The sequence below is a fragment of the Wolbachia endosymbiont of Onchocerca volvulus str. Cameroon genome (assembly GCF_000530755.1).
Taxonomy (GTDB): Bacteria; Pseudomonadota; Alphaproteobacteria; order Rickettsiales; family Anaplasmataceae; genus Wolbachia.
In genome coordinates this window covers 115344-173014 of sequence record NZ_HG810405.1, presented here as the reverse complement: position 1 = coordinate 173014, position 57671 = coordinate 115344, and the positions used below count along the sequence as shown (strand labels likewise).

Below are 57671 nucleotides of genomic sequence, written 5' to 3'. Positions count from 1 at the left end.
CGGACATTTCAATAAAATTGCATACATATACTGGAATTTGCTGTAGTGTAATATTATAGGCTCAAACATTTTAAAATTCAACAAAAACTATGAATCAAAGATAAATAAAAGTGCTCCTATCGCAGATGGTCTACATGTTATAAAGACAAAGTTGAAATAGAAAGAGATACAAACAAACGGTCTAGTTTAGTTGAGCAATCAGAAGAGGTGTTAGGCTAACAAAATAAGTGATGAAATAAATATTTAAGACAGCACCGTAATTCATGTAAATAGAAACTCATGTGACAATATAACTTTGGCATACAGTGATATAAGATAATAAATAGTATAATACTTTTGCGTACTACACACATGCATAGTATATAATAGAGCATTTATTGGCATAGTTTTACTGCAATAAGTCATGTAATTGCGGAATCTGAAGCTATGTTAGCTACTACTAGCAACATATAGAAAAATGATAAGAAATGAAGAAATTCCGGTTAGAAGACAGCAAAACTTTTCAAAAAAAACACTACATAAAAAATTAAATACATTATATAACTAATAATATAGATCATGTTAAACAAATGAAGGAATATAAAAATTAAAAGCAAACACATTATGCCATTCAATTCAACCCTTTAACTTTTTGATTCCACTGATGGAAAGATCAGTAAAACTTAACAACAGTGTTGATATCAATGCTATTAGTTCAGCATTGTTTCTGTAGCCAATCTTTTCTTCTTCTCTACTTTTTTCCTATCTTCTTCTTTACTAAGTTTAATTTTCATTAAATTCTTGATCAATTCTTAGTTTGACTATAAGCAAAATGTTTTCTCTACTCCAATAGCATTAATTTAACACATAAATTTTACCAATCATTACACCACCTCTTATTATTTTTTAGAAATCTCCTTCTCGCTAATTTCATTGATGTGCTTAAAAAACAAAGTTATTTTAACTATACTTAAAAAGTAACCATTTAATCATAGTAAGTAAACCTCACCAAAGGCAATGTGTGTATTAGTTTTACAAGCCAGCTCTTATTAGAAAATAAGACAAGTCGAACAATAGCATAAATAACCATCCCATCTTAAGATCTTGATATTGCTCACTATTATGAGCTTAACTTAGATAAGCTTTCGCAACACAACACTAAGCATATTTTTCAAAGCCTTGTAGTTTTAGTAACTTACACCTTAATTATTATAGCTAGATTACACTAGAATCAGTACAGAAAAGATTAAACTATTCTCTACTTTTAAGAAGCAATAATAGAATCTTGGGTGGAACTGAGAAAAAAAGTAACATCTTTTATCTAATCAACACTAGCAAGGCTCAATATACCATTGAGAAAACAAACAAGAATATCTTTATTGTTGTTTACAGAGCCAAAAATACAGTAAAAACCATTTTTAGAAGTAAGAAACTATATAATCTTGAGCTTAACTTAACAAAACTATATTAAGATAACACTTTATAATAGCCCTCTTTATTTATCTTTTGTGATTGTGTTTCACTCGCTTGAGTACTAGGTTCAAGTACAAAATATGTCACACCACTAACCGCTAATGTAGATGCTACTACTATACTAACCACTACCCACATATCTAATCTAACTGTACGTCCAAGAGCAGTAAACACTGCTAATCCAGCAACGAGACCAGAGCAAACAGAAGCAGTATACATCGAAGCTTTTGATTGCTTAATGAATTTACTTTTAGCTTCTAATTCTGTATTCTTCTTTGACTGTTGAACTGTATCCTTTTGAACTTCTAAGCTTGCTTCTAGCTGCTTAAGATCATTTACCTTTTGTTTTGTTCTACCTAATAGTTCATTTCTAGCTTCACCTTTTAGGTTTTGATCTTGTTTTAGTTCACTTCTAACAGCTGTTTTTATCGCCTTATCTGCTAGAACTATTTGTGCTACTTGAGTAGTTTGCCTCTCTTTAATATCTTTCCCCTCTAATACTCTCTGTATTTCCTGTTCTAATGGCATAATAAACCTCAATTAAATAATACTTAAAACAGTATAATAACTTCAAAATTTAATGTCAAGTAATACTTATCACAAGATACTTGCAAAATTTTAGCGTAAAACTGCCATAACTATGTTAACTTATAGCTTAAGACTAAGAAATATTTATGCTAGAAGAAAAATACAGTTTTAAAGAAATTGAAGCCAAATACAATACATTATGGGAAGTAAGTCAAATTTATCAATGGAACGGTGAAAAGAATAACACTTTTACTATAGATACACCCCCGCCAACGATATCAGGGAAATTGCATATCGGACATATATTCAGTTATTGTCATACAGACTTTATTTCAAGGTTTCAGCGTATGCTTGGAAAAGATGTATTTTATCCAATTGGGTTTGACGATAATGGACTTCCTACTGAAAGATTGGTAGAACAAACCTATAAGACTAGTGCAAAAGAAGTTGGTAGAGAGAAATTTATAGAGATGTGCTGCGAAGTTATTGAAAAGTCAAAGCAAGAATTCAAAGAATTATTTAAATCAGTGGGCATTAGTTATGACTGGAGTTTAGAATATCACACAATCAGCAAAGAAACTGTAGCACTTTCCCAAATGTCGTTTATTGATCTATACAATAAAGGGTATGTATATAGAAAAATGCAACCCATTATTTGGGATCCGGTTGATAAAACGGCAATTGCACAAGCAGAAATAGAAAATAAAGTCTTCAAGTCATCCCTAAATACAATAGTTTTTTTCACTGAGAAAAATGAGCAAATTAAGATTACAACAACACGGCCTGAGCTACTTCTAGCATGCGTTGCAGTTTTCTGCCACCCAGAGGATATACGCTACACTCATTTAATTGGGAAAATAGCTGTAACACCAATAACAGGAGTAAAAATTCCAATAATAGCTGATGATAAGGTAAAAATAGACAAAGGTACCGGACTTGTTATGTGCTGTACATTTGGTGATGAACTTGATATATACTGGCAGCAGAAGTACAACTTACCGATGAAAATCATCATTGATCAGGATGGAAGAGTAAATTTAGGTTCAGTGTATCATAATAATATATCCCAATATCAAGGTACTAGAATAATAGAGGAAAGGACTACTTGGATGACAAAGGAGGATATCACGTACGATACTGAAATCTATAATGAAGTAAATGGACTAAAGGTCAAAGGAGCAAGAAGGAGAATAATTGAGATTCTAACTAAAAAGGGGCTTTTGACAGAAAGCACTAATATATTTCATTCTGTAAAGTGTGCAGAAAGATCTGGTGCACCGCTTGAGATATTGCCCACCTATCAATGGTTCATCAAGATTTTAGATCAAAAAGCTCAAATATTGGATAAAGTAAAAGAATGCAATTGGTATCCAAACACTATGCGTAAACGCATGGAAGTGTGGATAGAAGGATTGAATTGGGATTGGTGTATTTCAAGACAGCGTTATTTTGGCGTGCCATTCCCAGTGTGGTATTCAAAACGTAAAGGCGAAGAAGGTAAAATTATTTTAGCTGAAGTAAAGGACTTACCAATGGATCCACTCAAAGATTTGCCAAAAGGGTATAGTAAAGAAGAGGTTTTTTCAGATCAAGATGTCATGGATACCTGGTCCACAAGTGCAATTACTCCCCAGTTAAATGCACTAGCAGTAAACAATGAGTTTCACTTGCCAGGTCATCGATACGACAAGATATTTCCTGCAGATCTGCACAGTCAAAGTCATGAAATAATAAGAACTTGGGCATTTTATACGATTTTGAAAGCACACTATCATGCAAATTCACTGCCGTGGAAAAATATTATGATCAGCGGCTGGTGTTTAGCTGATAACAAAAAAAAGATGAGTAAATCAAAAGGTAATGTTATCACTCCTCATATAATACTTGATACCTATGGAGCTGATGTAGTACGTTACTGGGCAGCAAATTCAAGACTTGGAACTGATACAGTCTACTCTGAGAATATATTTAGAATCGGTAAGCGCCTCGTTACAAAACTTTGGAATGCAAGTAAATTTGTTTCCATATTCATGGAGAAGCACCAAGCTATGAATATAAACTCCGTCAGTGAGGTAATGGACAAGTGGATATTGTCTAAGCTATATAAAATTATAGAAAAAGCAACAAGTAACCTATTACAGTTCAAGTACTGCGAAGCTTTAAATGCAGTAGAGGAATTTTTCTGGGAGGATTTTTGTGATAATTACTTAGAGCTGGTGAAAAAACGTGCATATGGCGATATGGTTAGCAATAAGGCAAGCTTAAGTGCGAAACAAAGTTTAGCATATGCATTAAATATTATTTTGCGGTTATTTGCACCTTTTTTGCCATACATCACAGAAGAAATATACTACCAGTTGTATAGCTACAATTCCGTACATACCCAAAGCAATTGGCCAAACAAAAAAGAACTTATTTATGATAAACATTCTGAAAAAATGGGAAATAATTTCGTACAGATATTAAACCTTGTGAGAGAAATAAAAGCAGATAACAATGTATCAGTGAAGCATCCGATAAAGAAATTGATGATAAAAACTAACTTACAGGAGGATAAGTTGAACCGATCTGCACAGAACGATTTGCAAACAGTATGTAATGCTGAAGTGATACAATGGAGTAAGGATATACAACTAGGATTTGAAACTGAAAATAGAAGATTTATCGTAAAAGCAAATTTATATTGATTCTTATATAAAGTAATCTCGACTTCTTTCATGCTCATTCTACTACAACTAGTCTTGTATGTGTAAGGAAATGACAATGAAAAATTTATATAACAGGTTAACTCGCCATATCCTACACCAGGTTTTTTACTACTTTAACATCGATTAACATCCTTTAACATAATTTTTCTGTTGCCTTGGGTTTACCTATGCTTTCTATTTTGGTGCTTTCACTTCCATATAAGTTAATTGGTAACAATAAGAAAATGAAGATTAAGAGAGCAGTAGAGGTTGGTGCAAGATAACTTTAGGAAAAGAAGCTAAGGAAGTTATAAACAAACAGATAGAGAAAATTAATCAATTAAATAGATTGCAACAAAAGAAGCAGAATTTAGAAAGTGAAATTAAAAGATTAAATTATAAACTAAATTAATTGAAGAAGCAGAAAGTCAATACATAACAAGAATTAGATAATATTCTAAAAAAGTTAAGTAATAAAAATAGTGAAATTAGGAAATTAAAAAGCCAAATAGATGCTCCGATGAAAGAGAGTTATATAGTAAAAATACAGAGTTAGAAAAGAAAGAAAAAGATCAGTTAAAGTACAAGAAAAATACATTTTTTTCTCTTGAGCACCAAGAGTTACTTGATAAAAATGGAAGATTAAAAGAGGAAAAAATAATTTACGAAAACAAATGTATGGAATTACATAAGATGAGAGATAAATTAAGCAGATCAGAATATGAGCACGATAGTTTCTACTCTAAGTTGATAATACATCAGAAAAGAAAGTTTAATTAAAAGAAAAAAAGCGTAAAAATTAGAAAGTTAAAGTGCTGCTGAGAAAAAGAGAATAAAATTTCCTCTTTAGAAGAGGACTTAAAAAGCACAAGAAGTTTTAAGTGATAAAACATGAAAGGCAGAGAGATTATCTGAAAAGAAAGAAAAACTATTACAAGAGAAAAAAGCTTAGTAATGAAATCAACAATTTAAAACATAATTTACATCAAAAAGAAAAAAGAGATAAGAAAGTGATAAAACAATACCAACAAGTTGGTAAACAGCAGAAAAAATTTTGAGTAACGAATATTAGAAATGATAGAAAAACAACTCTGCTTTGGAAAATAACAAAGTTAAACATCTACAGATTAAGAGTTGATTAATCTAGAATGTAAAAAGAGTTAAACCAACCTTATCTTCTTGGAGGTAAATAGTAAATACTTTACTAAAGTTTAAAGGGATAGATAAAAACAAGCTTGCTGATAAACAATTACTAAAACTAGATCACTTACATATCATCCACATCACAAAAACTAGGAAGACTCTCTGGAAAATCTCCCGAAATGTATCTAAATTATAAAATGAAGTAAAAGCCTCCAAAAAGAGACAAAAAAGGAGAATAAAGAAAAATTTAGGGTAACAAGATCAAAAAAAGTCCTAATTAGAAATATTAACAAATTCTATCTCATTGCCTTCAGGAAAGGTGACAACAAATATTGTAACTTGAATACCGTAATACTCTATACGTGCAGTAAAAGAAGCTTACAACTGAAAACAGCATAGTGCAGTATTATACATACAATAAATATTTTTCTCTTCAAGCAAAGAGTAATGAGTAACTTGTTTCAAAAAGCCAATACATCTTCTTACCTTATAGTTATTTTTAGCTCCTCTTACATTAATTTCATCCTTAACGCTTGCTTCTAATGTGCCTCTCCTTCTGATTCTTGCTGATACTTGCACTTCATATAAAATAATTAATAACAGTAAGAAAATATAAGTTGAGAGAAGTAAATTTACTCAATAAAAGCAAGGAATTGGAAAATAAAATGATTCTTTAAAGAAAGAAGATAAAAAATCTATAAATGAACAAGTGAAGAAATTAAATACTCAATTACATTGATCAGCACAAGAGAAGTAAGATTTAACCAAGAGAGCAAAAAGATTAGATGAAAAAGCAATTCCAACTGAAGCTGAAAAGAATAATCTTTCTCAAGAAAAAGAATCTTTAAAATAAAAATTAGAAGGTAAAAACGAATTGTATAGCTGAATTATATAGAGTGTGGTAGACGAATAGAAAAGATAATGAATGGCTTCCTATAAACAAGAAATAAAAGGGTTACATTGCAACAGTTACAAGAAGCAGAAAGTAGCAATAGCCAAAAAATGAATACATAGCAGAACTGAAAAGTAAAATAAGCAATATTAAGAGTATAAAAAACTAAAAAAATAAAGAATTAGCAAGGAAGAAGAATTAGATAACTACAACGTAAAGTTGTAAAACTCAACTAAGAAAATTTTAATCTATCTAAAGAGACAGAAAAGAAATTTAAAGAATCAAATGATGCAAATAATTTCCTCAAAAGTCAGTCTATTAAGACCTATGGAAGAAAGAAATGTTACAGTAGTAAGGAAAAAGATTCAGAAGATTCATTTTTAGATAAATTTTCTGAAAGAAGCCAACGTGAGAAAATTTATTAAAAAAAGAGATGCGTTTTGCGCAACAGATAATAGAATATATGCTAAGCAGGTAGAGGAATCAGTAAAAAAAAAGTTGAAAGGCTGATGTAATGCTAAAAAGATAATATTATACAAGTAATTCAAGAAATAAGGTCTTGTTAAAAGAAGTTGTTCAATATTTGCTAAATAAAGCTTAATCTGTAAAAGATCTCAAAATATATAGTAGAAAGTGTTTACCCGGTTGGATCTACTAAAATGATTTACATAGTATCGTAGATTAAACTATATATAGAACTTTAATTAGATCTAGCTAGTACCTTGTAGGTTTTATGATTTTCCTAAGGTAAAAGAGTTGCAAAATACAATAATTATTTTATAAATTACAAAAGAATTATCTAAAAAGACATGTAATGAATCCAATAGTGTGTGCGCTAGACACGCAAGATTTAAATGAGGCTATATATTTGATTAATGTTCTACGCGATAAAGTTGGTATGATAAAACTTGGATTAGAGTTTTTCGCTGCCCATGGTCCTTCTGGAGTGAAAAAAGTTGCAAAATGTAACGTACCAATTTTTTTAGATCTGAAATTATACGACATTCCAAACACTGTAACTAAAACGGTTGAAGCAATAAAAGCTTTGGGTGTTGAAATATTGACATTACATGTCAGCGGTGGAACAAAAATGCTAAAGGAAGCTTTAAACGTAGTGAAAGACACAAAAATAGAACTGATTGGGGTAACCGTATTAACTAGCATGAGTAACAAAGATCTAAGTAAGCTTGGAATAGCAAGAAGGACAAAATCACAGGTAATTTTATTGGCAAAGCTTGCAAAAAAAATTGGTCTACATGGAATAGTCTGCTCTGCAATAGAAGCTCAGGAAGTGCGTAAAGAGTGCGGCAAAGGCTTTAAAATTATTACTCCAGGAATTCGCATAGATCCCAACCATGATGACCAAAAAAGAACAGCAACACCAAAAGAAGCGATAGATTCAGGAGCCGATTATATTATAATTGGTAGACCCATCACAAAGAGTGGCAGTCCTACAAATAGTGTAGAATTAATACTAAAATCATTGACTTGATTGAGCCTGAAAAATTTTTAAAAAAGTGCTTAATACGAACAAACAGATATTGTACAATGTTATTGTTTTTATGTTTTTTCTCGTTGAACTTAGTTAAGTATTATACATAATGTGTAATGCTGCTTGAAGAGTAGCCACTCACTGATGTTACTCACTCCGTTAATGAATCAGTTTGTATCATAAGAGTAACTTAAAATGATAAATGATCTCGCAGACTTAAAGAAATTAAGAGCAAAGGGTACGTTGATTCTACAATAATTGAACAATTATATAAAACAAATAGTAATATCAACAATTGCAAAGAACGCTTGAATTCGATAGAAACTGTAGCTCAATATCCAGAAGGAAGTATAGATTTTAGCATAAGTAATAAATATCTTCCTGATTATATCTACAAGAAAGTGGAAAGTGGTTTTCAAACAAAATTCTCAATATTGTCAAATATATAAACGTATAAGCAATTCGCCTCCGATACGACAGTATTTTCTAATCAAAGAACCTTTATGAAACATTGGATTACATTATAGAAAACTGTAAGACTATGCTGCTAATGTAGGTTGAAGTAGTGAAACAGTAGATGACAAAGATTACAGTACTAAATTTAAATATGATTTTATAAAAAACATAAATACACCTAAGATTCAAAAAGTTTCTACTATAACTTATAAGTTACACGCTTATCCTTAAATACTAAAAAGCTACTTAGCAAAATGCATTTGTTAATGTTGAGAGCTGGTAGTGGAAAAGATTCTGAGACTTTTAGTAAGAAAGAAAATAAAGCCTTCATTGAAAGTGAATAAATAATGTTTGTATTATTCCTTGGATGAATATCATTCCAAAAAATAAATCACTTTCGATAAACAGAAGTAAATTAAAAAACATTAAACTACTAAAATCTCATAAGCCAACATTTTTGACCTAAGCTTATTGCTTGAAGCTAAAGATACCTTAATAAAAGTACCAACATATCAATCTACCAACATGCTACCTACACTGAACAAAGGAGGATAAAGTACTGAAAGACCCTTACATGAATAATAAACCTTATATAAAGTTTTTTACCATTAAACGCATCAATGGAGAAGTTGTGAACACTACAGCTATCAAACAGTTGAAGGTTACAATCTTAAACAAAGAATTAAAAACTTCTGTAGCACATCTTCAGAAATGCCTTACTTCTATACCTTTTAACCCTCGTATTTTCTCCTGTACGTTCCAATGTCATACACACTGAAATAATATCGTTTATCGTCAGAAACTGCCAGTAATATCACGTTATTTAGTCTGTAACCCCTATAACCACTTAACTAGAGGTGGCATTGACATCATAATTGCATCTGGATCACCATCAGTCATTAAACCAAACCTTGTACCACGATCATAAAGCAAATTGAACTCTACATACCTACCACGTTTTATCAATTGATCCTCCCGCTGCTCCTTCGTCCAAGGTTTTTGCATATGCTGATGTATGATATGCAAATAAATTTTTAAAAAGGTTTCGCCTATTGCTTTTATAAATTTGAAATCACTCTCCCAGCTACCAGAATCAAGATTATCATAAAAAATTCCACCAATACCACGTGGTTCTTTTCTATGTTGTAAGAAAAAGTAGTTGTCACATTGTTCTTTGAACTTTGGATAATATGCAGTATCAAACTCATCACATGTTTTCTTAATTGACTCATGAACATACCGATAATCTTCGCTATCTTTATACGTCGGAGTAAAATCCATTCCTCCACCGAACCACCGCTTTGATGTATATATTAGTCTTGTATTCATATGTGCCGCAGGAACAAGAGGGGACTGCATGTGAGACACTAAAGATATGCCACTCGCCCAAAACTTTCCATTACTTTCATTTGCACCAGGAATTTCATTTATAATCGAATCTGTAAACTTTCCATATACCTTTGAAACATTTACTCCTACTTTCTCAAAAACACTACCGTAAACAATTATAGATTCACCACCTCCACCACCTGGACGATTCCATTTTCTTTTTTTAACCTTCGGATTTGTAAATAACCGTTCTTCAACCAACAAGAAAGATTTTACAATTTTATCTCTTAGCACACAGAACCACTTAAAAGCTTGCATTTTTTGTTCTTTCATAACGTTTTACCAATAGTGCCAAAAATTCTAATAGCAATTATATACCAAAGATGTTAATAAGTCTATAGTAATTAAACAGATATAATAAAGAATTGTTGTACGTAAAATGAGCAAAAGGTACATAGATAGCAAGAAGGAAAACAGGGTTGACTTCATATTAAGAAATCATGGAGTATCAATCATCTTTATTACAGCCATTATGACCTTACCTCCAATAATAATATCAGCACTTTACTTTCTTGATAAATACGATTGGCATATTAATATAAAGGTCAATATGCTAGTTAGCACCCTCATGACTCTCTTTATAATATATAACGCAAAGCGTCATAGATACCTGCTTAGTATCACAGAATTCCAAAATGCAATATTTGCAAGTGCACTCAATCATAATACAGAGTTTTGTCTCATTTTGCACAAAGATGAGGGTGTCATTTATGCTGACGCAAGATTCTACGAAAGGTTCAAGGAATACATAGATAATAATGTTACACTAGATAAGCTTCTCGAAGCAGGAAATATTTCAGAGAAAGACAAAAAAGCATTATATAATGCGCTAAAAAATAACTCTTCTACACAAGTACGCATTGCTTTAAGCAAGAAAAATAAGATATCTAATTTTCTCTTACTTTTTGACCCGATATCAGATAATCCCCAAGTTGCTCTAAATAACAATAAGGTATTAAACTTGTCATTAGCACCAATAGCAAGACCGCGTGGGTATTTTGTGCTAAAAGCAACACAGATGAACAAAGAACAGGTGTATGAAGAATTAATAGAAAAGCACAATATAGGAACTTACATTGCAAATACTAAAGGAGTGATTCTATATGTAAATAAAAGGTTCTTAGACATATTTGAATTAAGAAAATTTGAAAAAGGCAGTTTAATCAATGATTTTATATTTCAATCTAATTATAATAATACAGCAACTAGCAATGAGATTTCGTTTTGTACCGCAAACGGTGTTCCATTTAAAGCTTATATGAGCACTGCTATGTTTTGTGATAAACACAGTCATAATTATATATATGGCTTAATTACACCAGTTGAATCAAACATAGCTGACTATCAACTACACCCATGTTTTACAAATTCATCAATTGCTATTGCACAGTGTGATTCAAGTGGCAACTTCATAAAGAAAAACACAGCGTTAATAAAACTTGCAGGTCCAGATACTAACTCAATCTTTACATTAATATCAGATGACTATCATATAAAAATACATGAATATTTTTCGAGTAACAGAATAAATAATGCATCCTTTGACGTACAGCTCAGCAACAACGATAATATGAAAATATACTTCAATAAGTTTCTTCATAATAGGGCAATGTTTATACTTTGCTATTTTGTTGACAACACCGAGCATAAAAATCTAGAAGTAAAGCTCGAACATTATCAAAAAATGCAGGCTATAGGACAGCTAGCAGGTGGTATTGCACATGATTTTAACAATATTCTGACTGGAATAATAGGATTTTGTGATTTGCTTTTACTTCAGCACTCAGTTAGTGATCCATCTTTTAGAGATATAATACAGATACAGCAAAATGCAAAACGTGGGTCAAATTTAGTTAAGCAATTACTTGCCTTCTCAAGAAGACAGACTATGCAACCAAAGATTATTGATGTAAATAGTACGATAGCCAACCTTTACGAAATGATAAAAAGATTAATAGGCGAAAATATAAAATTCACTGCTTATTATGGTGAAGACTTAGGTATGGTTAGGGCTGACCAAGGACAATTAGAGCAAGTTATTATTAACTTAGTAGTCAATGCTAATGCTGCAATGGAAAAAGGGGGAGAACTCACCATACAAACTTTCAATAAAAAGATTAATTCACTCAATTCTACACCTAAAAATATGTTTTCTCCAGATAAAGAAAGAATTGAACATGGAAATTATGTTGTAATCGAAGTAATTGATACAGGATGTGGAATGACAAGTGACACAATTCAAAAAGCATTTGATCCATTCTTTTCTACTAAAGATATTGCTTCTGGTACTGGCCTTGGCCTCTCTACTGTATATGGTATTATCAAGCAAACTGAAGGATACATCTATGTTGCTAGTAAAGTAAACTGTGGAACTAAATTTAGCATATTTTTGCCTATGGTTTATATATCAGATGAAAATGATATAGAGAAAGATATCAAAGAAATAGAAAAACCTGTAGTAAATGAAGTTAAAAGTAATGGTACGATTTTATTAATTGAAGATGAAGACTCAGTAAGGGAATTTACTACTAAGACATTACAAAGAAAAGGATTTGATGTGATAGAAGCTAGCATAGGCAGTCAGGCACTAGAAATAATAAGTAAAAAAAGCCAACACATAGATCTAATAATCACTGATGTAATAATGCCAGAAGTTAGTGGTCCAGAGATAGTCAAAGAAGCCTTAATTCATAGACCAGATATAAATGTCATTTTTATTTCTGGATATGCAGAAGATGCATTTTTGAAAAACGACAACATTAATATAGAAGATTTCCACTTTTTACCGAAACCATTCACTTTAAGTGAATTGGGAAATAAAGTTCAAAGTGTACTACACAAAGTAGAAAAAACAGTTTAATTTTAAGTATTAAAAAAATCTTCTAATATAAAAATTACTAACATATGCATAATAGAGTATTTTATGCGTAAGATAAAAAACGTAAAATAGTGCTTTCAAAACACTATTTTTTACCCTTACTGTTTCAAAAATCCCTAAACACATTCTACCTTTTATCTACAGTACATTTTGTAACTCATGCATCATTAACTATTTCCTAATTACTAGAATCACTTATACAAGCTTCTGCCATATCTGGTACTACCACACTCACTATTTTTGGTGCACCAAAAAACACAACAGTAAATGCACCGAGCGCAAAAAGTATTAGCCAAAGGCACTTAATTATCTATTCTTTTTGAGATATATTTTACTATATTACATATCACTTTTAATGTTTCATCGCTTGTTCTATTCTGCTTAATAACACTTGCATCAAATATAAAAGAGAGAATTAAAGTTATAAATATAAGAATTTTTCTTACTTACACTTATTAAATTTAAGTTAAAAGCATTAGTAAATTTATTACACCATCAATTTAGCTTTGTACTCTATTTTAGCCAAATTAATTGAATTAAGCTGTAAAACCTGCTAAAGTTCACTTCATAGAAGGCACCCTTAGCTCAGTTGGATTAGAGCATTTGACTACGGATCAAAAGGTCGAGCGTTCGAGTCGTTCAGGGTGCATTCTGTTTTTAGTACACGCAGAAAACACAAGCCACACTTGAAATTGATGTATGAAATACTTACCTTTAGAGGTTAAATACTGAACTATCATATATGAGTACAAAAGATTACTATGAGCTGCTGGGAGTAAGCAGAAACGCTAGCATTGATGAGATAAAAAAAGCATATAAAAAATTAGCATTGAAGTATCATCCAGATAGAAATCCTGGTAACAAAGAAGCAGAGGAAAAATTTAAAGAAATAACAGCTGCATATGAGGTTTTATCTAACCCCGAAAAAAAAGCAAATTATGATAGTTATGGTCATGAAGGTGCTTCTGGTGGGTTTGACTTCAGTCAAGCTGCGGGAGACTTTAGCGACATATTCAATGACTTTTTTAGCGGAGGATTTGGGGAATCAGGAAGGTCAAAAGCAAAAAGAAGTACACCAGGAGTGCCTGGATCAGACTTACGTTATGATCTTGAAATTACTCTAGAGGATGCGTTTAAGGGAATACAAGCACCTATACATTACGTTACAAATGTAAAATGTGACACGTGTCGAGGTACAGGCAGTGAAGGCGCAATTAAGCCAATTCAGTGTCACACATGCCGAGGAAGTGGTAGGATCAGGGCTCAGCAAGGTTTTTTTACAATCGAAAGAACTTGTACTACATGTTACGGGGAAGGCGAAGTAGTACAGAACAAATGCAAAAAATGCGGTGGAAATGGGCGTAAAAGAGATGAAGTAAATATATCAGTTTCAATTCCAAAAGGCATAGAGGAAGGCGCTAAAGTAAGAGTAAGTGGCAAAGGAGAGGCTGGAGCAAAAGGTGGAAAAAACGGAGATTTATATGTATACGTTAAAATCGTTCCACATAAAATCTTTACTCGGAATAAAGCAGATTTACATTGCAAAGTACCTGTAAGGATGACACTAGCAGTACTCGGTGGTGAAATCGACGTACAGTCAATTGATGGAGTTAAAATAAAAGTAAAGGTTCCTGAAGGCACTCAAACCGGTACTAAACTACGTTGTAGAGAAAAGGGTATGCCATATATGAACTCAAACGTACGTGGCGATCTATATGTACAAGTAATAGTTGAAACTTTAAACCCAAAGCTTTTAACTAAAAAGCAAGTTGAGTTATTAAAAGCACTTGAAGAAGAGGAAAACATGCAACAGCAACCTGAAGGTTTTTTTAATAAAGTAAAAAAAAAGTAAAAAATTTACTAAACGATGTTAAAAGTAGTTTTAGGTTTTTTTAATTGTTCCCCATTAGCATAGCGCTTAGAACATAACTGTACAAACATTTCTATGCAAGCTTACTCAATTATTATTTTAGCTTTATCAAAAGAATTAGCATTTTCTTATAAAATCACTCATTTTCTTTTCTTATACAAGCAGTGCTAAAACATTGATCTTTTGAATACAACTATTAAAGCAGCATGTAATATCATTTAACCCATTTAGAGAGTAGTCTGACTCTCTTATATACCTATAAATAATAATAGGTACAGCTTTGCTCCGCAATATTTGATAAAATGCCACAGCCAAAACTTTTTGGCACTCAGTATATTTTGTACTGTGTTCTTTGATGTAAAAAGCTATGTGACAAGATTAATTAGTATTATAGGCAGTGCTAAAAAGATGCTTCCATTATGAATAAGTGTGAAGAAACAAAAAAAATAAATCCACATCATTTTTGTAAAACTGCACAGCAACAGTCCATAAACTGAAAGGAAAAGGTTGAAATATAAAGAGTTTGTAAAGGTGCTACAAGAAGCAAGTAAAAGCTTAAACAAGCAACAACATATCAAAAGAAAGAAGCAATAAAAAAGAACAGAATTCTTCACATATATAATGGTATGCAATACATTTAAATCTAACATCTTCTATAAAAAAAATAAGTTTAAGCTGTAAATGCTAGATGACGCTATAACAATAGACACGTTGCTGCTTTACAGTAGAGATAATACAATCATTAAGTAATGATTGAGTAAATCCTTCATTGTAAAGTAATAAAACTCCAAGAGATATGTTGGTGATTTGCTAAGCAGGAACACCATAATATAAATATTAAGAAAAGCAGAAAAAACTATTCACTAAAGAAAGTAAAAGATCTTAACATAAAGCTTCAAAATAAAGGTACTTATCATCACCCTCGGAGTAATCATAGAATTCCCAATTCAGAACTATACGATTCTGTATATAGTGATAAGAGTATTAGTGACGAAAGTGGTTCATGGTTCGAGGCAACTTGAAATTATATCCAACACTCTTCCCATTTTGAAATCAATCTTAGTAGAATAAATAATATTGAAGAAAATATTAATTCATGCTCTAAAAAATGTACTGCAACTTCAAAAAGAGAAGATTGGAAAACTTAAAGCTTAACCAGAAAAATTATATGTTCAGCTCAAGAATAAAGAGAAAAAAGAATCAATCACCAAAACAAAAAAACAAGATCTAGAAAATAAAAACACACTCACTTAATAGTGAACAAGGCAAAATAAAATTTCACTATTCTAAGATAAAAATAGCATCTAAAAAAGAAATGAGAAAAATTAAAAAGTAGAGCAAAATATTAATGCAACATCCCCAGAGAATGGACTCCTTCATATATTATACTACTATAATTCAAAGCTTACATTAGGAAATGGGTAACACAAATCTTAACGTTAACAGATAAAAATGGATGGACTATTTCATATCATGCTACGTACAGTGATTATTTGAATAAAGTAAAATACCCGCAAAGGAAAAAGCAAGTTTTGAAATAAAAGATAAAAAAACAGGAAAAGTCCTTTAGATCTTGCTACCACAACAAATTAATAAAATTATAGAATTCTTTGCAGGAAAAAATCAAGAGTAGAACAGATTTAAATAAAGGCGAATTAAGAAAACAGAGAAAAGGCAATTCTCCTCAAAAGTTGTTTATGTTGGTCTTGTAGTTATGTTAAAATAGGCGATGGGTACTATTCTTAGTATATTGCTTCTGGCTCACTTATTCTGTTAACAATTATAACTCTTATAACATCTACGTTAATAGCTAGCGGCTCACATATACAATGTTAGAACTATATTTACTATAGAAACTCAAAACTCAGACTCAAGTAATGTTATTTATATAAAAACTTATAAGCAAGTTTTTTTCAGTGCAAGTTAAGCATAAAATATAAATAAATTTTAGCCTTTTCATACACCACTGCTGATTGACACAACAAGATCAAAACAAATATTTATCACCAATAAAAACCTTATGTTCACTACATAACACTCTATACAATGTAGTGTTTATATCCTGTAATGGTAATAACGATAAAGTGAAATATATATTGAGGCAAACAGATCTAGAAGACAAAGATTGGAAATGTTGTTTTAACCTATATTACTTGTACATTATAGTATAAACGGCAAAACATTTATAGATTTTTGAGAAAAAGACCAAGAAAAAAACAGCAAAATTAATAGATTATCTAACTGAAGATTTAATACCATCCAAGGCAAAAAGCAAAACAGGTCTTAACGTAACAAGCGGAAACATGAATGAACTCTTTTACATCATGCTACACACAATAATCTAATCATTCAGATGAAATAGAGTGTCTACTAAAAAAAAGAAGCAGACTTTAATAAGAAAAATTAGAAAAAATAAAAACTAAAATAAAAGATTAAGAAAAACAGATCTTTTGACCTTAACGAAGGTACGGATCAGAGCTACTGGCAAATGCATATCTAAATCGAGTTAAGTTCATATTGAAAAAATTACTAAGAGAAGAAAAAGCTATAGCATAAAGAGTAAACTTGTTGTAAACACATGACCCATAGAGCAAAAATAGCACAAAACTCTTTCTCTATAGAAATATACTACTTTACTAGGCCCTGGTAATTTTGATATAGTCACCTTAGTAAAAGTCTACAAAAGTTTATAAATGGCAACTTTAAGCGTTAGAGAAGCTTTATGCACAGCAATCAGAGAAGAAATGCAAAACGATCATGATGTTTTTATCATAGGTGAAGAGATTGCAGAGTACGATGGTGCCTATAAAGTGACAAAAGGGTTGCTAAAAGAATTTGGAGAAAGTAGGGTAATTGATACACCTATTACTGAACATGGATTTGCTGGTCTTGCTGTTGGAGCAGCACTTGCTGGACTCAAGCCAATAGTTGAGTTTATGACTTTTAATTTTTCCATGCAGGCTATCGATCAAATCGTGAACTCTGCAGCAAAAACAAATTACATGTCAGGTGGGCAACTTGGATGCTCTATAGTATTTCGTGGACCAAATGGCGCTGCAGCGAGAGTTGCTGCACAACATTCTCAATGCTTTGCATCTTGGTACTCGCACGTACCAGGATTAAAAGTGATAGCACCCTACTTTGCCTCCGATTGTAGAGGTTTGCTCAAAGCAGCAATTCGTGATCCAGATCCAGTAATATTTTTAGAAAACGAGATCGCTTATGGACATAAGCACAAAGTTTCTGATTACGAGCTATCAAATAAAGATTATCTACTTGAAATAGGTAAAGCTGCTGTTATCCGAAAAGGAAAAGACGTAACTATCACTGCTTTTTCGTTAAAGTTAGTGGATGCTTTAAATGCAGCAGATTTGCTTCTAAATGAAGGCATAGAAGCTGAAGTTATTGATCTTAGAACTTTAAGACCATTTGACACTGAAACTGTTATTAATTCTATTAAAAAGACTAATAAATTAGTGAGTATAGAAGAGGGTTGGCCGTTTGCAGGAGTAGGAGCAGAGTTATCAGCCATTATTATGGAACATGGGTTTGATTATCTTGATGCCCCAGTTGTAAGAGTAACTGGCAAAGATGTTCCTTTACCCTATGCTGCAAACCTAGAAAAAAAAGCGTTACCGCGAATAGAAGATATAGTTGAAGCTGTACATCAGGTTTGCTTTAGAAAAACTTAGTTATTCAGCAGAAAAAACGCAGCTAAACTGAGAAATATAAAAGCTGAAAGAATATCAGTTGTGGCTGATGTTAGGATTGAAGAAGAAACGGCAGGGTCGGATTTTAAACGATGGAGCATTATAGGAATGAAAGTTCCAATAAACGTTGCAATAGTCGACATCATAACCATGGAAGCCACAAAAATAATCTCCACTTTAAAAGTGTGAAATCTTATTGTTAATACCACAAGCGAAATAATAGATAGAATTATTCCATTTATCAAACCTATCAAAAACTCTTTTATCAGTATTCTGTTCGCATTTTGCTCAGTTAAATGTTTTGTTGCGATTGCCCTGATGGTTAACGTTACTGTTTGAGATCCTGCGTTTCCGCTCATCGATGTAATTATTGGCATAATTATTGGGAGTACTACAAAGCTTTCTATTACACTATCGAAAAAACCAACTACTATAGAACATAGTGTTGCTGCTAAGAGATTAAATAATAACCAAGGTAACCTTTGAATTATAGTTTTATGTATAGGAGCATTTATATCGGCTTTAGAAGATACACCGCTTATTTTAAGTACGTCCTCCTCTGTTTCTTGTTGAACAACTTTTATGACGTCTTCGATTAAAATCACACCTATAATCTTACCTCGCTTATTTACTACTGGAGCTGATAGTAAAGAGTAATCTTTAAATATTCTTGCTACTTCCTCTTGATCCACTCCAGTTTTAATGATCTTTATATCTTGGCTCATTATCTCTTTTATTGTTGTTTGCCCTGAATTGAATATTACCTTACTTAAGTTAACACTACCTATAGGTTCAAGTTTTGAATTAATTATAAAGATTTGATGAAATTTTTCTGGTATTTTTTTATAGTTACGCAAAAATTCTATTAGTTCATTTATCGTCCAATAATATGGAGCTATAACCATATTTTTATGTATCAACCTTCCTGCACTTTCTTCTGGATACGATAATAACTCCTCTACTGGCTTTCGAGTTGTACTAGGCAAGTAGTTAAGTATGTTTCTTATAGACTTTCTATCTAAATCTTTGACTATGGTTACTATATCTTCTACGTTAAGAAGCATTAATAACTCCGCGGTATCTTTCACTCCTAGTGTTTCTATGATTTCTACTTGTAAATCTGGTACTACATGCACTAAAGCATCACTTAACAAGTGTTGGTCTAAAATACTAACTAGTTTTTCTCTGTGATCACTGATTGAAGTGGATAAAAAATATGCTAACTGAATGCTATCTATTGTTTTTACAATCTTACGAGCATTTTCTAACTTTTCGTTATCAAGTGATTCAATTAGGTCATCAATAGCTTTTTTATCTAAGCCATAATGAGAATTTATTTCAACATTCATATTTTTACCTTACTTCTCAATAAATACACATACTTGATTCATTTAAACATTAGAGTATAATAAGATTGTTTTAAATTAACTATTATATGGTTAAATTTCTATTTTGTGTACTGTTATTGCTATTGATAGTGAATATACTAAAACCTAAAGCGTAATGAAAACTCATTTAGAAATCTTTAAACATTTCCAGAGCTTAGCTAAAAGCATTTCAGTTATCAGGAGGTGTCTTTGACATAGAGAAATTAAAGTCACGCCTTGTAGATTTAGAATCTCAAGCTGCAGGTGATAATCTATGGCAAGATAACCAAAAGGCTCAAAAAATTTTAAAAGAGCGCTCTAAAATCAAGAATGATGTAGAGTCATTTTTAAAGCTAGAAAGTGACTACAAGGATGTTGTTACCTTAATGAAATCTGCTATTAATGAGAATGATAAAGAATTTTTCTCTGAAGTTGAAAATGAACTAATAGAACTAGAGAAACTAATCAAGCGTAAAGAAGCAGAATCTTTATTTACTGGTAAAGCAGATATCAATGACTGCTTTTTAGAAATCCACTCAGGAGCTGGAGGAACAGAGAGCAACGATTGGGCTGAAATGCTTATGAATATGTATATAAGGTGGGCTGAAATTTATCATGACTTTAAAGTCGAAATTGTGGAAAAATTAGAAGGGGAATCAGTCGGAATAAAATCTACAACGATAAAGATCATTGGAGAAAAAGCTTATGGATGGGCAAAAAGTGAAAGTGGTATTCACAGACTGGTCAGAATATCGCCATTTGATGCAAACAGTAAACGCCATACCAGTTTTGCAAGTGTAGGAGTTACCCCGGTAATAGAAGATTCAATTGATATTGCTGTAGATGAAAAGGATTTAAGGATTGATACTTACCGTGCTTCAGGAGCAGGAGGTCAGCATGTAAACAAAACTGAAAGTGCAGTGCGTATAACGCATATTCCAACAGGTGTTATAATTCAGTGCCAAAACAGCCGGTCTCAACATCAAAATAAAAATGAGGCATTAAAACTACTTAAAGGACGTTTATATAAAATTGAACTGAAAAAAAAAGAACAAAAAATAGCTCAAGATTATGATAAAAAATGCAACATAGGTTGGGGCAATCAAATCAGGTCATACATTATGCATCCGTATCAAATGGTGAAAGATTTAAGGACTGGATATGAAGTTGGTAATATAAACTCCGTTTTTGATGGTAATATAGATTGTTTTATAGTTAACATGCTCACTAATAAAAATTAAGTGGAGTTTGATTTTTTATCGTAGTACGTTTATAAAAATCTCTCACTATTTTTTTAAATAAATTAGCTTTTACTTATATTTTTACTGTTTTCCATAATCACTATAGATACGTGATTTACTCATAAATTTTTTAATTATTAACTTAAATTAATCCTTATAAATTATTGAATTTCCTTGTGTGTTATCTGTCAGATACTTGAATGGCATCTCCTTCTACATAGCTTTGGTTATTTACTCCAGATATATTACATATATACTTATTACTAAATTAAACTTAAAATGATAAGAAATGAATGCATTCAAATCGATTCGTAATATCGCAATAATTGCGCATGTCGACCACGGCAAGACTACTTTACTTGATAACATGTTAAAACAAAGTGGCATGTTTCGTGAGAACCAAGAAGTACAAGAGCGAATTATGGATAGTGGCGATCAAGAGCGTGAACGCGGAATTACAATACTTGCAAAATGCACATCAATAATGTGGGGCAATGAGAAGATCAACATTATTGATACACCAGGGCATGCAGACTTTGGTGGAGAAGTAGAAAGAGTACTGTGCATGGCAGATGGAGTGCTACTACTGGTTGATGCTGTAGAAGGTCCAATGCCGCAAACTAAGTTTGTGTTGTCAAAAGCGCTAAAAGCGAATTTAAAGCCAATTGTGATAATTAATAAGGTTGATCGACCAAGTAGCAAAATCAATAAAGTATTAAACGAAATATATGAACTGTTTTTTAATCTTGACGCAACCAATGAGCAACTAGATTTTCCAGTATTGTATGCTTCTGGTAGGAATGGCTGGTGTATTAAGAAACTTTCTGACGAGAGAAAAGATTTAAGCCCATTATTTTCAACAGCTATAGATCATATAAAACCTCTTGTTTATAACCAAAATGCACCTTTCGCTATGCTAGTCACTTTACTTGAATCTGATAAATTTCTTGGCAGAATATTGACAGGGAAAATTTACCAAGGGATCGTGAAAGTCAACTCTGACCTTAAGGTATTTAATCTCGATGGTAAAGTAGTTGAACGAGGAAGATTAATTAAGTTACTATCATTTTCTGGCTTAAAACGCATTCCAGTAGAGCAAGCTGTAGCAGGTGACATAATTGCAATTGCAGGGCTTGAAAAAGCTTCAGTCTCAGACACCATAGCAGCACCGGAAGCTACAACTGCAATAAGCTCAACTCCGGTTGACCCACCAACAATGGCAATTACTATAAGCGTTAATGACTCTCCTTTCGCCGGACAAGAGGGAACAAAACTTACTTCAACTGTTATAAAAGACCGTTTATATGCAGAAGCAGAAACAAATGTTGCAATTACTGTAACTACAACATCAAGTGGTGAGGCATTTGAAGTCGGTGGACGTGGTGAGCTACAACTTGGAGTGTTAATTGAAAATATGAGGAGAGAAGGCTTCGAACTTTCTATTTCACGTCCTCGGGTCTTCTTTAAAGAAGAAGATGGTAAAAAACTTGAACCTATAGAGGAGGTGGTAATTGATGTAAATGATGAGTATAGTGGAATTATCATGGAAAAACTCAGTTTCCGCAAAGGTGAAGTAACTGATATTAGACCTTCTGGCAATAGTAGAACAAGATTAACATTTCTAGTACCATCAAGAGGATTAATTGGCTATCAAGGAGAACTTTTGACTGATTCTCGAGGTACTGGTATAATAAACCGTTCATTCCATGGTTATGCTCCATATAAAGGTTCAATTTCTGGAAGGCGTAATGGGGTATTAATTTCCATTGATAAAGGTGAAGCTGTGGCGTATGCAATTTTTAATTTACAAGATAGGGGAGTTATATTCATTAAGCCACAAGACAAAATATATTGTGGTATGATTATTGGTCAGCATAATCGTGATAACGACTTAGAGATAAATGTACTCAAAGGCAAACAGTTAACAAATATAAGAGCTACAGGCAGTGATGAAGCTATAAAACTTACTCCACCAAAAATAATGACTTTAGAGGAAATGATAGCATATATAAATGACGATGAATTAGTGGAAGTAACTCCAAAGTCTATACGTTTACGTAAGAAATTCCTTGATCCTAATGAACGTAAACGTGCAAAAAGGGAAAAATAAAGAACAGATAGATAGAGGTTCCCTATTTTAAATAGATATTTAACTATATCACTTCTATTATTAGATCCATCATATAACCTACTTTTTCCCGGCAGGTAACTTTTTATCAAAACTTGCTATACTCGCTCAAACATTGCAAGTATTCTGCGATGCTCATCTATGTTCCTCTTTAAAATTTCTTACCATATGTTAGCTATGCAAGAGATATATTTTAGCCTGGAAGTCGCATCTTTCTCTTTTCTCGAGTTTCAGCATCATATACTTTTTAGTGTGCAAGCACTACAATTTGCAGGCTAACTTGTATAGCAGAATGAAATATCAAACAATATTCTCTATAATTAAATTATTTAGATAAAAAATGACAATTTATATAGGAATTAATGGCCTTGGTAGAATAGGAAAAAGTGTATTACGTGCTATTTTTGAAATAGAAAAGTACAGTAAACAAATAGAAGTTGTAGCTGTAAATGGGTCACTCAGTGCTAAGCAACATGCACATTCGATTAAATATGACTCTATTCATGGTAAATTCAACGGTAACATTGGTTTTAGTGACTCTGAAAACTGGATTTCTATAAACGGTAGAAAGTTTTCTTTATATAGAGAACGAAGTCCTGAAAATATTCCTTGGAATGTTGACGTAGTACTTGAATGCACGGGTGCATTTAATAAGCGCGTAGAAGCAATAAGGCATAACGCAGAAAGAATAGTTGTCTCTGCTCCAGTTTCAGATGCTGATGTAACTATAGTTCATGGTGTGAACAACAATATGCTAAAAAAAGAGCATAAGGTAATATCAGCAGGTTCTTGCACTACAAATTGTTTAGCTCCGATTGTGCAGGTTTTACACTCTAACCTAGGTATAAGAAGTGGCTTTATGACTACTGTACATGCCTATACAAACGATCAGAACATTCTTGATGGCAATCATAAAGATCCACGGAGAGCAAGAGCTTGTGGATTATCTATAGTGCCAACTACAACTGGAGCAGCAAAAACAATTAGTTATATCATTCCTGAATTAAAGGGAAAACTAGACGGTACTGCCATCAGAGTTCCGGTCAGCAATGTTTCTATGGTTGATTTTAAATTTACAACTGACAAGAAAGTAACAGCTAAGGAAATAAATAGAATGTTTAGGAATTCAGAAAATTATGTACTTTCCATATGCGAGGAACCTCTAGTTTCAATAGACTTTGTACACAACCCTTACAGTGCAATTGTAGACTTAGCCGGTACATATGTCACAGGTGACATATGCAGAGTTGCAGCGTGGTACGATAACGAATGGGCCTTCTCACTTAGGATGTTAGACATAGTGTTATTGTGCTACAATGGAGTATGAATAATAAAAACCAAAATAAATATACTTCATTTTATGAGCATTTTGCAGAGCTTAGAAGAAAGGTCATTTTTTGTTTTCTGTTTTTTCTTATTGTTTTTGGTTTTTGTTACTATTTTAAAGAAAATATATACTATTTTTTGCTCACGCCTCTAATAGAAGCTACAAAAGGAAGCAATGGCTTTTCTCTAATCTATACAGACTTAACAGAGGCATTTTTTGTATACCTTAAAGTTGCTATAATGAGTGCCCTTTTACTTTCCTTCCCTATATTTGCATGGAAATTTTATATGTTTTTAGCACCTGGCTTATACAAAAGCGAAAGGGCAGTGTTGTTACCATATTTAATTGCAACACCGGTCTTATTTATAATGGGAGCCGCTGTAGTTTATTACTATATATTTCCTTTAGCTTGGAGGTTTTTTATTACTTTTGAACATAGTGGCAAACCTTTCGGTATACCAATAGAGTTTATGCCATCAGTTAGTGAATATTTAGACCTTGTTCTCCAATTCATGTTCGCATTTGGCACTGCATTTCAAATCCCAGTCATACTCACATTAATGGTTAGGGTTGGATTACTTACCACGCAAAGTTTATCAAATAAGCGCAGAATTGCAATAGTGGTAATTTTTATTATTGCTGCAGTTCTAACTCCACCTGATGTATTAAGCCAAGTAGGGCTCGCAGTACCAATGTTGATTCTGTACGAGCTATCCATTATAGTGTGTAGGTATATTGAAAAGAAGACAAAGAGTAATACTTAATGGAAAATAAAAAATAGAGCTTAAATACTTCTTTTTATAGCGTATGTGAGCACTCAAGTAGAGCATAAGCATATATCTATTATCTATATTTCAATAACAGAATAACATTTTTTTAGTCTCATAACCCTAGAAGGTGAATTTCCTTTTTAGATTGCCTTTTATGCCTCTGGTGATAGCCTCGTTAGTTTTTGTCATAGCACGATCAAACACTTCCAACAATCTCTTAAATAGGCTTGGAGTTAACGAAAAGATAGGGTTAACAGATACATTACTATTTTTATCATCACCACTTGCTTTATAGTCTATTGAAATAATTCCTCTACTTTTTCCACCAGTAAGAAGTTTTCCAATTATAGGAATTTTTAATAGAGATTTATTAATTGAGTACGCTGGTATTACTTGTCCTTCAACCTGAAACTTATGATCTTTAATATCGAACTTACCACTGGTGCTAATGCCTAATTCTGCTCCTTCAAGCCAGGACTCTTCAATCTCAATAGTACCATCTTTGTATGAAAAAGGTACGTTACACTTATCAAAATATACACCTTCATTCTTTATGACGTTCACAATACCAGGTAATGAAGACATCGACAACAAAGTAGTAAGTAGTGGAGCATCTTTGACGTAGAAATTACTAATGGATAACATACCATAATGGTCTCCACTCTTTCTCTGAGGAGATAGATAAAAAGATAATTTGCCATTTTTAATTGATTTACTAATGCCTAAAGAACGCAAAAGTATGCCTGAATTATCCGTATATATTTCAAGACCTATTCCACTATACTCTGCTAGTATATCACTATTATCTTTCAAAAACTGTCCTGTAAATCGACTTCCACTGCAATCACCTTTAGTACAAGTTAAATTCAGCTTAACATTTTTAATAATGATATCTTCTTTCATAACTACGTTATCAATATCCATACCAACTTCTATGTCACTGCTTAATCCATTACTATCTTTGCCAAGCAAATCCAAGATATCACCCAAGTTCATTTTCTCACCATAGATAGTTATGATATTTTTCCCTTTACCTAATTCAATCTCTACACTAAAGTTATTATCTGGTAGTTTGAAGTTGCTAGAGTTTAGATATAAATTCCCATTTTCTAATTTTCCGCTAAATTTTATATCCAAGCCACTTCCTATGACATCTAATTTATCTATTAGTAACTCACCTGCTCCTTTTAACCTTGTAGAAAATAAAATCTTATTGTGATCCTCAAAATGATTTTTTCGCCCTAAGTAGCTTGAATGCGATTCAAGCTCTGATAAATCCACGTTACCATTAATATACCCAGTCTTATCTTGATTTATCACTGACTCTATGTTTGTATTGACATAGCCACCACCAAAATTAAGTATTTTAGCAGGTAAATCTCCGGTCAAATTCCAAGTAAAACTTCTATTTTTGTTGCTACTTTTTAGATCAAATACTAGCTGTGTATTATTTACCATACCATTTCCACGTAAATTAATGAAATCTTTACCAAAATCAAGCTTAACATCATACTTACCAAGACTTACATCACAGATAACTAAATTGTCAATTTTAGAATAGAAGTTAGCTGAAAAGTCTGCTTTTTTGTCATCAGCGTTCAGATTAAAAACACGGAAATTGAATACAGATTTTACCTTTCCATTTATCTTATCCTTTGTAACTTCAATAATATCATCTAGCTTGAATTTAACATGCTCATACAACCCATAGGCATCACTCACAGCTTTGCCATTAATAACAAGAACTGAATCTTCTTTATTGAGAGAATCCATTTCAACGTAACCATCATCAATAGTAAAATTCTGAAATTTAGCACTATTTACAGTAATTTTAAGATTGTTATTTCTGAGAGCTAAGTCACCGTTTAATTCCTTTACTTGTTTAGAGCCTTCATCAAATTTTATACTACCGTTCTCTATATCAGCAACAACCACAACATCTGATAGATTATTATTAATTAAGTTATTGACTTTGCCGTTAAAACTTATAACTGTATTCACAATATACCCATCAATATTACGACAATACCATTTTTTAAATTTACTATTTACTATACCATCTGGTACATAGGTACATAAATCCCTTGCAGCAAATTTACTAATATTAACCCTAAGCAGAGCATTACTTGTACTAAAGTTCATTTTACCCATTAAAGATATATATATATCATATAAATTAAAATGGAAATTCTTCACATCAATGATTCCATTAGCATATATTAAATTTATATTTACGTTAGCTATGGATAAGTCTTCATTTAAATGATTTCCTATATCCAATATATATACATTTCCGTCTACAACTTCATCCTTTCCATTGATCTTCATTGAAAAGCTTCCTTTGAAGCCTATGTTTTTACCCAAACTGTAATTTTTAACTAACGTAAGAAACTTATTTAATAATTCCAATTTCAAGTTATAGAATATCCCACTCACATTTAATAAACCATTGCGATTTTTTATCACAATAGATAAATCATCCAAAACCCCTCTTTTATCTTTTGTGTGGACATAAATATCCAAAACATCAAAATCCTCTCCCTTCCCTACATATATTTTATTAATAAAAAATTCATTTTTTATATCTTTACTGATAGCAATATTAGTAATTTCAATCTTTGAATCTGCACTTAAGTTAAAAAATAACTCCCTCATCACTTTCAAAGAATTTTGAAAATTAAAATCAACCTCTTTGAAGCCAGCTTTTTTCTTATTATTAGTAGTCCAGTCTGTTGTCATCCAAGCGACTGGTACTGAGATCCATTCTTTTTTTTCTTGGATTCTAGAGTCACGCGCTGGAATGACAGCGATAGGCCAAATATCTACATATACTTTATCAGCCAAAACCTGAGAAAATTGTATATTAGTCTTAAGTAAGGAGCTTAACTTAAAATATATAGAAAAGTTGGAAATTTTTATAGCAAAATTAGGATTTGCTACTTTAAAATCTGTAATAACTAGGCATGGATCTTTGCCGCCTTTCTGCCATACAACTGAAATATTCCCCATATTGATATTTGCATTAGCAAACGTGCTTAATATCTTCTTTTTTATATAGAAATTAATATAATTAGCATTGATTTCTAAAGGATCTCTACCTTTAAACAAAATAAAAAAGCAAAATATAAATAACAAAACTATAGAAAATAATATAGTGATTTTCTTAAGCATCGATTATTGCTTTTCTTGCTAAATTATCGGCCTCCTCGTTGTGCTTGTTACAACTATGCGCTTTAACCCATTTCCAATTAATCTCGTGTTGTGAGGCAGCATTATCTAACTCTTTCCATAATTCTACGTTCTTTACTGACTTTTTATTACTTGTCTTCCAACCGTTTGTTTTCCACTTATTTATCCATTCTGTTATACCACGTTTAACATAAAGGCTATCTGTATACAAATTAATATTACAAGGAAATTTCAATGCCCTCAGTCCATTGATCACCGCTGTTAATTCCATTTTATTATTTGTAGTATTTTTCTCTCTACCATAAATATTCTTTCTATGTCCTTTAAATAATACTATTACTGCCCATCCTCCTGTTCCTGGATTACCAGAACATGCTCCATCTGTATATATTGTTACTTCTTTCTTATTCATTTTTAACTATATAAACTAATAAAGTATATAGCTGCTTCTATGAAAGCACAATTTTAATGAAACTTACAGGACAAGGTAATTTAAGCTGTACCTTTAAATTTTATTATAGAAACAAAAAAAAGCACAACAATGAGCACTACCAGGAGAGAAAGTAAAAAGTAGTTTTTGTGTTTCTGCTGTTCCTTCATAGCTAAAACCAATCAACGGAACAAAAAATAATACTAGCAAACAGAGAAAATAGGTAAGAAATCGAATAAGAAAACATTTTTCTCTGTGAGCTATGACTTTTAAATCTAATAATAGATATAGCATACCAAATAAAAACACAACCCTCAAGAATTGCTATAGTTAGGTAAAGTAAAACCTTTTTCAAAAATAATGATGGAAGTAAGCTGGTTAATACTAACAATATACTATAGATCAATATACGTTTTCTTGTTTTCTCTGAGCCGTAAACAATATTAAACATTGGGATTGACACTTTCACATATTCCTCAGATTTATTCAGAGATAGAGCCCAAAAATGTGGTGGAGTCCACATGAAGATTATCAAAAATAATATAAAACTTTCCCAACTTACAGAGTTAGTTACAGCTGCCCAACCAATCATTGGGGGGAAAGCACCTGATACACCACCGACAACGATATTTTGTGGAGTGCGTCTTTTAAGCCAAATCGTATATATAAAAACGTAAAACAATATGCCAATTGCAAGTAAAGCAGCAGAAATATAATTCACTGCTATTGCCATAATAAATACTGACAATACTCCAAGAATTATACCAAATTCAAGAGCACTTTCCGCAGAGACTCTACCTGAAGGTATAGGACGATCTTGTGTCCTTTTCATAAGCAGATCTATGTCCCTATCATACCACATATTTATGGCACCTGCAGATCCTGAGCCAAGGGCAATACATATAATAGATATTAGCGCAAGAAAAGGATGTATATTACCTGGTGCAGCAACCATTCCAGCAACTGCAGTAAATACTACAAGGTATATTATCCTTGGCTTCAGCAAGCGCCAAAAATCCAGTATTGTTGATTCAACATTTAACAAAGTACTTGTATGCATCCTATTTTATTACTGGTGGTTTTTCAAAAGTGTGAAAAGGTGGCGGTGAAGATACTGTCCACTCTAAGGTGTCACCTCCCCAAGGGTTATCTCCAACTTTTTTACCCCATTTGAATAGATGCATAACTATAAACACAAAAAGTATAACTGAAATAAAGGACATATATGAACCAACTGAGGATACATAATTCCAAAAAATAAATGCATCAGGATAATCAGGTATACGCCTTGGCATACCAGCTAACCCTAAGAAATGCTGAGGCAAAAACGTGATATTAGTACTAATAAAAGTAAACCAAAAGTGTATTTTTCCTAGGCATTCATTATACTGCTTACCAGACATTTTACCTATCCAATAATAAAAGCCAGCAAAGGCTCCAAACAATACAGCTATCGACATAACATAATGGAAGTGAGCAACAATATAATATGTGTCGTGTAATAATCTATCCACTCCACCTTGAGATGAAATTACCCCAGTTACACCACCGATAATAAACATGAAAATAAAACCTAGTGCAAACAGCATAGGAGTTTTAAACTCAACTGCTCCACCCCACATAGTTGCAATCCAACTAAAGACTTTGACACCAGTGATAACACCAATGAAAATTGTGCCAGTACTAAAAAATATAATAGCATCTTCACTAAGTCCAACAGTGAACATATGGTGAGCCCAGACTATAAAGCCAAACGTTGCTATACCTATCATAGCATAAACCATCCCCATATAACCAAACACTGGTCTACGAGAAAAAGTTGACACAACTTGGCTTATGATGCCAAATGCAGGAAAAATAATGATATAAACTTCTGGATGACCAAAAAACCAAAATAGATGTTGAAATAATACAGGATCACCACCACCAGCAGGATCAAAAAAGGAAGTGCCAATATTACGATCAGCAAGTAGCATAGTTATAGCACCAGCAAGTACAGGTAAAGCAATAATTAACATAAACGACGTCAATAAAATAGACCAAACAAATAGTGGCATCTTGGTTAATGACATGCCTTTTGCACGCATATTGAATATAGTAACTATAAAGTTGATTGCTCCAACAATTGAGGAGATACCAGCGACATGAAGTGCAAATATAGCAAGGTCAACCCCTGCACCTGGGTGGAACATGATTTGCGACAAAGGTGGGTATAAAGTCCATCCTGTTCCAGGGCCTTCACCAGCAAACACCGAAAGAATAAGTAGAATAAAAGACGACACTAATAACCAAAAGCTTAAATTATTCATACGAGGAAATGCCATATCTGGTGAACCAATCATAAGAGGTACAAACCAATTACCAAATCCTCCCATCAGAGCTGGCATTATCATAAAAAATACCATTATTACTGCATGTCCTGTAACTATTACGTTATATAATTGGTAGTTACTATTTAATATATTAATATGCATTAGCTGAGTACGAATAGCTATTGACAACAATCCACCAATGATTCCAGCTAATATAGAAAAAACAATGTATAATGTACCTATATCTTTGTGATTAGTAGAAAGTAACCAACGTCTTACACCCTTTGATATATCACTCATACCTATACTCCAAACCTAACTTACTAATTTTTTACTTTCAATCCACTCATTAAAATCTTCCTTACTCACTGCCTTAACAACAATTGGCATAAAACCATGACCTTGACCGCACAACTCATAACATTGACCATAGTAAACACCAGGTTTTTTGATATTGAACCACGCCTCATTTAGTCTACCTGGTATTGCATCAATTTTTACACCGAAAGCTGGTACTCCCCAACTATGTATTACATCTCCTGCAGTAACCTGTAAACGAATATTAGTACTAATAGGTAAAACAACATTATTATCAACAGAAAATAACCTCAAATCTTCTTCGGTAAAATCATCTGTTCCCTTAATGTAGCTATCAAATGATATACCTTGATGTTCTGGATACTGATAGTTCCAATACCACTGGTGGCCAATAACTTTTAGTGTCATATCAGACTTTGGTACCTTTTCTTGCAGTTTAACTAATTGGGCATTTTTAAAAGCCAATACACCAACAATAATCGTTGGTATAACAAACCAGATAATTTCTAAAATGATGTTATGATTCGTTCGACTTATATTTGTTATTTTGCTTTTGCGAAAGCGAAATATTACATAAACAAGCAGCGCCCATACAAAAAGCATTATTCCCACCATTATACTCATTACAAACGAATGCGACTTAACTACAATCTCCATTATCTCAGTCGCAGGTGCAGGAAACCCAAATTGCCAAGAAGTAGGAACAGAAGCAATTGATATATTCGAGTAAAATATTACCAATAATGCAAATAACTTTGCCATACTTGTTTACCATAAAACTAGCTATAATAATAGTGCACACAAACCTACTATGCAAACATAGATTTATTTTAAGTAAAATATCATAATGATATTTAAAGCTGAGTATTTACCTTTTAAAGTAATAGATTAATAATTTTAGGAATGAAAAAGCAGAAATCCTTGAAAAATTAAATTATGAATTTTTAAACATAATTTAAAAGAAAACAGGAAAAAATGAATATTCAACCCTCGTATAAGTAAAAGTCAATCTGTTAAAACAGCAGAAAAGCTAAAGGCTACGATGAGAGTAGAAAAGTAAAAGGCAAGAAAAAAGCATAGTAGACTTTAGATACACAGAGATACACTACCTAAGTTGCTATCAACAATAAAGCAAAGATTTAAAAAAACAGCTAAGAAGGCAAATTGCAGAAAAGCCTTCTGCTTGGATCAACAGAAACAGAAAGCTTCTATCAATAGAAATAAGATTTTGTCACAACATCCACTGAAAATTTTACATATCTTGCTGTAACTAAGGTTATGGTAAAAGAAATTTTACTCAATTTTACTAGTCTGTGAACACCTCTAGTACCATAAAATCTTTTAGATAAGGGAGCATATCCATCCACCACCGATAACTTGTTCATTTTTATATACTACACAAGCTTGACCTGGACTAATACCAAAGTAATCATTGTTTAAAATGACACAAGCTTTATTCTGTTCTTCAATTGGATATATCGCTGCTAAACTTCCCGCATGTGACGATCTAAGTTTCACAGTTACTTTCATACCCTTCCTTGGCTGTTCTAACCAATTTAACTCCTTAATCAATACTTTTCTTTGTATTAGTGCGTCAACCGGGCCCACTACAACTTCATTACCTTCCGTATTAATTTTTATCACATAAAGAGGTTCATTGTATGAAACACCCAAGCCTTTTCTTTGACCAACTGTGAAATTCACTATACCATTATGTTCCCCTAGTACTTTCCCATTTACATCCATAATCTTGCCTTTTTGCATAGACTGTGGAGCTAACTTAGCTATAGTTTTGCTATAGCTTTTGGAAACGAAGCATATATCTTGACTATCTGGCTTTTCAGAAATTCGTAAACCAAAATACTTCGCTAATTTTCTTACATCACATTTATAGAATCCACCAAGAGGAAATCTCAAAAGCTTCAGTTGCTCTTCTGTCGTAGCAAATAGAAAATAACTTTGGTCTTTACTTTTATCAATGCTTTTATATAACATTATTTTGCCATCTTTTTCTATTCTTCTCACATAATGTCCTGTAACTAACACATCCGCACCAAGATTTTTTGCAACCCGTAATAGATCACGAAATTTCACTGTTTGATTACACTTTACACATGGTATAGGAGTTTCTCCATGCATATAGGTATTTACAAAATCTTCTATTACTTCTTCCCTAAATGTTTCTTCGTAGTTTAAAATATAATGAGGAAAGCCAGTGCTTTCAGCTACACTTTTTGCATCATAAATATCTTGTCCAGCACAGCACGCACCTTTTCTTACATTACCATCACCACCATATAGACGAAGAGTTATGCCTATCACTTGGTATCCAAGATGATGTAGCAACACTGCAACAACAGAGCTATCAACTCCACCAGACATTGCAATCACAGCTTTAATTTGCTGTGGAACTTTACCTCTTAACAAAGGCTCAATCTTAAATTCCTTTAGCACAGCTACCTAAATTCACTAAATATAGCTAACATAGATCAAATTTTCCTATATCACCTAGTTCCCAGCATGGACTTTACTAACAAGCAATAAGCAAAACTACAAGTTTTATGCTTATTGAATTGTAAGTAAATCTAGACATTTTAGCTATAGATATAATATAGAACAACATGAAAATTGAAAAAATTAGTGCAATTTATATATAGCTTTACAACGAGAAATATTTCTTAAGAACCTTAAAATTAAAAAATGCCGACAACCAATATCAAATATCAATCTTGTTTAAACAAAACATGACTGAAATAATCCATGTTTTCGAGTACTTTACCGCTACCTAGGGCAACACAGCAAAGCGGATCATCTGCAACACGTACTGGCAGTTTCGTTATTTGACTAATAACTTTACCTAAATTGCGTAATAACCCGCCACCACCAGATAAAACTATCCCCTTATCAACTATATCAGAAGAAAGCTCAGGAGGAGTACTCTCTAATGCTGTTCTAATGGCAGAGATTATTTGATGTACAGATTCTGTTAAACTTTCTGCAACCTGATATTCTGATAAAAGCACCTCTTTTGGCATACCGCTCACTAAATCTCTGCCTTTTACCATCATTCCCTCTTTATTATTTTCACTCGGTAAACTAGCTGAACCTACGCTTTTCTTAATTTTTTCAGCTGTTGTTTCACCAATCAACAACTTATGATTTTCACGAATGTATGACTTTATTGCTTCATCCATAATATCACCACCCACTCTGGCAGAACGCGAATAAACAATCCCACCTAAAGAAATAATTGCAACTTCAGTTGTACCACCCCCTATGTCAACAACCATAGAACCTTCAGGCTCAGTAACTGGAAGACCAGCTCCAATTGCTGCAGCCATTGGCTCTTCAATTAAAAACACTTCATTTGCACCTGCACTCTCTGCTGTATCCTGTATAGCACGCCTTTCAACTGGAGTTGATCCAGATGGAACACATATTATAATGTCAGGCTTATTAACAGTAAGTTTTGTATTTGCACTACGTATGAAATACTTTAGCATTTCTTCTGCACTTCTAAAGTCAGCAATGACGCCATCTTTTAATGGCCTGATTGCCTCTATTTCCCCCGGAGTTTTTCCTAACATCATCTTAGCCTTCTTACCAAAGGCATAAGGAACATAACTTCCCTTTTCCTTTATTCTTGCCACAACTGAAGGCTCATCAATTACTATCCCTTGATTTTTTTGATAAACTACAGTATTTGCAGTACCAAGATCTATAGCAATATCGCTAGCAAATAACCCTTTGAAAGTGAAAAGATTACAAAACTCTCTGGTCAATTTCTGAAAAAGTTTCATATAAAATTCAAAAAACCATTATTATTGAGGTAAATTATACTTTTCAGACAAGTAGCTAGTACAACATTCAACATCTAACCACTTACCTGTTATTTTTTTTAGTAGATCTGAAGAACTATACTTTCTACTGTACATATTTTTAGATAACCACTTAATGAGTAAACTAAAATCCCCCTTTATTATAGCACCTAGAATTTCATAATGATTTTTTTTAATAAAAGAAAAAATCTGTGCAGCAGCAATTAAAGCCATAACTTTAATAGGGAAATATCCCATAATTCCACTTGCCCAACATTCATCTTGAAAATAAGTATCTAGTTCATTTTCAGCTTCTACCGGAATTTTATAGTGCTTCATGCCTTCTAACCATGCATCATGCAGATCTTCTACCTCTAACGTACCATTTATCATATTCTGTTCTAATTTAGTTCTTAGCATAATGTGAGCTAACAGACTAAATTCATCTGCATTTTTTAAAGAGGAAGAAAGATTTATTTTATTGAAAATCAAATATAAATTCTCAATGCTACTGGCTTTTGCATTAATTTTACCTCTTATAGCAAATTTTTCTTTTACGTATGGTTGAATAAACTCAATAAATTCTCTAGATGTTCCAATCATTCTCTCCATAAATAACCCTTGAGTTTCATATATAACATGCTTGGCAATAAAGTTATTTACAGAATTTTGTGCTAAACACTTTTGATAAATTTCATAACCGCTATATCGTAAAAGTAAAAACAAACCGCAACAAAAATCAGATTCGTTATAATCTATAGGACCATAATAAGAGGTATGGCATAATGTACCACCCATTTGCTGTAAACATAATGAACCAAGTTCAATTTGCTTCCGAGCAGCAACTTTATGTATATTAATAATTTTATCTCTCTTCTGCTTTTCAATTATTTTGTCTACATTTTTGCTAAAAAACTTGCCTACTTTAGGAAATATTTCCCTTATATTCCTCTCTGTAATATCAAAATCATAGTCAGCAAGTAATGAATCATATTTCAAACACTTTAACTGCTGCGACTTTATAGAAGCTACTTCACGAATGAGTCTAATTAAATCAGCAAAGCATTTTTTTAATTTTCCTAAGTTACCAGTTTCATATCTAGATAGCCTCCATAAACTCTGGCACTCAACTTTAGCCTTGGATAAGGACCTCACTAAATCAATGGAGATAGCACCGCTATTTTTATGCATTCTTTCTACTAACTTCAGTTGCCAATTGTTAGCACTCTTTTCACTATCAAAAGCACCTGCTTTTATTAATAACTCTTTTATTATGCCGTGAGAAATAATTTCATGTCTAATTTCTTCTAGGAGACCCATTTGTTCAATTTTATCTTCTACATTCAATTGACTTTGACTTAGCACTTTTAGTGTATTCTCGATATTCCCTACCCTATACAATACTTCCTCTAAGAACTTACAATATTTCATATTTGTTCATCTTTTAGAAAAAATCTGTTTAACATCGTAATAGATTAACAATAAAGTTAAAAGCATATTTACTCAAAGTACAACAAAAAATCGCGTATACCATGCCTTTACTAGATTCTTCTATCAAATCCAGCATCTTCTTATTAGAGAATTACTGCAAGATTATAGAAAAATATTTAGTGTTTTATTTTTCTTGACTATATTACAATATAGAGAGATCATCAATTAGTAAAATTTAAAGCCACGCATTATTTAAAAATTTATGGAGGTTTAGCAATGTGGAATAGATTGGTTATAATATGTTCTTTTTGTTTGCTACTTACTGGCGCAAGCTCTTGCAATAAGAAAGAAGCAACTGCAATAAACAGAATGAATTTTGTTACTAAACAGATGAGTGAAAAAAGAGTTTTCTTTGATTACGATAAATCTAATATTATTGAAGCAGGCGCAGATGCCCTGCTTGATATAATAGAAGTATTACAAAATAATCCTGATATGAAGGTTACTGCAATTGGTCATACTGATAATCGTGGTTCCTATGAATACAACATTGCATTAGGTGAAAGAAGAGCAAACGCAGCTAAAAAGTTCATGGTTAGCTGTGCACCTCACTTAGAAGGTAGAATAAAAACCGTCTCTAGAGGTGAAGCTGAGCCTTTAGTGTATGTACAAGATAACTCTAAGAATTCTAAGTATGAAAAACAGCACGCTAAGAATCGTAGGGTAGAATTTTTATTTTCTGAAGCAAAGAAATAGTTTTCTTGCCTTAAAAGCTAGATCCCAGTATTGAGGACTGGGATTACAATAGAGCAAGAGAAACTCAGTAGTCCTAAAAAAAAGGAAGAATTACACAAAGGAACATATTAGCATGGTTGTTAGAATCCAGTAAGTCTTATTTACTGCACAATTGACTTAACAAAATAAATCATGCAAGAAATACAAATGAAATTAGTGGAATTAGAGTCATTATTTCAAAATGTAATTAAAAGTTTTATTATCGATGATAACAAAATTGCAGTTGCAGTATCAGGTGGTGTTGACAGTGTAAGTTTGTTACATTTAATGGTTAGTTGGACAAAAAAAAGACAGTATTCACTCCCTGTAGCATTAACAGTAAACCATGGGTTACGTCCAGGGTCTAAGGAAGAAGCAGAGTTTGTTCTAAATTACACAAAAAAACTTGGAGTAAAGGAGTCATTTATATTGAAATGGGAAAATCAAAGCATCAAAGGTAACATCCAGTTACAAGCACGAAAAGCACGATACAAGCTGTTAACAGAATGGTGTAAAAATCACGGTATTAAATACCTTCTTATTGCTCACCACAAAGATGATCAAGCAGAAACATTCTTACTCAGACTTGAACGCGGTAGCGGTATAGATGGGTTATCATCCATGGATTGGAAATCTTCTTTTAATGGCATTCACATATTGAGACCACTTTTAAATTTTAGCCGTAGCGAAGTAGAGAGATACGCAAACCTCCATCAGTTAAGATGGATTGAAGATAAAAGCAATCAGAGTTTGACATACAGGCGTACATTATATCGTAACTTGCTTAAAGCAAGTGATAACCAGAAGATTTTAACAGAGCGAATATGTCTCACTACTTTTCATATAAAAAGAGCTGTAAAAGCGCTGATTTATTACACTCGCCTTGCGTTTAATGACTGTGTTAATATTCACAATCTCGGGTATATTGAAATCAGACTAAGTGAATTTTATAAATTGCCAGAGGAAATAGCTCTAAGACTTCTTCTTTACTCCATAATGGCACTCAGTAACAAATATTATAAACCAAGATACAACAGTCTTATAGCAATATTTAATAAAATATTGCAAAAAGACACTGATGTTCATTGTATGCTTTCCGAATGTAAAATAAAGAAATATAGAGAAAACATATTGATAATCAGAGAATCATCAAGGATACAAGAAGTATCTGTAAATCTGCCATTAAATGGCTCCATTAAATGGGATAATAGATTTAGCTGCACGATACTTAAAAATCAGGAGTGTTCAGTAACTATTACCCCACTAAAGAAAACACAAAAGATTCCTAAATTTTTAAAGAATTATAATTGCTGCTTTGAAGTTTTTTATTCCTTACCCGTGATACAAAAAGATGGAAAGGTAATTGCTTATCCCTATATAAATTATGATGAAGAAAATGTTAATAACGGTAAGATTCAATTCATTGTTAATAGTATAATAAAACAAAATCTGGTAAGCTTAATTGATGTCTAGTTAAAAATAATAATGAAAAAGTTTCTAGAAGGCTTATTGATTTGGTTAGTAATAGTTGTACTTGTCTCGGTTGCCTATATCCAATTCAGTGGAAATATAAGTAAAAATAAAATAACTATACCTTTTTCAGAATTTTTAATCAGACTAGAAGACAATGACATAGAAAATGTTATCATAAAAAACCAGAGCATTGAAGGTAAGTTCAAAGATGGATTAAGCTTTAATTCAAGTAGTATTATATACAGTGATCTAATAAAAAGCTTGCATGATAGAAAAGTGAAATTCTCCTTTTCAACTGGAGATTCTGCAATGAGTATCATTGGTGGATTACTCATTCAATGGATTCCAACATTTATCTTTATCGGGTTACTACTCTTCCTTTTAAAACAAACACAAGCAGGAGGTAACAGAACCATAAGCTTTGGCAAATCAAAAGCTAGGCTTATGACTAGCGGAAAAAAAGTGACATTTGACGATGTTGCTGGAATTGATGAAGCAAAAGAAGAGCTAGTAGAAATTGTTGATTTCCTTAAACAAAGGCAAAAATTTCAGGTATTAGGTGGGAAAATACCAAAAGGTTGCCTTTTAATTGGTTCCCCTGGAACCGGTAAAACTTTACTCGCTCGTGCAATTGCAGGTGAAGCTAATGTACCATTCTTTAGTATTTCCGGATCTGACTTTGTTGAAATGTTCGTTGGCGTCGGCGCAAGCCGTGTCCGTGACATGTTTGATCAAGGAAAAAAAAATGCTCCTTGTATAATCTTTATAGATGAAATAGATGCAGTAGGCAGACATCGTGGTATTGGCCTTGGCGGTGGCAATGATGAAAGAGAACAAACATTAAATCAGCTGTTAGTTGAAATGGATGGTTTTGAATCCAACGAAGGTGTGATAATAGTTGCTGCAACTAATCGTCCTGACGTTTTAGACCCAGCATTACTTAGACCTGGTCGTTTTGACCGGCAGATTACTATTTCTTTACCTGATATAAATGGGCGTGAAAAAATATTAAATACTCATATAAAAAAGATATCAACAGCACCAGATGTAAATGTAAAAACAGTTGCAAGGGGAACACCTGGTTTTTCAGGAGCTGATTTGGCAAATTTAGTAAACGAATCTGCGCTTATTGCTGCAAGAAGAAATAAGAAAATTGTTACCATGGATGATTTTGAATATGCACGTGATAAAGTAATGATGGGCGTGGAGAGGCGATCCTTAGTTATGACAGAAGAGGAGAGAAAGCTTACTGCGTACCACGAAGCTGGTCATGTAATAATTGCCGTTAACATGGCTGCATCTGATCCGATACACAAAGCAACTATTATTCCAAGAGGTAGAGCCTTAGGTTTGGTTATGAGACTACCAGAAACAGATAGAGTATCTCATACAAGAGAAAAGATGATAGCAGATATTACCGTTGCTATGGGTGGAAGAGTGGCAGAAGAGCTGGTCTTTGGCTATGACAAAGTCACAAGCGGTGCATCTTCAGATATAAAACAAGCATCTGATTTGTCACGTGCTATGGTAACAAAATGGGGAATGAGTGATAAAATAGGACCCATATATCACAACCGTGAACAAAATAATGTATATGGTTCCGATATAATTTCCGAAGATACCCTGAAGCTTATAGATGAAGAAGTAAAAAGAATTGTATCTTTATGTTATGAAAAGGCAAAAGATATCTTAACCAAATACCATAAAGACCTGGAACTTATTGCTGAAAACATGCTAGAGTTTGAGACTTTAACTGGAGATGAAATCAAAGATATACTAAATGGAAAAAAGATCGTTAAAAACGAAAACGGAAGCAAGGAAAAAGTAAGAAAATCTTCTCTATAAAAAAAGCAATAGTACTAATAAACTTAGTTCTACCTAGTACAGATAAAATATTGAAATTCTCAAATTTTAGTTGAATAATAGTAAAGTTTTTTTAATAAATTTAGATATTTATTGATCATTCCTGCCATTTTTCACAATTACATGACCATTTCAATTTAAAAACAGGCAAATAAACTAAAAACTACTTTACTTGATAAACTTTGCCAACTCCCCTCCCATAATAGAGTTGTTTAGCTATTTTTAATTCTCGTGTAGACCAAACGACAAAAGTAATATTATATAGTTAGGCATCTTATGTTCAATTTTTGCACTATGCGTACCTCATGTGTCTTCAAAAAATTTTTAAGTTTTTACACCTACACAAATTAAAAATGAGCTTATAAGTCATTCAAAGACAGTAGAAAACACTCCATTCTGCAGGATCAGAAAGTAAATAACTATCTATATACTATGTTAGGCTTTTTTGCCTTTTCCAATACAAATTAGATAATAGCCACTTATCCATAAATAACCTGTAAATCGCAATACATGTACACATGTATCAATTATTCAGATAACATTTACTCTGTCCATAATAAACTATACATATAATCAACCAAACCAAGAAAAGTACAAACCAAGTTACTGCATATTCTAAATGTTTTATTGGCTGTATTGTTAATTTATCGCCAAAACCTTTTTGCCATAGCATACACTTCTCTAGTTTAATGCCAAGTTCATTGGAGATTTCTTCCGTATTTAAGGTAAACCAAATGTTCAAAGCAGTATCATTTTTGATTAACCAACTTTTGCTTTTACTGCTATCACAATATAAAACCCCACTTACAGTTACTTTTTCGATTTTTGTTTTTTCCTTTTTTCTTTCATTGATCATCCCTTTATTCACTAACATATAATGTCCAGTAGTAAGCAACATAGGAGATAGCACGTGATAGCTGCGTTGCCCTGCAAAAACATATAGATCTATATCACTTAAAACTCCATCAATCTCAATATGTCTATAGTTAAATTTTGTAAGATTTTCACTGAACAATAGATGAACAACTGGAAGATTCATATTTTTGATAATGTTACTTTTCCAGTACAACCTAAATAATTGCCATAACCCTAATGAAAAAAGAAGTAAACATGGTATAGTTAAAGTAAATACTATTTTTTTAAACATTTTAAACTTATATCTTTAGGTAGTTCTCAACTATAAGCTCAATAAGGTTAGTCTGCTCTTCAATTCAATGCAAGTATTCTTCCCCATTTTTTCAATAGTTCTTTTAGTAAGATTAAGCCAATAAAATCCTTCTTTAATTTACTTTACTGATATTATTTCTATAATAATAGAAAGAGGTCATACCAATTCATTTAATAGTTCCTTTCACAACAATTGTACCAAATAGCATATCATGACATGTCTGCTTCTTCTTAGAGAAGCAAGCTATAAAATACCAGCAAAAAGTAAGCAGTATTATAATTACTTCCAGTAAGTTTAAGGCTTTTACTAACGCTTCCTGAGCTTGAAAAAGATCGATGAGAATAATTATTATGTTGTTCAATAGAGGAAGAAAAAACTGAGAGACACTTTTATCAAATGCTAAACTCAAATCTATTTTAGAACCATCTAAACTAATGGTATGTATGTTCATTAACTGCTGACCAGGAGTTGCTTGAGTTGCTGAAGATATAAAATATGTGAAATAACTGCAGTTCATACATATATACAGTAAATATAGAATTAACGGAAAATCCTTTAGTAAAAGGACAATCAATAAGGTTGGAATTAGTAAAATTACTACATCTAATAAATACGCGCAAAAGCGCCTTTGTATACTGGCAATCTCTATAACAGAGTTCATCATCTATCTTTTAAATACTTTATTATGAAGTCTGTAAGTTTATCAAAATGTTGAAAACACAACAAATCTTCGTAGCCACTTATTGATTGGCCATATATAATTGGTGAACAATTAGCGTTTTGTGCACACAAAATATCTGTGATGCTATCACCAACAAAAAATACATTTTCTCTACTTATGGGCAAAATACTCTCTTTCAATGCAAATAGCAATGGGATTGCAGATGGTTTATCCTCTGCAGTATCACATGAACCCACTACTCTTTCAAAGTAAGAGTCTAATTTTAAATAGGCAACTTCTTTACGTAAATTAATATTCTTCTTATTACTAACTATTGCTAGATAAATATTGTGGCTTTTCAACTTCTGAAGCATTTCCCCTACTCCCTGGTTCAGGGTAATATTTTGCAATAGTACATTGTTTAAGTATCTTTGACGTATCTGATTTACTTTTTCCCACTGGTTATCAAACAAATTGATCATATAGTTCCTTATCAATTCATGAAAATTTCTATCAGCGGCTTTATTACTACACTCCATTGAGTCTAAGTTATGCTTAACGGCACTAGAAATATTGTCTTGGGTATCAACTAAGGTATTATCCCAGTCGAATACTACTGCTAATGAGCTGTTTTTCATTTCTACATTGTTACGCACTTTAGGTTAACAAGTAAATAACATTTTGATAAAAAAATATAAATGGGACGCTTTTGATGAGCCTAAGAAACACTATTTATTGCAAGCCATGTTAATCATTTCTACACGATGAACTAATACACTGGGTTTTATACTCTTTATTAAGAAAATAAAGCATGGCTAAAGTTAAAGAATACATCTCAAAAAGATATTAAAACAAAATTCAAGACACACTTTTTAGTATTTTCAGAAGATGCTTTATTAGAAAATAAGGTTAATTACCTTACAAAAGAAACAAGAACTCTATACTGCTATAAATAAGAAAAGTAGATTTAGTAGCAATGATAAGTTATCGTAAGAAATCAGGTAAACAACACAAACCACTAAACTTCTACACAAACAGACACGCAACAACTCGAATATTGAAGGATTGCGAATATGATCCAGAGTTTCAAGAAGTAGCCAGTAATCTTAAAAACTGCTGTAGAAGATGAACAATTTGGGTAAAATGAACAAAAAAAAGATTTCTGAAACTTCTATGTAAACTGATAAAAAACCTATTAAAGCATGATGTTAGTTTTTCATTAGACAGGTAAGAATCTCAAAAAAGAGAAATTTAATAATAAGTAAGAGAGCTTGAGAACAACAAAATGAAAAGAATAAAATTGCATTACAAGAAAATCAAAAAGAAGAAGGGCTTTTTTGATGAGATGAAAAAGATGCGGAGAATACTAACAACATGAAAGAAGCAGCTAAAAAAGTACATTAAACAATAAAATGCAACAAACAAACATAGATCAGAGTTTTTTCACAAAAACAAATAGAAAAAGTTTAATTTAGAATTAGAAAAAGCTTTTAATTACCAGGATAAAGCTCTTAATCTTAGTAAGATATGCAATAATCATAAGAACAAAGCAAAATTTGTAGTACAAGATACAACTTCTCCAAATGTTACTCATGCAATTAACTTAAATATTAATGGCGAAAAATACGATGTCCAACTTAATAAGCTTTTTTAATTATACAATTATAAAGTCTCAGCTTGAAAATTAGCGTAGAGAATGAGCATCGATAGAATAAGACAATTCAACTTTAATAAAGTTTTTAGCCAAAACTAAAGCATAAGGAAAGTTTAAAGCAGGTAACAAATTTTAAGAACCAATATAACACTTTATCGACACTTCTTAAAAGGAAGAAAGTAAATAACACAGGTTGTGAAAAATAATTAGCTTTTAACAGTCTTAAAAAAGATTTGATTACACAACTATGATATCTAATTTATCTAGTATTATATATATAGTAGCTACATTAATTTTAGTGCGTGTGACCTTGAAAGATCATGGTATAATACTTAGATCATTAAGTAATAGACTAATAATGGAGTTCAAAGTGCATAATGTACAAGAAACTGAAAATTTAAAATTCGATGCTGAAATAGAAAAAATACTAAATATAGTAATTCATTCCCTCTATACTAATAAAGAAATTTTCCTACGTGAACTGATATCAAATGCATCAGACGCATGTGACAAACTACGCTATGAATCTCAACTAGATCCTAACTTACTAGATTCAAGTGATGAGTTAAAAATTATTATTAGTACTAATAAAGATAAGAATGAGTTATATATAGCCGATAACGGTATTGGAATGAACCGGCAGGATTTAATAGATAACCTTGGCACAATTGCTAGTTCTGGTACACAAAAATTTCTGGAGGCTATCAAAAATAGCAAAGATTCAAGTCAAACTGTAGAGTTAATTGGAAAATTTGGTGTAGGTTTTTATTCAAGTTTCATGGTTGCCTCAGAGGTGATAGTTGAATCTAGAAAAGCAGGAGAAGAGGAATCTTGGATCTGGAAATCTCAGGGAGATGGAAAATATTCAATCAGCAAATTGAATGATCAAATCACCCGCGGAACTAAAATTACTCTAATTATACGTCCTGAAGAGAACGAATTTTTGGACAAGTTTCGCATTAAAAACGTTGTTACTACTTACTCAGACCACATAAATTCTCCTGTTGAGTTCATAGATGAAGAAGGAAAAAGTGAAAGATTAAATAGCAAGGCCGCAATTTGGACTAAGCCGAAAAATGATGTTACTCAAGAGGAGCACAACGATCTCTTTCGTAGTGTTGCGCATGTTGGCGGTGAGCCTTGGATGATATTACATAACAAAAATGAAGGAGTAATAGAATACACAAATTTACTTTATGTTCCCTCTATCAAACCTTTTGATTTATTCCACCCAGACAGACGTTGCTCTGTAAAGCTATATGTAAATAAAGTATTTATTACTGAAGATAATGTACAGATTATACCACAGTATTTACGGTTCCTGAAAGGAATCATTGACTCTCCAGATTTACCTCTTAACATTAGCAGAGAAACGCTGCAGAATAACCGTGTTGTTGAGCAAATTAAAAAATCTCTCACTAAACGAGTGATATCTGAACTCGGTAAGAAGGCAAAAGAAAATTTAGAGGAATATACAAAATTTTGGACTAACTTTGGTGCGGTATTAAAAGAGGGTCTTTGTGAAGCTATGCCAATTGATGAAAGAGAAGCGCTGCTTTCAATTTGCAGATTCCATAGCACTAGTGACGATAAGCTAGTCAGCATTGACAACTATATAAGCAGAATGAAGCCTGAGCAAGAGTATCTTTACTACCTTACAGGAAACAGTTTGGATTCTGTGAAATACAGTCCACAACTCGAAGGGTTTGTCAGTAAAGGATTAGAGGTTCTTCTGTTTGTTGATCCAGTAGATGATTTCTGGACTAGTGTAGTTCATGAATATAAAGATCAAAAATTTAAGTCTGTAACTCGTGCTGACGTCGACCTAGACAAGTTTTCCCCGAGAAAAAAAGATGAAGAAAACAAATCAGATGAAAAAAAGAGCGAAGAGAATACAGATTCTATATTACAATATTTCACCAAAGTTCTTGGTAATTCAGTAAAAAGCGTAAAAATTTCTAAAAAACTAACTGATAGTCCTGTGTGTTTAGCGATTGATGAGGGTGCTATGGATCTTAGAATGGAGCGTTTTTTGCGCGAACAAAAACAATTAAATTATCGCACGCCAAAGGTGCTTGAAATCAACACTAAACATCCCGTAATAAAAAATATAATGAAATCTTATGCTGAAAACGGTGAAAACCAAACATTAGAAGACATGGTTCACTTATTATTCTACCAAGCTTGTATTGTAGAAGGCGAAGAAATGGACAATGCAAACCTATTTGCTAAGAGACTGAACAACTTACTCGACAAGATTCCTATTTAGGCATTATATACTAGCGTCATTTTAATAGAAAAAAATATGACGTAGGATTATTTACCTAGTTAGATCATGTCACAAAAAATCCCAAAAGGGAAAACAGCAACAAAAATAAAAGCAATTTCCAAGACTTAAGTATTGAAAAAATTTAAGATTTTACGAAGAGCAAAAATCAAGAAACAATTGAGGCCGTCATTTCTGGGTTCTAATATTAAAGGAAAATAAAGAGCCTGAAATTTTAGATGATTAAAGCTAAGGAATATCAGTTACTCCCAAACTTTAGAGATTTTTTAATGTAGCAACTTTAAGAGTGATACTTAAAAGATGTTATGGTTAGTGACCTAAACTAAGTATGAATTATAGGATTTAGTGTAAACAAGAATTATTACAGCTTCCATCATGTTACTAAAAACCTTTATGACATGATAACTGATGTAAATACTGCTATATCTATTTCTGAATTTTTACCTAAAGGTGAAAAAATGCATGTTAATTTTGTAATGCATTTTATGATTCGTTGCCTATCCTTGATAAAATACTAAACAAGTACACCAAAAAGAAAAAGTTTTAGAAACTAAAGATTTTAGAATTAATTGTACAGGCTATACACAGCATGGAAAATCGCTCTTGCTATTACAACTTCTTATGTCTTTTTTTATTTTTGATAGAGAGCTGAATAATATGTTTATGTTGCAATTTCTGTTCCCCAATAGTTTTTAACTACCGTGATGGTAAAATTTACAAAAAGCTTCTTAGAGAAAAAACTATATCCATCAGAGCAACTACTTGTCAGACAAACAATAACGTTCTCATTATGGACTTTAAGTACGTAGGTAGGCTATTAAAAATAAGTAACTTCAACAACAAATTAACTTTAGAATAAACTTCTATATAGTAAAAGAACATTATCATAAAATAGGTACTATCCATTATAGTTGCAGTACCTCATTACACAACCACTAGAACTCTAACTACATCTTTTACTATCTTTTCCTAAATGGCACTTCAAACACAGAACAACATTATTTTACAATAAAAAATGAAAGTCATTGATAACCACCGAAAGGTCAATAAATCTCAAAGGTAATAAATAAAAGCTTATGATCGACGCATTTGGCAAAAGGAGTACTATCAGTAACCTATATATTTTCAAGACAAACAGTCAACAAACAATAAAAAAGATAAAATCCAAAAGGACCATCAGCCACCAGCTAAAAAAATACTATGGACAACAGAAAAAATATTATAAATAATGAATAGGCTTCAATACAGAAGCCTATTAGCAATAATTACAAGGGGGCGAAATGTGTAAAAGCAAAAAGAAAAAAAATCATAGTAGCAAACCACCTAATGCTCAAGAGCAACAAGAAATTCTTGAGACTCAAGTTACAGGAGAAATGGATGTTCCTCAAAGCGAAGGAGCTTCTTCAAGTACACAAAAGTCTCAAAGTGAATGTATTGACATCTCATCAGATGTTAATGATAATAAAAAAAAGCAAGTCCCTAGTCAATTTACTGAACATACACCATCACAAATGAAAAATGAGCTAGAGCTCGAAAGCAAAGGCAGTCAACTAGATTCATCATCACATTCACTAGAGAGTTCTACGAATAGTGATCGGAGTCATAGCAGCAGTTCTTTTAGTGCAGTCGATGTATTAAGTGATAACGGCGGTTCCCCTTTTGAGAGTATAGACAAAGGCGAAAATGTCTCTGTTTCTAAAAGAAGTAGTCCGCAAGATCCACAACCTAAAAAACAGAGCCAACACCAATACCGCCTACACCAAGGTCAGCATCATCAATACTCTCCAGCAACCAACAAAAAATCTGAACAAGTGGATAACACTGTTCTACAAGATACAAAAAACAACAACCTGCATATTATAGTTGCCTCCGTACTAACAACAGCTGGAGTTGCTCTAGGAGTAGCTACTGCAGTTCACTTGGAAATGTCAGTAGTGGGAATAGCAGCTGGAGCTTGCTGTCTAGCCGCCATTGGAACTATTATATACTATTGCATGCCTAAAAGCTTAATCGAGAACAGTAAAATTGAAGTGGTTGACATAAAGAAAAAAACTACCGTTGTACCGTAAATAAATAAATATAGTAGTCTACCATTGAATAATTTATTATAATTTTATTAGCCATTAATAGATAAAAACTTGGTAGACTACGAAGGGATATTTTTAAATAAAATCAAAGATATAAAAGAGGAAGGGCGCTACCGTGAATTCATGCGTTTTGCATCATTGCCTGGAAGGTTTCCTTATGTTATGGATTATGAAAGAAATAGAGAAGTAATTGTCTGGTGTAGTAATAATTATTTAGGAATGTCACAAAATGAAAGTGTAATTGCTGCTACCCAAAATTCATCAGTTGGAGCAGGAGGAACAAGAAACATATCCGGTACAACAAAAGAGGTCGTCGAACTCGAGAAATCTTTAGCTTGCTTGCACAATAAAAAGGCTGCTTTAACTTTCGCTTGCGGCTACCTTGCTAATCAGACAACACTTAGCACTTTATCATCCGTTATTCCTGATGTAGTATTTTTTTCAGATGAGAAAAATCACTCTTCAATGATAGAAGGCATAAAGTCAGGGAAAAGACCGAAATATATATTTAAACATAATAACATTAATCATTTAGAACAGTTGTTAAAATCTGTAGATAGAAAAATACCAAAAATAATAGCATTTGAATCCATATACTCAATGGATGGTGATATAGCACCACTGAGAGAAATATGTGATTTGGCAGAAGAATATAATGCAATTACCTACTTGGATGAGGTACACGCAGTTGGTATGTATGGTTCGCACGGTGGCGGAATCGCAGAAAGAGAAGGTCTGATGGATAGAGTAACCATTATTCAAGGCACATTATCGAAAGCTTTTGGAGTGATGGGCGGATATATAGCATCTTCAAAGAGCTTAGTAGATGTAATAAGAAGTTCTGCTCCAGGATTTATTTTCACCACTGCTATTTCGCCTGTTTTAGCAGCAGCAGCAAAAGCAAGCGTTGATTATCTAAAATCGAGCAATATTGAAAGAGAAAAACAAAAACAAGTTGTTGAAAAAGTAAAGAATTTACTAAAAAATGCAAGAATTAATCTTATCCCAACAAAAACTCATATAATTCCAATAATAATTGGCGATCCAGAGTTATCTAAAAGAGCATCAAGATTGCTATTTGATGAGTATGGAATATATGTTCAACACATAAATTATCCGACAGTTCCAAGAGGAACTGAGCGTTTCCGTATTACTCCTACGCCTTATCATACCGATGAAATGATGGAACATTTAACAGAGTCTCTTGTAAAAGTTTTTGAGAAGTTGTCCATTCCTGTAGCCTACTTATGCTAGTTCAATATTACCTGCAATGATTAACCCATTATCTTCTACTAGCCTTCCGCCACTTTCTTGAAGAAAAAGTCTACCAAGCAAGGTTTTATATTTGTTAACTCCAGAATAAACTATTCCTCTATGTCTTCCTGCAGCAAGGTACGCAAAGCCTAAAACTGTTGAGCCAATGGAACGCACATTGCTGTTATCAGGCAGTAACTTACTTAATAAATTACCACTTACATCTATCAAACCTTCGTTACGACTTTTCACTCGCATCCTTATATGACGAAATCTAGAGTCTTCAAGAAAAGCACCCTTTCTCTCTTCCGCCCAAAAAGTTTCTCTAAGAGCAGGAACATCAACTACAGCTGCCACAACTTTGTTCTTATGAATTAGACAAACTGATACTGTAAAATAAACCATACAACTAGAAAAATTTTCCTTGCTTTCTATGGGCATGATGAACCAAGTATAAGTGTCATCTTTTATCTCTTGATCAAGATCATCTTCAAAAAGAAAACCATAACCTTGTCTATAATTGTGTAAGCAACCGCATATAGTTTGCTTGGATTTCGAGTAAGTTTTGTTGATAAAGTCGTCTGACTTAACATTAGAAATTTGCAACTCATTAAAATCGCGCATAAGTTGTTTAGAAGCACCTCGCACAGAATCAAGCATCATATTAATTCGTGGTGATGAAATAGGCATCCTTCTTTTATTCTTTCGCCCTTTCATAATAGCTATCATCAGGAGTATATACTACAATCTTATCCTCTTCCCTTACAAATCGAGGCACGTTAATACGTATTCCGTTTTCTAAAACTGCAGGCTTATAGGAAGAAGTAACAGTCTGTTTTTTAATAACAGAATCCGTTTCTTTTACAGCCAACGTAACATAGTCAGGCACATGTGCGAAAATTATTTTATCTTGGTAAGTTACAACTTTAATTTTCATGTTATTCTGCAAATAAATCTTTTTTTCTCCCAATAAATCTAAGTTCAGAGTAACTTGCTCGTAACTACTTGGATGCATAAGATGCACAACATCTCCTTCAGTGAAGAGATAAACATATTCCTCCTCATCTAAAATGGCTCTTCTAACTGGAGCATCAGAGCGAAACCTTTCATAGTGTTTTGCACCAGTTTTGATATTTTTCATTTCAGCTTGTATGTACGCACCACCTTTACCAGGTTGAGTGTGCATGATATTTACAACCAAAAATAACCCATCATTATGTTCCAACACCTGACCTGGCCTAATATCATTAGCTCTTTCTACCATAATTCCATTTTTGGATGATTTTATAATTATAAGTAGCTTTCATGTAAATATCAAAGCCTTTATTAATCAACAAATTCTGGCATACTGAGGATTATATACTTTTTCTTTATGTTTATATAAGGGAATATTTCTTTAGTAAAAGGTAGCATAACACTCTTTTTTGTACTAACAACCGAAATTTTCAATATATCTCCTGAACCGAAACTATATACAGACTTTACATACCCATACAGTTCATTATTCTCCAGTTTTACCTTCATATCTACAAGGTCACTCTGATAGAATTCATTCTCATCATTTAATTTTGGTAGCTTGTTCCTTTTTATATATAATTTCTTATTCCTTAAGAACTCTGCTTCATTACGAGAATTTACTCCGCTTATTGTAGCTATTACTAAATTATCATCTACAACAGACACTGAGTCTACTTTATAATTCTCATTACCACTTATTAGCCTACCGTATAAGGAAACATTCTCAGGCTTTTCAGTAAAAGTTCTTATTTTAATAGCTCCCTTAACTCCATGAGGAGAAGTAACTATTCCCAAGCATATTAGATCATCGTTCATATTAAAGATAAACCAGAAAATTCCTCAGATAAATATCGTTTTAAGAAACTCAACACCCACCCACATCAATCTTCTTTTCAGTAATACCCACAAGCAGAAGCAAAATTTTTATAACGCTATCTGAGATGTCACCTCAAACAGTAAACGACCTACAAGGCAAGCTTTCAGCGGGAAATTTCACTCCTATTTCCTTTACAAATGCACAATATGAATCCACTCTTATATACTCACATGCGAATAATTTCCCTGTCCTACCTGGACCACATGCACTCAATTAAAAAATAGCACTAATATATAATATCTAACATAGAACTCTCTACTTTTCCATAAAATTTTTATTCATTTTTCACGTTTTCAACATTATGCCTTTAAAAAGCATCACGGAACGTTAAAATTCTATGACAGTTTTTATCATCTTTTCTGTTTTGATAGATCTATAAGCAATCTTAAGTCTGCACTTTACTGTTCCTGGCCTAGTATTTGCCAAAAAATACAGCATCAACAGAGTTATTGTTTATTAACTTTTCACAAGTTATTAATAGCAAGTATATTGTAGATATTCGTTATATACACAACCTTTCTTCTTGTAACTTAAGAGTAGTGGTTAATCGTGAGTTAATGCAACCTAAACTATGAACAGCTATTCTAAAGTGAAAATCTACGTAGCACTTATTGTCAATGTCGTACAAGCAAATACCCTTGCTATGAAAAAATTGATATTAAAGAAAAATAAATCACAAAGTAAGAGAAATTATCATAAAAATATGATATTCTATAAGTTTTGATCAATAACATAAAAACTATCACCTTACAACAAGAAGGATATATAAACTTTACTACACTAAAAAATAAACACCTATAAAAGGTATCTCATTATTCTCATTAATTTTTATGATTTTATTTAGTATAATATATTACAATTATTCACTAGAGAATATATTTTTCTTACCGTGCTTAAGTGTAAGCTTTAAAAGCATATTGGAAAACAACATAATAAAAAAGCATCATATCAAATACAAGAACTGTGATTACATAAACCAATTAATAAGGCTAAGTGCTGAACTATTACTCAATCAGTTAGCAAAGTAAGAAACTCTTAAGTTTAATATTGTATGATCAAAATAGCAGAACAATATTCAGCAACCTTAACACTCAAGATCATAAATGTAGGTAGTTACTTACAAGTGACAAAATTGATAAATTACTAAACAATCAAGAGATATTTTTTACTAAAAGCCATAAAATTCATATGTTAGCATATAGCCTATTTTTTAACGTTTTCAGGCTTATTATCAGTAATTTAAAATTAATAATGCTTTACTTACACTTTTCCAATACCTAGTTGCTAATTAAGCAACATAAAACTAATGTTGAATTATAACAGATAAAAAGGCATTAGAGCAAGAAAACGCAAATAAGCTGAAGTTTTTTGCAAGCGTTACACATGAGCTACGTACACTCCATCACCCTTAATGTTATTTTATCATTGGACATGCGAAGTTAATCAAAAATGAAACTTTAGGTTCGATTGACCACTCTCGATATAAGAAGTATGCAAACGATATATACAATGCAAGGATACATTTATTTGCTTTAATTAACAATATGTTTGCTTTTGCAAAAGCTGAGTCAGCAGTTTAACAGCAGAAAAAGTGAAATTTAACCTAAACAAAATAATAGATTCGTGTTTTAATATGCTATCGCCTAAATTAAAAAAAACAGAAACTAGTTTAAAAAGTAGATGTTTGATAAACAATTATTAGTGACTACAGATCCTAAAAGAATGGCACAAATCATAATAAATTTATTACTAAACTTAATATTAAAGATGGTTTAATAAGAATGGCAATTAAAAAAATATAGAAAAAATTCATCAACTATTAAGTTTCATGACTACGAGAAATAGAATAATATGATATATACAAAGTTATATCTGTTTTCGGCTAAGCAGATGATCCATAATATAGAAACGAAGGTACAGGCATTGGATCACCGATTAGCAAAAAATTAATAGAGTTAATAGTGGAACTTTTGATATTAAAAGTGAAGTAAAACTTAGTACTACCAACATTAAATTTCTTTTATGGAAAGCAAATATACAAAAATTCAATTGACTTCTACTTAAAGTTCTTGAAAACTCTAACTATAATACACTACCATAAGTATCATTAAAAGAGTGAGATATGGGGTTAACAGTAGGAAATAATGCACCGGATTTTAGCTTACCAACAGATTCTGGCAAAAATTTATCACTAAGTGTTTTTTTTAATAAAAGAAATGTAGTTCTTTATTTCTACCCTAAAGACGATACTCCAGGTTGTACCATAGAGGCAAAAGATTTTAGAGATAAAATAAATGATTTTTCCTCCCTTCACACAGTGATAATCGGTGTATCAAAAGATAGTGTTAAATGCCATGCAAATTTCAAAGTAAAATATTCACTGCCATTTTATTTAGTTTCTGATGAAAATGTCGAAATATTAGAAAAATATGGTGTTTGGGCAGAAAAGAGCATATTCGGCAAGAAGTATATGGGGATAGAACGCACTACTTTTTTAATAAATAAAAAAGGTAAAATAGTAAAGATCTGGAAAAACGTAAAAGTTAGCGGACATGTCAATGAAGTTCTAGAGGAAGTTAAAAAAATATAAATTAAAAAACTATTTAGGTTAATGGTTACCAATTTTTATATAGAAAAAGAGAAGTTGGAATTATACAATCTTCATAACCACTTAAGTTTCAAACTGGGTTTAGTAATAACCAAGTTGGGGTCTTTAGTAAAAAAATGGTATTGGCAAAGCCAATATACTTAAAATAATCTTGTTACTTACAAAAACAATGAAATAAAAAAGTAAAAGCCAGTGAGATGCAAAACAGACCCACCAATAAAGACTGAGCAATACACTATGTTTTTTTAACAGAGTTGATTTTAACTCAATTAGTATCGCAAAGAATTTTAATAAGAAATTAATATAAATTGATGGGAAAATATAATCAAGCTATTCATTTCTTTATAGAAGACCCAATATAATATGGCTGATTTCACAAATGTATTATATTTTTCTCAATTCTCCAAGTGATAGACTAAAACTCTTGGATCGCATAGTTTCATTATTTAAGGAAAATTACATTTAATAAGTTTTGTTAAAAATAGATCAAAATTAAACTCTTTAAAAAGGTACTAACCACTGATACAACAAAAATTAATAAAATTATTAACAAGCATAGTACTCATGATAGTAAAAACTAGTAAGCAAATGCTACTTCAAATCTACCACAGTTACTGCAGACGCTGATAAAACAACTCCTACTTAATAGATAATTAAGTGGTTACTATAAAGTTAACTAATTCACCAACAGCAAACCTAGAAAAGACCACACAAACAAATATTTACTACGCCCAAGTACTAAAATAAAAAGTTAACAACTCCTGCATTTGTTTACCACGGCTTTATTCCCTCAAACTACCTCTTCTCCGTAACTTAATTAACTTACCATACCCTAATGCACCTAGTGAAGCAGAAATAATAGTGTAACCTTTTCTAAAACAGAATTAGATATAGCATATTAGTAAAAAACGGTAGCAGATCAAGTAGCCTATACTATCACCTTAAATAGAGATTAAGAAGTTCAAAGTTTAAGAGATAGTGGATTATCTTAGAATAGCAATGCACAATGTATATCAGAGTATTATCTCTAGTTGTAGTTTAATGTTTGATATGCAGATCATTGACCAATAATGGAAATTATTTTAATTCTATGATTTTTATGTTAAAATCTAATTTCTGGGTGAAATAAGTAGCTGCTGTTGTATGATAAATACAGCAGAGGAAAGTCCGGGCTTCAAGGAAAAATAGTGACGGGTAATACCCGCCGGAGGTGACTTCAGTTCAGGGCTACAGAAAATTACCGCCTAAGATTTTTAGGTAAGGATGAAAAGGTGTGGTAAGAGCATACCATACCAATGGCAACATTGGTAGTTGAGTAACCAACACTAGGAGCAAGATTAAATAAGAGTAGGTTTTATGCTTTTCCTCATGTCTACTCGGGTAAATCGCATGCAGTAAATGGTAACATTTACTCCAGATAAATAGCTACATAAACAGAACTCGGCTTATATTTCACCTAGGCACTTACATAAGTATCAGTAAGATAGCCTAAATAATAAGCATTTTATATGTTGTCCTTTATTTATTCTGCTTGATAGCCATTACTATTTTCCCTACTACTAATATTAGTATATTCTTCATCATCAAGATATTCTTTTAAGACATATCCTCTGCCCCAAACAGTTTCTATATGGCTTTTTCCATCATTCGCACTTTCAAGTTTCTTACGTAACTTACACATAAAAACATCAACTATCTTATTATCTGAAGGCTCATCTAAACCATTATAAAGATGATTTAAAAACATTTCTTTTGTTAGTACAGTGCCTTTACGCAACGCTAGTAACTCTATCATAGAATATTCTTTGTTAGTCAGGTGAACCGTCTTACCTTTCACCTCAACAACTCTATGATCAAAATTAATATTTATGTTACCAATCTTTATCACCGATTCAGGATGTCCTTTAGTACGACGGACTATTGCCTTTATTCGAGCTAGTAGCTCACTTTTGTGGAATGGCTTAGTTAAGTAATCATCAGCACCATATCCTAGTCCTTTAGCTTTTTGATTAACAGCAGATATACATGAAAGTATCAAGACAGGAACTTTAATTTTTGCACTTCTTAACCTTAACAATATATCATATCCATCAATATCACCGGGCAAGTGTATATCTAAAATAACTAGGTCATAATGATCCCCATTCGAGGAAACTATATTATTGTTGTAGTCTTGCGCAGAAGTTACAACATCACAAAAGTGTCCATCAGAAGTTAAAGCATTAACTACAGTCTTTGCACTTACTTGATCATCTTCAATTAATAATATACGCATATTTTATACCCCGTAAGTAATTTATAATTTTAGCAATATATATAACTAAGGAAAGTAACAAATCAAACTTTTATTAATAAATGGTCAAAACTACTATAATGGACATACCATTCCAAAATTATATAAACAGATCTAAAATATAATAGATATATTATATATCATAAGAACAATATTATTTTCAGTAAATATTGAATTAAAACCATTATCATTGAAAGAGTACTTAAGTTAATAAATATTTAACTATTCTATATATCTATGTCATATTTTTAATTTACCTACTATGCCATCTTAGAGTAGAATAATAATTTTCAGGGGCATTGTGTGACAATATCGATTTTAGGTGCTGGTGCATGGGGTACAGCAATTGCAATTTCACTGAGTGATAGGCAGAATGTAATTCTGTGGGTCCGTAATAGAACTACATTTGAATTAATCAATAGAACAAGAGAAAGTGACAAGTTACCTGGTTATCAAATTTCTGGCAATGTGTTAGTAAAGTCAGCCATTGAAGAAACAATTAATGCTTCAACAATAATCCTTGCTGTTCCCGTCCAGTCTTTAAGACAGGTATGTCAGCAATTACGTAATTGTGGATTAAAGAAAGACGTAGCAATAATTTTAGCCTGTAAAGGAATAGAAAGATCTACATTAAAACTACCGAGTGAAATAGTAAATGAAGTTCTACCTAATAATCCTGTTGCTATTTTTTCAGGCCCTAGCTTTGCTATAGAAGTCGCAAAAAAATTACCCTATTCAATGGTTCTTGCGTGTCAAAATGATACACTAGGGTCAAGGCTGATGTTAGAGCTACAACAAGAAAATATTAAATTATATTTTAGTAGTGA

36 protein-coding genes, 1 tRNA gene and 1 other RNA gene (1 of these 38 only partly in view) are annotated in these 57671 nt (G+C 32.2%); 20 read left to right on the top strand and 18 right to left on the bottom strand.

The window, feature by feature from the left end:
* Positions 1-1446 precede the first annotated feature (1446 nt).
* Positions 1447-1980, bottom strand: coding sequence for a hypothetical protein (locus WOVOC_RS00665; protein WP_025263999.1), 534 nt, complete (start codon positions 1978-1980; stop codon positions 1447-1449).
* A 146-nt stretch (positions 1981-2126) separates the two neighbouring features.
* Here WOVOC_RS00665 and WOVOC_RS00660 point away from each other — a divergent pair, with 146 nt between their 5' ends.
* Together WOVOC_RS00660 and pyrF are read left to right on the top strand one after the other, a co-directional pair.
* On the top strand, positions 2127-4667 hold the full coding sequence (locus tag WOVOC_RS00660; RefSeq protein ID WP_025263998.1) for a valine--tRNA ligase: 2541 nt from the start codon (positions 2127-2129) through the stop codon (positions 4665-4667).
* Positions 4668-7516: 2849 nt separating this feature from the next.
* A complete protein-coding gene (gene pyrF / locus WOVOC_RS00640) occupies positions 7517-8194 on the top strand; it encodes an orotidine-5'-phosphate decarboxylase (protein ID WP_025263997.1) in 678 nt (225 codons plus the stop codon).
* A gap of 1293 nt (positions 8195-9487) precedes the next feature.
* On the opposite strand, the gene hemF is transcribed toward pyrF, so the two are convergent.
* Complete coding sequence (gene hemF / locus WOVOC_RS00630; RefSeq protein WP_025263996.1) at positions 9488-10312, bottom strand: oxygen-dependent coproporphyrinogen oxidase; 825 nt, start codon at positions 10310-10312, stop codon at positions 9488-9490.
* A gap of 106 nt (positions 10313-10418) precedes the next feature.
* Between hemF and WOVOC_RS00625 the strand changes: the two genes are divergently transcribed.
* From WOVOC_RS00625 to WOVOC_RS00605, 4 genes are all read left to right on the top strand, one after another.
* Complete coding sequence (locus tag WOVOC_RS00625) at positions 10419-12899, top strand: response regulator (RefSeq protein WP_025263995.1); 2481 nt, start codon at positions 10419-10421, stop codon at positions 12897-12899.
* Positions 12900-13491: 592 nt separating this feature from the next.
* Positions 13492-13566 (top strand) — tRNA-Arg (locus tag WOVOC_RS00615).
* A gap of 93 nt (positions 13567-13659) precedes the next feature.
* Positions 13660-14769 carry a molecular chaperone DnaJ gene (gene dnaJ / locus WOVOC_RS00610; RefSeq protein ID WP_014869007.1) on the top strand — a complete coding sequence of 370 codons (1110 nt, stop codon included), beginning with the start codon at positions 13660-13662 and terminating at the stop codon, positions 14767-14769.
* Positions 14770-17480: 2711 nt separating this feature from the next.
* Positions 17481-18479, top strand: a complete 999-nt coding sequence (locus WOVOC_RS00605) for a pyruvate dehydrogenase complex E1 component subunit beta (protein WP_025263994.1) — start codon at positions 17481-17483, stop codon at positions 18477-18479.
* On the opposite strand, the gene mgtE is transcribed toward WOVOC_RS00605, so the two are convergent.
* Positions 18476-19846, bottom strand: coding sequence for a magnesium transporter (mgtE, locus tag WOVOC_RS00600; RefSeq protein WP_014869004.1), 1371 nt, complete (start codon positions 19844-19846; stop codon positions 18476-18478). The two genes, WOVOC_RS00605 and mgtE, sit on opposite strands and share 4 nt — an antisense overlap.
* A 154-nt stretch (positions 19847-20000) precedes the next feature.
* Between mgtE and prfB the strand changes: the two genes are divergently transcribed.
* From prfB to tatC, 4 genes are all read left to right on the top strand, one after another.
* A protein-coding gene (prfB, locus tag WOVOC_RS00595) for a peptide chain release factor 2 (protein ID WP_242368915.1) occupies positions 20001-21105 on the top strand; the annotation gives its coding sequence in 2 pieces (ribosomal slippage) (positions 20001-20075 and positions 20077-21105; 1104 coding nt in all).
* A gap of 289 nt (positions 21106-21394) precedes the next feature.
* Positions 21395-23215, top strand: a complete 1821-nt coding sequence (typA, locus tag WOVOC_RS00590; RefSeq protein ID WP_025263992.1) for a translational GTPase TypA — start codon at positions 21395-21397, stop codon at positions 23213-23215.
* Between the two features lie 358 nt (positions 23216-23573).
* Positions 23574-24560, top strand: a complete 987-nt coding sequence (gene gap / locus WOVOC_RS00585) for a type I glyceraldehyde-3-phosphate dehydrogenase (protein WP_025263991.1) — start codon at positions 23574-23576, stop codon at positions 24558-24560.
* Entirely contained in the window at positions 24557-25324 is a 768-nt protein-coding gene (gene tatC, locus WOVOC_RS00580) for a twin-arginine translocase subunit TatC (protein WP_014869000.1), read from the top strand. The genes gap and tatC overlap by 4 nt, the downstream gene beginning before the upstream one ends.
* 126 nt (positions 25325-25450) lie before the next feature.
* On the opposite strand, the gene WOVOC_RS00575 is transcribed toward tatC, so the two are convergent.
* From WOVOC_RS00575 to WOVOC_RS00540, 8 genes are all read right to left on the bottom strand, one after another.
* Positions 25451-28501 (bottom strand): YhdP family protein, encoded by a 3051-nt coding sequence (locus WOVOC_RS00575; protein WP_025263990.1) that lies wholly within the window; start codon positions 28499-28501, stop codon positions 25451-25453.
* Positions 28494-28931 (bottom strand): ribonuclease HI, encoded by a 438-nt coding sequence (rnhA, locus tag WOVOC_RS00570; protein WP_014868998.1) that lies wholly within the window; start codon positions 28929-28931, stop codon positions 28494-28496. Before rnhA ends, WOVOC_RS00575 begins: the two co-directional genes overlap by 8 nt.
* Positions 28932-29121: 190 nt before the next feature.
* Complete coding sequence (locus WOVOC_RS00565) at positions 29122-30009, bottom strand: heme o synthase (protein ID WP_014868997.1); 888 nt, start codon at positions 30007-30009, stop codon at positions 29122-29124.
* A gap of 1 nt (position 30010) precedes the next feature.
* On the bottom strand, positions 30011-31561 hold the full coding sequence (gene ctaD, locus WOVOC_RS00560) for a cytochrome c oxidase subunit I (RefSeq protein ID WP_025263989.1): 1551 nt from the start codon (positions 31559-31561) through the stop codon (positions 30011-30013).
* Positions 31562-31576: 15 nt separating this feature from the next.
* Entirely contained in the window at positions 31577-32341 is a 765-nt protein-coding gene (gene coxB / locus WOVOC_RS00555) for a cytochrome c oxidase subunit II (protein WP_014868995.1), read from the bottom strand.
* A 579-nt stretch (positions 32342-32920) separates the two neighbouring features.
* On the bottom strand, positions 32921-34033 hold the full coding sequence (gene mnmA, locus WOVOC_RS00550) for a tRNA 2-thiouridine(34) synthase MnmA (RefSeq protein ID WP_025263988.1): 1113 nt from the start codon (positions 34031-34033) through the stop codon (positions 32921-32923).
* A gap of 269 nt (positions 34034-34302) precedes the next feature.
* Positions 34303-35379, bottom strand: a complete 1077-nt coding sequence (locus tag WOVOC_RS00545; RefSeq protein WP_014868993.1) for a rod shape-determining protein — start codon at positions 35377-35379, stop codon at positions 34303-34305.
* A 21-nt stretch (positions 35380-35400) separates the two neighbouring features.
* The gene (locus tag WOVOC_RS00540) at positions 35401-36828 is read right to left on the bottom strand and encodes a gluzincin family metallopeptidase (RefSeq protein ID WP_025263987.1); all 1428 of its coding nucleotides are present in this window, start codon (positions 36826-36828) and stop codon (positions 35401-35403) included.
* Between the two features lie 276 nt (positions 36829-37104).
* Between WOVOC_RS00540 and WOVOC_RS00535 the strand changes: the two genes are divergently transcribed.
* The 3 genes from WOVOC_RS00535 to ftsH all read left to right on the top strand — a co-directional run bounded on the left by WOVOC_RS00535 (position 37105) and on the right by ftsH (position 40920).
* Complete coding sequence (locus WOVOC_RS00535) at positions 37105-37584, top strand: OmpA family protein (RefSeq protein WP_025263986.1); 480 nt, start codon at positions 37105-37107, stop codon at positions 37582-37584.
* A 195-nt stretch (positions 37585-37779) separates the two neighbouring features.
* Positions 37780-39075: a tRNA lysidine(34) synthetase TilS gene (tilS, locus tag WOVOC_RS00530; RefSeq protein ID WP_025263985.1), complete on the top strand. Its 1296-nt coding sequence runs from the start codon at positions 37780-37782 to the stop codon at positions 39073-39075.
* A gap of 12 nt (positions 39076-39087) precedes the next feature.
* Positions 39088-40920 (top strand): ATP-dependent zinc metalloprotease FtsH, encoded by a 1833-nt coding sequence (gene ftsH / locus WOVOC_RS00525; protein ID WP_014868989.1) that lies wholly within the window; start codon positions 39088-39090, stop codon positions 40918-40920.
* Between the two features lie 541 nt (positions 40921-41461).
* Here ftsH and WOVOC_RS00520 read toward each other — a convergent pair.
* The 3 genes from WOVOC_RS00520 to WOVOC_RS00510 form a co-directional block, all read right to left on the bottom strand.
* Positions 41462-42085 carry an SURF1 family protein gene (locus tag WOVOC_RS00520; protein ID WP_025263984.1) on the bottom strand — a complete coding sequence of 208 codons (624 nt, stop codon included), beginning with the start codon at positions 42083-42085 and terminating at the stop codon, positions 41462-41464.
* 187 nt (positions 42086-42272) lie between these two features.
* Complete coding sequence (locus WOVOC_RS00515) at positions 42273-42770, bottom strand: RDD family protein (RefSeq protein ID WP_014868987.1); 498 nt, start codon at positions 42768-42770, stop codon at positions 42273-42275.
* Positions 42767-43405, bottom strand: a complete 639-nt coding sequence (locus WOVOC_RS00510; protein ID WP_025263983.1) for an HAD family hydrolase — start codon at positions 43403-43405, stop codon at positions 42767-42769. The genes WOVOC_RS00515 and WOVOC_RS00510 overlap by 4 nt, the downstream gene beginning before the upstream one ends.
* Positions 43406-44791: 1386 nt before the next feature.
* Here WOVOC_RS00510 and htpG point away from each other — a divergent pair.
* The 3 genes from htpG (at position 44792) to hemA (ending at position 50049) form a co-directional block, all read left to right on the top strand.
* A complete protein-coding gene (gene htpG, locus WOVOC_RS00505) occupies positions 44792-46690 on the top strand; it encodes a molecular chaperone HtpG (RefSeq protein WP_025263982.1) in 1899 nt (632 codons plus the stop codon).
* A gap of 1298 nt (positions 46691-47988) precedes the next feature.
* A complete protein-coding gene (locus WOVOC_RS00500) occupies positions 47989-48777 on the top strand; it encodes a TomO hydrophobic C-terminal domain-containing protein (RefSeq protein ID WP_025263981.1) in 789 nt (262 codons plus the stop codon).
* A gap of 69 nt (positions 48778-48846) precedes the next feature.
* Entirely contained in the window at positions 48847-50049 is a 1203-nt protein-coding gene (gene hemA / locus WOVOC_RS00495; protein ID WP_025263980.1) for a 5-aminolevulinate synthase, read from the top strand.
* Here hemA and WOVOC_RS00490 read toward each other — a convergent pair.
* The 3 genes from WOVOC_RS00490 to rimM form a co-directional block, all read right to left on the bottom strand.
* Positions 50041-50739 (bottom strand): inositol monophosphatase family protein, encoded by a 699-nt coding sequence (locus tag WOVOC_RS00490; protein ID WP_025263979.1) that lies wholly within the window; start codon positions 50737-50739, stop codon positions 50041-50043. The genes hemA and WOVOC_RS00490 overlap by 9 nt on opposite strands.
* A 7-nt stretch (positions 50740-50746) precedes the next feature.
* The gene (gene efp / locus WOVOC_RS00485; RefSeq protein ID WP_025263978.1) at positions 50747-51313 is read right to left on the bottom strand and encodes an elongation factor P; all 567 of its coding nucleotides are present in this window, start codon (positions 51311-51313) and stop codon (positions 50747-50749) included.
* Between the two features lie 62 nt (positions 51314-51375).
* Positions 51376-51882, bottom strand: coding sequence for a ribosome maturation factor RimM (gene rimM / locus WOVOC_RS00480; protein ID WP_014868980.1), 507 nt, complete (start codon positions 51880-51882; stop codon positions 51376-51378).
* 125 nt (positions 51883-52007) lie between these two features.
* Between rimM and WOVOC_RS04625 the strand changes: the two genes are divergently transcribed.
* From WOVOC_RS04625 to rnpB, 3 genes are all read left to right on the top strand, one after another.
* Positions 52008-52160 (top strand): hypothetical protein, encoded by a 153-nt coding sequence (locus WOVOC_RS04625; RefSeq protein WP_155981142.1) that lies wholly within the window; start codon positions 52008-52010, stop codon positions 52158-52160.
* A 1905-nt stretch (positions 52161-54065) separates the two neighbouring features.
* Complete coding sequence (gene bcp / locus WOVOC_RS00475; RefSeq protein WP_014868979.1) at positions 54066-54533, top strand: thioredoxin-dependent thiol peroxidase; 468 nt, start codon at positions 54066-54068, stop codon at positions 54531-54533.
* A 1135-nt stretch (positions 54534-55668) separates the two neighbouring features.
* An RNA gene (gene rnpB, locus WOVOC_RS04375) (RNase P RNA component class A) lies at positions 55669-56014 on the top strand.
* A 59-nt stretch (positions 56015-56073) separates the two neighbouring features.
* Here rnpB and WOVOC_RS00470 read toward each other — a convergent pair.
* Entirely contained in the window at positions 56074-56826 is a 753-nt protein-coding gene (locus WOVOC_RS00470; RefSeq protein ID WP_014868978.1) for a response regulator transcription factor, read from the bottom strand.
* Positions 56827-57147: 321 nt separating this feature from the next.
* On the opposite strand from WOVOC_RS00470, the gene WOVOC_RS00465 reads away from it, so the two are divergent.
* Positions 57148-57671 carry the 5' portion of an NAD(P)H-dependent glycerol-3-phosphate dehydrogenase gene (locus WOVOC_RS00465; RefSeq protein ID WP_025263977.1) on the top strand. Its footprint extends 460 nt past the window's final position, so only the first 524 of its 984 coding nucleotides appear in the window; its start codon is at positions 57148-57150; the stop codon falls past the right edge of the window.

Bases quoted from the DNA above. Each gene is read 5' to 3' on its own strand.
- dnaJ (WP_014869007.1), top strand. From the start codon at position 13,660: ATGAGTACAAAAGATTACTATGAGCTGCTGGGAGTAAGCAGAAACGCT.
- ctaD (WP_025263989.1), bottom strand. From the start codon at position 31,561: ATGAGTGATATATCAAAGGGTGTAAGACGTTGGTTACTTTCTACTAAT.
- WOVOC_RS00605 (WP_025263994.1), top strand. From the start codon at position 17,481: ATGGCAACTTTAAGCGTTAGAGAAGCTTTATGCACAGCAATCAGAGAA.
- tatC (WP_014869000.1), top strand. From the start codon at position 24,557: ATGAATAATAAAAACCAAAATAAATATACTTCATTTTATGAGCATTTT.
- efp (WP_025263978.1), bottom strand. From the start codon at position 51,313: ATGGTAGAAAGAGCTAATGATATTAGGCCAGGTCAGGTGTTGGAACAT.
- WOVOC_RS00665 (WP_025263999.1), bottom strand. From the start codon at position 1,980: ATGCCATTAGAACAGGAAATACAGAGAGTATTAGAGGGGAAAGATATT.
- WOVOC_RS00470 (WP_014868978.1), bottom strand. From the start codon at position 56,826: ATGCGTATATTATTAATTGAAGATGATCAAGTAAGTGCAAAGACTGTA.
- WOVOC_RS00515 (WP_014868987.1), bottom strand. From the start codon at position 42,770: ATGATGAACTCTGTTATAGAGATTGCCAGTATACAAAGGCGCTTTTGC.
- rimM (WP_014868980.1), bottom strand. From the start codon at position 51,882: ATGAACGATGATCTAATATGCTTGGGAATAGTTACTTCTCCTCATGGA.
- WOVOC_RS00490 (WP_025263979.1), bottom strand. From the start codon at position 50,739: ATGCCTATTTCATCACCACGAATTAATATGATGCTTGATTCTGTGCGA.
- WOVOC_RS00520 (WP_025263984.1), bottom strand. From the start codon at position 42,085: ATGTTTAAAAAAATAGTATTTACTTTAACTATACCATGTTTACTTCTT.
- ftsH (WP_014868989.1), top strand. From the start codon at position 39,088: ATGAAAAAGTTTCTAGAAGGCTTATTGATTTGGTTAGTAATAGTTGTA.
- WOVOC_RS00660 (WP_025263998.1), top strand. From the start codon at position 2,127: ATGCTAGAAGAAAAATACAGTTTTAAAGAAATTGAAGCCAAATACAAT.
- gap (WP_025263991.1), top strand. From the start codon at position 23,574: ATGACAATTTATATAGGAATTAATGGCCTTGGTAGAATAGGAAAAAGT.
- WOVOC_RS00565 (WP_014868997.1), bottom strand. From the start codon at position 30,009: ATGCATACAAGTACTTTGTTAAATGTTGAATCAACAATACTGGATTTT.
- WOVOC_RS00510 (WP_025263983.1), bottom strand. From the start codon at position 43,405: ATGAAAAACAGCTCATTAGCAGTAGTATTCGACTGGGATAATACCTTA.
- rnhA (WP_014868998.1), bottom strand. From the start codon at position 28,931: ATGAATAAGAAAGAAGTAACAATATATACAGATGGAGCATGTTCTGGT.
- typA (WP_025263992.1), top strand. From the start codon at position 21,395: ATGAATGCATTCAAATCGATTCGTAATATCGCAATAATTGCGCATGTC.
- WOVOC_RS00535 (WP_025263986.1), top strand. From the start codon at position 37,105: ATGTGGAATAGATTGGTTATAATATGTTCTTTTTGTTTGCTACTTACT.
- WOVOC_RS00500 (WP_025263981.1), top strand. From the start codon at position 47,989: ATGTGTAAAAGCAAAAAGAAAAAAAATCATAGTAGCAAACCACCTAAT.
- WOVOC_RS00545 (WP_014868993.1), bottom strand. From the start codon at position 35,379: ATGAAACTTTTTCAGAAATTGACCAGAGAGTTTTGTAATCTTTTCACT.
- bcp (WP_014868979.1), top strand. From the start codon at position 54,066: ATGGGGTTAACAGTAGGAAATAATGCACCGGATTTTAGCTTACCAACA.
- WOVOC_RS00540 (WP_025263987.1), bottom strand. From the start codon at position 36,828: ATGAAATATTGTAAGTTCTTAGAGGAAGTATTGTATAGGGTAGGGAAT.
- coxB (WP_014868995.1), bottom strand. From the start codon at position 32,341: ATGGCAAAGTTATTTGCATTATTGGTAATATTTTACTCGAATATATCA.
- hemF (WP_025263996.1), bottom strand. From the start codon at position 10,312: ATGAAAGAACAAAAAATGCAAGCTTTTAAGTGGTTCTGTGTGCTAAGA.
- WOVOC_RS04625 (WP_155981142.1), top strand. From the start codon at position 52,008: ATGTCACCTCAAACAGTAAACGACCTACAAGGCAAGCTTTCAGCGGGA.
- WOVOC_RS00575 (WP_025263990.1), bottom strand. From the start codon at position 28,501: ATGCTTAAGAAAATCACTATATTATTTTCTATAGTTTTGTTATTTATA.
- pyrF (WP_025263997.1), top strand. From the start codon at position 7,517: ATGAATCCAATAGTGTGTGCGCTAGACACGCAAGATTTAAATGAGGCT.
- mgtE (WP_014869004.1), bottom strand. From the start codon at position 19,846: ATGAATGTTGAAATAAATTCTCATTATGGCTTAGATAAAAAAGCTATT.
- WOVOC_RS00625 (WP_025263995.1), top strand. From the start codon at position 10,419: ATGAGCAAAAGGTACATAGATAGCAAGAAGGAAAACAGGGTTGACTTC.